The organism is Mycobacterium sp. 23 (assembly GCF_048287075.1).
Lineage (GTDB): Bacteria > Actinomycetota > Actinomycetes > Mycobacteriales > Mycobacteriaceae > Mycobacterium > Mycobacterium gordonae_B.
This window is the reverse complement of record NZ_JBLVUX010000005.1, coordinates 6,340,913-6,398,583: the sequence shown is the minus strand read 5'-3', so window position 1 is coordinate 6,398,583 and position 57,671 is coordinate 6,340,913. Positions and strand designations below refer to the sequence as shown.

Below are 57,671 nucleotides of genomic sequence, written 5' to 3'. Positions count from 1 at the left end.
CTTCGTTGCGGCCAATGACCCCGATGCCGGTCTGGCTGAAGCCGATCGCCGACATCAGCAGCGCGTCCAGTGACTGCTGGTTCTCGGTGATGGTGACGCTGGTGGTGGACGCCGAGTCCAGGATCGACAGGATGTCTTGCGCTGCAGCCGAATACACTGCAGCGGTCTTACCGAACAGTTTCCAGTCCTTGTGGATGGTCTCCTGCCGGGGATTGACGGCCAACAACAGGTTGTTGGAATCGGTGATGGCCTGGCCGATCCGATCCCCCTTGCCGCGCACCGACTGAGCGAAGGCCGACAGGATCGCGTTCAACTTGGCGGGGTCGATGGCCTGAACCAGTGACTGCAGATTCTCGAAGACCGTGTTGACCTCGACGGTCACGTTGCGGGAGTGCAACACCGCGCCGGGTTTCAGGGCCACCGGACTGGGGTGTTCGGGCACGATCAGGTCGACGTACTTGGACCCGAACGCGGTGGTCGACCTGATCTCGGCCTCGACGTTGCTCGGCAAGAACTTGAACGCGTCCGGTTGCATCTTCAGTTGCAGCTGAGCGGCTTTCACGTCGGTACCGATCGAGGCGACCTGCCCGATCTGCACGCCGCGCAACTTGACCTTGGCGCCCTGCTCCATTACCAGCCCCGCCCGGTCCGAGACCAGTGTGAGCGGGATCGTCTGCTGGAACTTGCCCGAGAACGCGCCGGTGGTGAAGGCGATGAGGCCCGCGACGACGATGAACAGGATCGGCGCGTACCAGATCGGATCGATCCTGGCTGCCCGGACCCGGTTGGGCCGGAACGCGCCGTTGGGGTGTTGGTTGCTCACTCTCGCAGAACCTAACCCGACAGGTTGAAATTACCGTGCTGCCCGTAGACGGACAGCGAAATCATCAGGCAGACAAAGGCAGTGACGATCATCGACGAACGCACCGAGCGACCGACGGCCTCTCCCACCCCGGCCGGACCGCCGGAAGCGGTCAAACCGTAGTAGGTGTGCACGACCATCACACCGGTCGCCATCGTCAGCGCCGACAGGAATGACCACAACAAGTCGTTGGGGTGCAGGAAGGTGCCGAAGTAGTGCTCGTAGACGCCACGCGACTGGCCGTAAACCGAGATCGTCAGGAACTTCGCCGCGATGAACGACATCAGCACGGCGACCGCATACAGCGGAATGACCACCAGCACACCGGCGATGATGCGCGTGGATGCCAGGTAGGTGATGGCCCGGATACCCATCACTTCGAGGGCGTCGATTTCCTCATTGATTCGCATAGCGCCCAGTTGAGCCGTCGCACCCGCACCGATGGTCGCCGCCAGGGCCAGACCCGCCGTGCAGGGCGCGATCATCCGCACATTGAGGAACGCGGACAGGAAACCCGTCATCGCTTCGACGCCGATGTTGGACAACGTGTCGTAGCCCTGAACGGCGACCAGGGCACCGGTAGTCAGCGTGAGGAAACCGATGATGCCGACGGTGCCACCGATCACCGCCAATGCGCCTGTGCCCATGCCCATTTCGGCGATCAGGCGGAGTAGTTCGCCAGGGTAGCGGCGCACCGCTTCGCCGATATTCGCCAGGGCCCGCCCGTAGAACGCAGTCTGCTCTCCCAGTTGTCGGGTGGCGGCGGTCAGGCGGGGCCCCAGCGTAGACAGCCACGACGACTCATCGACGGCGGCTTCCTTGCGTTGCGCCGTTCGCCCCGGCTCAGCGGGCGGCGATATCCCGTGGCGCGCGGCGGGCGCATCCACGCTCATTTCGCGGTCACCTTCACACCCAGCGCGGTGGTCAAGATATTGATGAAGAACAACGCCATGAACGAGAACACCACGGTTTCGTTCACCGCGCTGCCCACACCGGCTGGGCCACCGCCCACCGACAGGCCTTTGTAGCAGGCGATCAGGCCCGCGGAGATTCCGAACAATGTCGCCTTGATCAGCGAGATCACCACCTGCGGCAGCCCCGTCAGCAGGGTCATCCCGGCCACGAACGCACCGGGTGTGACGTGCTGGACGTAGACCACGAAGATGTAGCTGCCGACCAGTCCGGTGACCGCGACCACCGAGTAGAGCAGCACCGCGACGAAGGTGGCGGCGATAAGACGTGGAACCACCAGCGCTTGGATCGGGTTGATCCCGATCACCTTCATGGCGTCGATCTCCTCGCGGATGGTGCGCGCGCCCAGGTCGGCGCACATCGCGGTGGAGCCGGCCCCCGAAACGACCATCGCCGTCACGACCGGACCGACCTGTGTCACCGACGCGAGTCCCGCGCCGGCGCCGGAAAGGTCGCCGGCGCCGATCTCGACGAGCAGGATGTTGAGCACGAACACGATCAGCACCGTGTACGGAATCGACAACATGATGGTCGGGAAAATCGACACCCGGGCGACGAACCAGATCTGCTCGAGAATCTCGCGCCAATTCCAGGAGCGCCGGACGAGGACGACAAAAGTCTCGGCGCAGAACTTGAAGAACTCGCCGAGCGCATTCATAGGCTTGGCGATGGTCGATGCGGTCGTCACGGTCTGCACCCCCCCAGGTCAATCCGCAGTTGCAAAAGGCTCATCTCGGATCCATTACGCCGAGCAGCAGGGAAAATCCCGCTTATCTTGTAATCTCTTGGCCTGCAACAACTTAACAGCATCCGAGGGTGGAGCCACGTCGCGCCGCCTGAATGCAGATAGAATCACGTCGCCAGCTTACGAGCAACCCGAAATGGATCCCAGCTTTGCAATCAGCGGGAAATCAACTGGGGAATGCGCGCGAGATTCAGCCTACGGCCGTACCGCCTTCGGCAATACGGCGCACTGCGCGCAGAAATACATCAATCTCCTCATAGGTGTTGTAGAACGCGAATGAGGGACGCACGGTCGCCTCCAGACCATAGCGGCGCAGGATCGGTTGTGCACAGTGATGTCCGGCACGTACCGCGATGCCTTCGGCGTTCAGGGCCTTGCCCACCTCAAGTGGCTCATGCCCGGCCAGCACGAACGACAACACACTCGCCTTCTCGTCCGCGGTGCCCACCAGGCGCACACCCGGGATGTCGGCCAGCCGCGGCGTCGCATACTCGAGGAGGGCGTGCTCGTAGGCGGAGATGCGTTCGATGCCCACTTTCTCGACGTAGCGCAACGCCTCGCCCAGACCGACCGCGTCAGCGATGTTTCCGGTGCCTGCCTCGAACTTGTTGGGCAAACCCTGGTACAGCGAGCGTTCCAGCGTGACGTCGGCGATCATGTTGCCGCCGCCCTGCCACGGCGGCGTCTCGGCCAGCGCCTCCTCGCTCCCGTACAACACCCCGATCCCGGTCGGGCCGTAGATCTTGTGCCCGGAGAACGCGAAGAAGTCCACCCCGAGCTCAGCGACGTCGATCGGCAGATGCGGAATCGACTGCGCGCCATCGATCAGCACCCGCGCGCCGTACCGGTGGCCCAGCGCCACGATCTTCTCGACCGGCGTCACGGTGCCCAACGCGTTCGAAACCTGAGTCGCGGCAACGAGTTTGGTCTTCGGGCCGAGCAGGTCTTCGAACTCCGACAGCAGCAGGTTGCCGGCGTCATCCACCGGCGCCACCTTGAGGACCGCGCCGGTCTGCTGCGAAACCAGTTGCCAGGGAACGATGTTGGCGTGGTGCTCCAGATGGGTGATGACGATCTCGTCGCCCGGCTTCAGGTGCTTGCCACCCCAGGCATAGGCGACCAGATTGATCGCCTCGGTGGTGCCGCGCACGAAGATGTTCTGCTCGGACTTCGGCGCACCGATGAACCGCCGTACCGTGTCGCGGGCTTCTTCGTAGGCGTCGGTGGCCCGCGCGGCCAGCTCGTGCGCGGCGCGGTGGATGTTGGAGTTCTCGTGAGTGTAGAAGTACGACAGCCGGTCGATGACCGCTTGCGGCTTCTGGGTGGTGGCGGCGTTGTCGAACCAGATCAGCGGCTTGCCGTTGACCGTCTCCTTGAGGATCGGGAAGTCGGCCCGCACCGCATTGACATCGAACACCTCGTGCTCGTCCGGCAGCTGCGGCACCGGCTCGGAGACCGTGAGGAAGTGATAGTTCGCCTCGTCGCCCACCAGCTCGGCGGCGGGCGCGTCAGACCAGCCCAGATCGGCGACCGACGGCGCCTCCCGCGGCCACCCCGGTGCCGAAACCCGCGGCGCGGGCGGGGCGGCGGGCGGCCCGCCGGCCAGCACCCCGGGGACGGTCGGCACGAGGCCCGAGGTCGGCACGGCGAAGACGCTGAGATCACCGGGCAGGAAGGGGTCCGCCACCGACGCGGCGGCTTGTGCCGCCGACGGTACGGCGGTGCTGTCCGGAACGTTCCCGCGGGGCGCAACCGGCACCGTCTCCGGCGGGAGGGGTTCCGGCCCGGGCGACGTCGGCGCCGGGAGATAGATGTTGGAGACGCCGATGAACGGCACGGGGTTCGGCAGCGCATCGGACGTCCCGAAAGCCGTCGCTCCCGCCGACGTGGCAGCTGTGGTATCCGGGACACTCCCGCGGGGAGCGACGGGCACCGACTGCGGCGGACTGTCCGGACCCGGCCGGATGCTGGCCGCGTACAGCTGGCTGGCCAGCGCCGCCAGCTCTGCGGCGCTGACCGGAAGGTCGCTTTCGGCGTCTACCGAGCGGTACTCACTTGTACTCATGGAACTGGTCCACCGCGACGTCGTCGAGCACAGCCAGAGCATCGTCGGTGAGCACGGCCAAGGACGTGTACAGCGTGACCAGGTAGGTCGCGATGGCCGACTTGTTGATACCGGTGAACCGCACCGAAAGTCCCGGGGCCTGCTCACCGACCAGGCCCGGCTGGAACAGACCCACGACGCCCTGGCGCTCCTCACCGGTGCGCACCAGGATGATCTTGGTTTTGCCGTCCTCGACGGGCACCTTGTCCGACGGGATGATCGGGATGCCTCGCCAGGTGATGAACTGCGCGCCGAACAGGCTCACGACCACCGGGGGCACACCGCGGTAAGTAGCTTCGCGGCCGAACGCGGCCACTCCCAACGGGTGGGTCAGAAAGAAGCTCGGCGTCTTCCACACCTTGGTGATCAGAGCGTCCAGGTCATCGGGGGTCGGTGCACCGACCAGCGTCTGAAGGGTCTGCTCCGGGGTCGCCTGCGCCAACAGCCCGTACTCGGGGCTGTTGACCAGCTCGAACTCCTGGCGCTCCTTGATGGTCTCGATCGTCAGCCGCAACTGCTGAGCGATCTGGTCGTGCGGGCTGGAATAGAGGTCGGAGACCCGGGTGTGGATGTCGAGCAGCGTGGAAATGGTCCGCAGCGTGTACTCGCGCGGGCTGGTCTCGTAGTCGACGTACGTCTCGGGCAACGGCTCGTCGACGCTGGCGCCGGCCTCAGCCTTGACGGCGACCTGATCGGGGTTGATCACGCGGTTGACCCGGTAGATGCCGGCTTCCACCGGCACCCAGCTCAGCAGGTGCAACAGCCAGCGCGGCGTGATGGTGGAGAGCTGCGGGACGGTCTTGGTGGCGTTGGCGAGCTGGCGGGCCGCGAGGTCACCCAGCGCTTGAGACTCGTTCTGCGACCCCTGAACTGAAGAAGTCATGGTCGTCCTTTCCGTCTGTGGTCGGACACGCGCCGAGTGCAAGGCCTTCAAACAGAGAAGCCATCATGCCGCACCGGTTGCGCGAATGCGCGCCGAGCCTACGTAGGCGCGTGCACACCCGCCAAGGGTTAAAAACGCGACTGAGCCGAACCACGGCATTTCGCGCATGCTTTATAGTGGACCCCATGCAACAGGCCGTCCAGCTGCGTTTTGTCCGCACGCGCTGTTCCGCCATGAACTGTTGTTGTTGTTGTTCCTGTTGATTCCTGACGAAATCTGACCGTCCAGAAATCACCGCGCTCCGCCGTAATTCGGTGATGTCGCGCGCTATCTGCCCTCAGGAAGAGCAACCATCCATGACTGTTTTGTCCATACCCACCCGTACTCCGGCGCCGGTGGCGATCCGTAAGCGTGTGCGGGTGCGTCCGGCGGCCGAGCCGCCACGCATGACCCGGTACCGCGGCGGCACCTATTCCCACACGGTCGACAAGATCGTTTTCACCGACGGCAGCACCGCCCGCACCGATCTGATCAGGCTCAATCCCAACCTGCAGGCGTACTCTCTGGACTTTGCCGGCATCGCGCCGCACCACCCGTCGCCCTATCAGCTCGGTACCTGGTCGGCGCTCCCGCATCTACGCACCCGCGGCTGCGAGGCCGAGGTCGAATGGATATTGCGGCACTCCTTCCCGATGCGCTCCACTGTCGAGCTCAGCCGGCGGTTACGCGAGGCCGGTTACCCGCTCGGCGCGTCCAACATCAGCGAACACGAAGCCATCGCCGGTACCCAGGCCGCGATCTGGCACTTCACCAACGGCCTGGCCCTGGACACCCGACCCCTGCACGCACCCATCGCGGTACACCGCGGTCGCGGGGTGCTCACCTTCGAGTTTCAGGGGCAACCGCAGCTCGGCGGCTTTTCGTTGTGGTCCTCGTCAGAGGTCCCGTTCAGCGTCCGACTGCAGAAATCGGCAGACGGCGTGGCCTGGCAGGACGTGTCCGGTTCGCAGCTGGCCGTGGACGCCGGCAGGGGCCGCTACCAGCGGACCCTGGGTGTAGGCAGCACCTTGTCCAGTAGCAGCCACGGACGCGGTAGCAGCGGCTACCGGTACTACCGATTCGTCAGCTCTGAAGCCGCCGGCGCACCCGCGATCGACCATGTCGACTTCTGGCTCACCGGCACCGGGCACTACCGCAACAGCGACCGCACCGTGCACCTTTATAACTACCTGTTGGCCGGCGCGTACACGGCTTTGCGGGTGACCCGGGAACCGCTGATCGACACCGCCGCAGTGGTTGACCACGACCTCGTCGGTCCTTTCCGGGTCAGCGTCCCGCTGACGGTCAGCGCCACTGGCGAGCACGCGCTCGTCGACGCCGACGAAGCGTCGATCTCCGGGAAGATCGAACCAGGGACCGACTTCTACCTACGTTTCACTCCGGGTAGCCCGGGAATAAGACTGACGGCAACCACGTCCGATCTACTCAGTGGACGAGTCGTGACCGGGGTTGCGCTAGCCGGGCCATCCCACCGCCTGACGCCGGTTGCCCTCACCACCCCCACACGCGTGACAATTGAGTTCGACATCACCTGGGATGCCGACCAGCCCTGCCCCGACGTCGTTGGAGAATGTGGATGACCATCGCGGAGAACATCACACAACTGATCGGCAACACCCCGCTGGTCCGATTGCGAAAAGTCACCGACGGGGCGGTGGCCGATGTGGTCGCCAAGCTCGAGTCGTTCAATCCCGGTGGCAGTGTGAAGGACCGCATCGGCGTGGCGATGATCGACGCCGCCGAGCAAGCGGGCCTGATCAAGCCCGACACCATCATTGTCGAGCCCACCAGCGGAAACACCGGCATCGCGCTGGCCATGGTGGCCGCCGCGCGCGGTTACAAGTGCGTGCTGACCATGCCGGAGACGATGAGCACCGAGCGACGGATCCTGCTGCGTGCCTACGGTGCCGAGCTGGTGCTGACGCCCGGCTCCGAGGGGATGGCCGGGGCCATCGCAAAGGCCGAGGAGCTCGCCAAGAGCGACCAGCGCTACTTCATGCCGCAGCAGTTCGAGAACCCGGCGAACCCGGCCGTCCACGCCCTCACCACGGCGGAGGAGATCTGGAAGGACACCGACGGCAAGATCGACATCTTCGTGTCGGGCGTCGGAACCGGCGGAACCATCACCGGCGTCGCGCAGACCATCAAGGAGCGCAAGCCCTCGGTGCAGTTCGTCGCCGTGGAGCCGGCCGCGTCGCCGGTGTTGTCCGGCGGCCAGAAGGGGCCGCACCCGATTCAGGGCATCGGCGCCGGGTTCGTTCCGCCGGTGTTGGATATGGGGCTGGTCGACGAGGTCGTGACCGTCGAGAACGAGGACGCCCTGAACCTGGCCCGGCGGCTGGCCGCCGAGGAGGGACTACTGGTCGGCATCTCCTCGGGAGCGGCCGTGGCGGCCGCCCTGGAGGTGGCCCGGCGGCCCGAGCACGCGGGCAAGCTCGTCGTCGTCGTCCTGCCCTCATCCGGCGAGCGCTATCTCAGTACCGTCCTGTTCTCCGATCTGAGCGACTAACCATGCTGGACGCGATACGGCGCGACATTCGAGTGGCCAGGGAGCGAGATCCGGCCGAGCCCACGGCACTTGAGGTGATCTTCGCCTACCCCGGTGTGCACGCGGTATGGGCCCATCGGATCAATCATTGGCTGTGGCAGCGCGGCAGGCGGCTACTGGCGCGGACGTTGGCGGAGTTCACCCGGATCCTCACCGGCGTCGAGATCCACCCCGGGGCCACGCTGGGCCCGGGACTGTTCATCGACCACGCGACCGGCGTGGTGATCGGGGAAACCGCGGAAATCGGCGAGGATGTCACCATCTTCCACGGCGTCACTCTCGGAGGAACCGGCCGTGATAGGGGCAAACGTCACCCGACGATTGGTGATCGAGTCACTTTGGGTGCCGGGGCCAAGATCCTGGGCGCGATCAAGATCGGCGATGACAGTCGAATCGGCGCGAACTCTGTCGTGGTCAAGGAGGTGCCGGCCAGCGCGGTGGTGGTCGGCGTTCCGGGGCAGATCGTCAGCCGCCCCGGGCCGGCCAGCGAGGACGAATCAAAGCTGCCGGACCTGGTGGGTGTCAGCCTGAAATCGTTACTCACCAGGGTGGCCCGGCTGGAGGGCAGCAAGTCCGGTGCGCCGAACGGCCAGCAGCCGGGCGCACCGACCGACCGTGTCATCCGTCCGCCGGAGGCGGGCGTCTGGTACGGCGAGGACTTCTCCATCTAGGGCCGTCGGGTTCATCTAGGGAATATCAGGTTGAAAAAAGTGTTGGTGCGCTCGTGAGTTCTGTAGTCATCGCTGGATTGGCAATCGCTGCGGCCCTGGTTGCGGCCTGCCTGATCGGATGCGTGGTGAACCAGCGCTCGGGTGTGCTGCGAGAGGCCAAAGACGGTGCCGAGCAGGACCATTCCGACCTTGGTCTGTCGGAGACGGGTCCGACGATCCTGCATTTCAGTGCCGACTGGTGCGGGCCATGCGCCGCGGTACGACGTGTGGTCGATCAGGTGTGCGCCGAACTTCCCGACGTGGCGCACGTCGAACTGGACATCGACGCGAACCCGGCCGCCGCCAAACGCCTGTCGGTGCTGTCGCTGCCCACCACCTTCATCTTCGACGCGCAAGGACAGCAGCGCTACCGCACCGCCGGCGTCCCCAAAGCCGTCGACCTGCAGACGGCCCTGCAACCACTGAGGGTATGAGTTTCAGCGAAAGGAGCAGTTGATGTCGTCCGATATCAGCCAAGTAGACGTCCGTGGTCCGCGTTTTGCGGCGTGGATCACCACCTCGGTGCTGGTGGTGACTCTTTTGGTGTCGGTAATCAGCTACCCCGCCGCCGCGGTGATTCTCACCGCGCAGGCCGTTGTCTTCGCGATCAGCGCCGTCCGCGGCCCGCGCAACAGCCCGTACGGGTTGTTGTTCGCCAGGCTGGTGGCGCCGCGACTGAGTCCGGTCAGCGAACGCGAGCCGGTGGCGCCGCTGAAGTTCGCCCAGCTCGTCGGGCTGATCTTCGCGGTCATCGGGGTGTTCGGTTTCGCGGCCGGTCTGCAGCTGGTCGGCGTGGTGGCGACGGCCTTCGCCCTGTTCGCAGCGTTCCTCAACGCCGCGTTCGGCATCTGCCTGGGCTGCCAGATGTACCCGTTGGTCGCCCGATTTCGGCGTGCCCCCGCCGCGTAACAACGCGAATCCCTCGCTCGCGGAACCACTTTGGCAAGGGGTAAAACCTGTGGTGCGCCGAAAGTGGTCAATCGTGCTGACCCCGATCCGGATGGCCTATTGTGGGGTGATGCCGGGGGGGAATTTGTTGTGTTGTTGTCTGCCGATCACCTGACGCCAATTCAGCGATTTTCCTAACACGTTGCAGCGCAACGTTTTCGCTGACTCCTTCAACGACGGGACGTCCAGACATGAGCGAGGCTCACAACGACGAAGGCCAGAGCACCCGGGCGATCGACATGGCCGTGGGGATCCTGGTCGGGTGGCGCCGCTGCAGCACCCAGACGGCGTTCCGCGAATTGCTGAGCGCCAGCGAACGACAACAGGTTCCACTGTTCGCCATGGCCGGAGCACTGGTCAATCTGGCCGGCCGGCACGCCAACGCCCAACCCGCCGGCGCGGCGGCAGAGCGGGGAGCCCAGCGCGAATGGGGCGAGGAATTCCTCACAGAAGCCCCCGCTGCCGCCAAGCGGCGCCCGGTCAACAGATGGCTGTGAAGACCGGTCACGACGACCGTCGGCTCCCCCGGAAGGACTCGAACCTTCAACCCTTCGGTTAACAGCCGAATGCTCTGCCAGTTGAGCTACAGGGGACTATCAGTCCAGCGAACGCTGGTGCTGACCGCGGGACGACTCTAGCGTACTGGCCGCGCCCGCAGCCAACCGGCACCAGCTGACCCATGTCGGGGCAGCCGCAAGGATCGGGCACGCCACTTTCCGGACGGATGAGGCAGGATGGAACGAACGCACTTCTTCTCGGAGGGATCGCTTTGATCGGGTATGTCGCCGTGTTGGGCGTGGGCTACGTGCTGGGCACCAAGGCCGGACGCCGCCGTTATGAGCAGATCGCCGGCACCTACCGTGCGCTGACCGGCAGCCCCGTCGCCAGATCGATGATCGAGGGGGGCCGGCGCAAGATCGCCAACCGCATCTCCCCCGACACGGGTTTTGTGACGCTGACCGAGATCGACAGCCAGACGGCCGTCATGGAGCACCGGTCAGGTGGCGACGAGGTGGACGACGTCGAGGTCGTCGCGCCGCGGGTGAACGCCGCGCGCTGAAGCGCGATCAGGCGGTGAGATCGTTGCCGCTGGCCTGCTCCAGCAGGCTGCGCCGGTAAGCCTCCATGGCGACCAGGTCGCCGAACAGCGCGTGGTATTCGTCGCCCTGCTCGATCGGTGACATGCGCTGCAGCTTGGACTTCACCTCGGCGATCTGGCGGCCCATCCACACCTCCTGCAGCCGGGCCAGCACCCCGGAGATGTACCGGGGCAGCTGCTCGTCTTCGGCGTTGATGCTCTCGACCCCCAGTTCGCTGACCAGACCGGCGGTGAGCGCGGAGTTGGTGTGCTGGCGCACCATGTCCAGCCATTGCGCCCCGCTGACTCCGGTCGAGGTGCCACCGGCCGCCTCGATGGCGGCCCGCACGGCCGCGTAGCCGGGGTGGGTGAAGCTCTCGACCGTCAGGGTGTCGAACACCGGGCCGGCCAGCGCCGGGAACTGCAATGCCGATTTGAGGGCCTCACGCTGCGGCCACAGCGTCGGGTCACGTGGGTCGGGACGGGCGGCGGCCGACGCCGCACCGACCGCGTCAGGCGCCGTCTGAGCGGGCTGTTGCGCGCCGCGGCGCGCGGTTCTGGTGCCGGTGCCGGCCGCTCCGGCAGGCGGCGACTTCTTGGCCTGGCTGCGCACCCGGTCGACGACCTGTGCGACGTCGTCCCAACCGACCCAGCCGGCCAGCTGCCGCGCGTACTCGTCGCGCAGCGTCGAGTCTTTGATCTGACCCACCATCGGCACGCACCGGCGCAGAGCGGCTACCCTACCCTCGGCGCTGTCCAGGTCCACTTCGCCGAGAGCGGTGCGAATCGCGAACTCGAACAACGGGGTTCGGCGGGCCACCAGGTCACGCAGCGCGCCGTCACCGGATTTCAGCCGCAGGTCGCACGGGTCCATGCCGTCGGGCGCGACCGCCACGAACGACTGGCCGGCCAGGTTCTGTTCGCCGCCGAAAGCCTTGAGCGCCGCGGCCTTGCCGGCTTCGTCGCCGTCGAAAACGTAGATCAGTTCGCCGCGGAAGAAACTGTCGTCCATCATCAGCCGGCGCAGCATGGCCAGGTGGTCATCGCCGAACGCAGTGCCGCAGGATGCCACCGCGGTGGTGACCCCGGCCATGTGCATCGCCATCACGTCGGTGTAACCCTCGACGACCACTGCCTGGTGACCCTTGGCAATATCGCGTTTGGCCAGGTCGATGCCGAACATCACCTGCGACTTTTTGTAAAGCAGCGTTTCGGGGGTGTTGACGTACTTGGCTTCCATCGGGTCGTCGTCGAACAATCGGCGCGCGCCGAAACCGATGACCTCACCCGAGGCGGTGCGAATCGGCCACAACAGCCGGCGGTGGAAGCGGTCCATCGGGCCCCGGCGGCCCTGCCGGGACAGGCCGGCCGCCTCCAGCTCTTTGAACTCAAACCCTTTGCGCTGCAAGTGCTTTGTCAGCGTCTCCCAGCCCGAGGGCGCGAAGCCGCAGCCGAACCGGCGGGCGGCCTCGGCGTCGAAACTGCGATCGGTGAGGTACTTGCGGGCCGGGGCCGCCTCGTCGGACTGCAGCGCCTGCGCATAGAACTCGGCGGCGGCGGAGTTGGCCGCGATCAGCCGGCTGCGGCTGCCGCGGTCACGCTGCACGCTGGTGGCGGGGCCGGCGTAGGTGATGGTGTAGCTGACCCGGTCGGCGAGCAGTTCGACGGCCTCGACGAAGCTCACGTGTTCGATCTTCTGAATGAAGGCGTACACGTCGCCGCCCTCGCCGCAACCGAAACAGTGGAACTGATGGTTCAGGGGCCGCACGTGGAACGACGGTGACTTCTCGTTGTGAAACGGACACAGTCCCTTGAGTGAGTTCGCGCCGGCACTGCGCAGCTGCACGTAGTCGCCGACGACGTCCTCGATGCGGGCAAGTTCACGGATGGCGGCGATATCGCGATCAGAGATCCGGCCGGCCACGGGCTCAGTCTAAGGCCGTGGGCCCGCCGAGTTGGCCGGCGTCGATACGTTCCAGGCGCCCCTCGGTGTAGGACGCGATCTGATCGACGATGACCCGCAAGCGGGCACCGTCGTCGGCGGCGGCGTTGAAGGCCGCGGCGAACACCGGATCGAGGGTGTGCGGCGCGCCGCTTTGCAGCCACTGCGCCACCCGGTGGATGCGTTCACGCTGTTGGGCCTGGGTTTCCAGATGCCGCGGGTCGGACATGATGAACTGCAGGGCCAGGATCTTGAGCAGCGCGACCTCGGCGCGCACCATGTCCGGCACCTGGAGGTCGGCCTGGTAGCGCACCAGCGGACCCGGGCCGGACGCCGCACGGGTGGTAGCGATCGCCGCGGTGGCAAAACGGCCCACCAACTCACTGGTCAGCCGCTTGAGCGCCACGGCGGCCGCCAGGGTTGCGTCGTACTTGCCGACCGAGGCAACCACCGGCAGCCCCGAGAGACGCTGCGCGGCCCGGATCAGTTCGTCGGCCTTGATCCGGGGGAACTCACTCTCTCCCAGCTTGGCCAGGGCCGCCGCCTCGTTCTCGTCGGCCAGCACGCGCAGGTCGATCCGTTCGGAGACGACGCCGTCCTCGACGTCGTGTACCGAATACGCGACGTCGTCGGCCCAGTCCATCACCTGGGCTTCCAGGCAGGTCCGCCCCGCGGGCGCACCCTGGCGGACCCATTCGGCCGCGGCTCGGTCGTCGTCGTAGAAACCGAATTTGCGCGCCCCTTGCGTCCGTTCCCACGGGTATTTCGTGACCGCGTCCAGCGCAGCGCGCGTCAGGTTCAAACCGGCGCTGCAGCCTTGTGCGTCAAGCACTTTGGGCTCAAGGCTGGTGAGGATGCGAAAGTTCTGCGCATTGCCCTCAAAACCGCCGTAGTCGGCGGCGACCTCGTTGAGCGCCCGCTCGCCGTTGTGCCCGTAGGGCGGGTGGCCGATGTCGTGGGCCAGGCCGGCCAACTCGACGAGGTCCAGGTCGCAGCCCAGCGGGATCGCCATGCCGCGCCCGATCTGGGCCACCTCGAGCGAATGGGTCAACCGGGTGCGCGGGGTGTCACCCTCGCGAGGCCCGACGACCTGCGTCTTGTCCGCCAGGCGGCGCAACGCGGCGCTGTGCAGCACCCGCGCCCGATCACGCGCGAAGTCGGTGCGGAGCTGACCTTCGGTACCCGGCAGACCCGCGGTTTTCGGCGCTTCAAGTACCCGCCGCGCGCGGTCGAAGTCGTCGTAGGGGTCGTGTTGATCGGTACTCACCGACCCACAGTCTGCCAGGGCGAACCTGGCGGGTGCGTGCAGTGCTGCCGACGGTTAGCCCGCCTGGTTGTGGGTAACACACCGGTCACTGGGTCGGATCCAGGGTTGCAGAAGGCCGGCGGGACGAGCACCTCGTCCCGCAACGCAGTTCGGTTGGCGAGAGGCACCCGCGGCGAGCCCGCCAGACCGCATCCCACGCAATAGGAGTCACCATGCACAAGCACACACACCATTGGATCCGTCGACTGACCACTGCCGCAATCGCGGCCGCGGCCCTGCCCGGTCTGCTGGGAATCACCGGCGCTGAACCGGCCGCACGAGCGGCGGCGCCCGAATTTCTGCAGGTTCCCTCCGCGGCGATGGGCCACAACATCACCGTCGAGTTCCAGCAGGGCGGCGCGCCGGCGGTGTATCTGCTGGACGGCCTGCGTGCGCGCGATGACCGCAACGGCTGGGACATCGAGACGAACGCCTTCGACGAGTACCAGGGCTCGGGCATGTCGGTGGTCATGCCGGTCGGCGGTCGGTCCAGCTTCTACGCCGACTGGTACGGGTCGGCCAACGGCGCCACCTACAAGTGGGAGACGTTCCTGACCAGCGAGTTGCCCAGCTTCCTGGCCGGCAAGGGCGTCCGGTCGACCCGCAACGCGGTGGTCGGTGTCTCGATGTCCGGATCTTCGGCGTTAATACTGGCGGCCTACCATCCCGGCCAGTTCGCGTACGCAAGTGCATTGTCGGCGTACCTGACGCCCTCGAGCGGGAACGGGCCCACGCTGATCAAGCTGGCGATGAACGACGAAGGCGGCTACAACCCCGAAGACATGTGGGGACCGTCCGGCGGGCCGGGCTGGCAGCGTCACGACCCCACCCTCCAGGCCGGCCGGCTCGCGGGAAACAACACCCGCCTGTGGGTCTACAGCGGCAACGGCACACCGTCGGAGCTGGGTGGCGGCGGCGGCAACCTGCCGGGCCAGATCATCGAGCAGGTGGTGCTGCAGAGCAACGTGGACTTCAAGAACGCCTATAACGCCGCCGGCGGCCACAACGCCACCTTCAACATCGACGGCAGTGGGCAGCACGCCTGGGGTTACTGGAACGCGCAGTTGGTGGCCATGAAGGGCGACATGCAGCGCACCCTGGGCGCCGGGGGCGGCGGGTCGAGCTGATCACCCCCGGCGCACAGGCCAGTCGCTGAATAGGCGGCCGCCCACGTTTAATTAGCGGTATGCGCATTGCTCGCCTGATCGGCGTGTTCCTGACGATGGTGACGGTGGGGCTGGGCGGGGGGTTGCTAGTGGCTCCCCCCGCCGGCGCGCAGCCGCCGTTTAGGTTGTCTGAGTACCTCACCGACAACGCGCATGTCCTCGGCGATGCGGACCGCGCGGCCGTCACGGCCGCGGTCGACAGGCTCTACACCGACCGGCACATCCGGCTCTGGGTCGTCTATGTCGACAACTTCTCCGGTCAAAGCGCCGAGAACTGGGGCCAGCGCACCTTCCGAACCAGCGAGCTGGGTAACTACGACGCGCTGCTGGCGGTGTCCACCGGCGGCCGGGCGTACTCCTTCCTAGTGCCCAACGGGATGCAGGGCGTCACCCCGAGTCAGGTCGACAACCTGCGGCACAACCAGATCGAACCCGCGCTGCGGAACGCCCAATGGGGCGCCGCAGCGATCGCCGCCGCACAGGGACTCAATCAGACGACCAGCTCGACGGGTCGTTATGTGCTGCTGGCCGCGCTCGGCGCCATCGTTCTCGCGGTGGTCATCCTGCTGTTCGTGATGCGCCGTCGCGCCCGCCGACGGCGCGCCAAAGCGGTGGCTGCGGCTCGGCGGGTGGATCCCACCGACGCGACCGCGCTGGCCGCGGTTCCGCTGGACATCCTCGACGAGCTGTCCCGGAGCAAAGTGGTTGAGGTCGACAACGCGGTGCGCACCAGTTCCAACGAGCTCGCGCTGGCGATCGACGAGTTCGGCGAACCGCGGACCGCGCCCTTCACCCAAGCCGTGAACAACGCGAAAGCCGCTCTGGCACAAGCTTTCACGGTGCGCCAGCAACTCGACGACAGCACCCCCGAGACGCCGGCGCAGCGTCGCGAGTTGCTTACCCGGGTGATCGTCTCGGCTGCCAATGCCGACCGCGAACTGGAGTCGCAGACCGAAGCGTTCGAGCGGTTGCGTGATCTGGTAATCAACGCCCCGTCCCGCCTCGACGCGCTGACCCAGCAGTACGTCGAGCTGACCGCCCGGGTTGACCCGGGCGAGCAACGCCTGGCCGAACTGCACCGTGAATTCGGTGCCACCGCGTTGACCCCGGTGTCGGGCAATGTGGCCACCGCCAAGGAGCGGCTGGAGTTCGCCGACCGCAATATCGGCGCGGCGCGTGAGCTGGCCGCCCACGCCGTCAGCGGGCAGCAGAGTCGTCTGGTCGACGCGGTGCGGGCCGCCGAATCAGCTCTCGGACAGGCCCGCTCGTTATTCGATGCGGTCGACAGTGCGGCCGACGACATCCGGCAGGCGGTGGCTAATCTGCCGTCGGTGCTGGCCGACATTCAAACGGCCATCAAGCGGGCCAACGAGCAGTTGCAGAAGACCCAGGGCAACAAGTCCGCGCACACCGGCGAACTCATCGCCGCGCGCGACGCGGCCGCCCGGGCACTGGACAACTCCGGAGGCGATCGCAGCACCGCCGACCCACTCGGTGCCTTCGCGCGGCTGTCCAAGGCCGACGCGGAGCTCAATCAGATGCTGACCCTGGTGGCTCAGGAGCAGGCGAATGCCGAACGTCTCCGGCGGTCGTTCGAGCAGGCGATCTTCACCGCCGAATCACGGGTTCACGCGGTATCCGAGTACATCGACACCCGGCGCGGCAGCATCGGACCCGAAGCCCGGACCCGGCTGGCCGAGGCTAAGAGACAATTGGAGGCCGCGCACGCCCGGAAGTCGTCCAACCTCCCCGAAGCCATCGCGTATGCCAACGGGGCCTCGACGCTGGCTGCACAGGCCCAGTCGCTCGCCAACGCCGATGTCCAGGCGGCGCAGCGCGCCTACGCACGTCGCGGCGACGGCGACACCGGCGCCATGCTGGGCGGCATCATCATCGGGGATCTGCTCAGCGGGGGCCTGCGAGGTGGTTTCGGCGGCTGGAGCCCGACGTCGTTCGGCGGGTCCTCGAGCACGTCGGGCGGGTCATCCGGTGGTGGCTTCATGGGTGGCGGCGGGCGGTTCTGAGCCCAGCGGCAGCCAAGCGGCAGCCCAGCCGCACAAAAAACTGCGCACGCCCACCGGGAGGTAGGCGTGCGCAGTCTTGCTCAGTTCAGATGGCTCGCGACGTGCGCACCGGGTTTCGGCCCGATGCGCCGCCGCGAACCGAGAACTTCTATCAGGCCCAGCTGGACCCGACGGCGCTGTCGGTCTGCGCCATGTTGCTGCCGGCGCTCTGGACCTTCTGGCCGTGGGCGTTGGCCTGCTCGTAGATCACCTGGAAGTTGCGGCCCAACTGGGCGATGAACTCCTGGCAAGCCACCGAACCGGCGCCGCCCCAGAAGTCACCGGCAGCCAGCACATCGCGAACGATGGCCTGGTGCTCGGCCTCCAAGTTGGCGGCCTGTGCGCGGATCAACGCGCCGTGCGCGTCGACGTCACCGAACTGGTAGTTAATGGTCATTGAACTGGTCTCCTTAGTTTGTGAAAGTTTTTAAGCTGCAGCGGCTTTCGCCGCCATCGGGCTAGCTGCTGAGGATCTGCTGCGAAGCCTGCTCTTGCTGCTCGTAGTTGTTGGCGTCGCGGATCAGTCCGTCACGCACTCCGTGCAGCATGTTCACAATGTTGCGGAAGGCCTGGTTCATCTGGCCCATCGTGTCCAGCGAGGTCGCCTGAGCCATACCGCTCCAGCCGGCGCCGGCGATGTTCTGCGAGGACGCCCACATACGACGGGCCTCGTCCTCAACGGTCTGGGCGTGCGTCTCGAAACGGCCCGCCATGGCCCGCATAGCGTGCGGGTCGGTCATAAAACGAGTTGCCATCTTGGCTATCTCCTTTGGGTTCGTGGAAGTGTTGCTAAAAACTCAACCAGTTTGATTGATGTGATCACCGGGTCCGGACTTTCCGGATCCGCTAATCACCCGTAAACATCGACAGTCTTTCCCTTTCTCTCATCCGGCTGCCGGCGAATGCGGGACCACGCTGCTTCCGCGTGGCATCTCGAAACGTGGTTCGGCGTTTTCCGCTTCCCACTGTTTCCACTCCGCCCATTCATCCCACTCGTCGTTGGCCGGTTCGATCGGTTCCGGATCGACCGCACCTGGCACCACGACGACGTCCTCGACACCTGATTCAGACTCCTTCGCCCAATGGTCGTAGTCGTCTGGTGGAACGGCCGTACCCCAACTCAGCGGAACCGTTAGTCCGCCCAGCATGCCCGACACGCCCCGTTTCGCCGCCACAGAATCGGGCGGCAAGGGCGGACCTAGAGGCAATAGCACGCCTGTCCCCTTTCAGTGCCGATCTCATCTTCTTGCTCCATGTAAGTACACACCACCGAGCACCAGCATCGTAAGACAATCTCGCAACAAATATGGGCGAAATCCGAGATTTCACCGTTGCCAGAGCGCTCCATCGGGTGCCTGCGCCCCCACCAGCAGGGTTTGACCGCCCACCACCGGCACCCGGAACCTTGACATCCGGTTGAGCCGAAGCCGTCACGGCGCAACCCGGCCGCAGGCACACCGGTCGCGAGTCTGCGTCAATCATCGGCGCGCCGACGGCAGCATTCCCGTCGGTCATCGGTCCGCAAAAAAAAGCGCGGGCGACGCAACCCCCGTGCGTCACCCGCGCCACAATCGTCTGATTTATCCGACGCCGGTCCGCGGGATCACGCTCGGGCGGTTCTGCACCACGTGCGGACTTGCGCCGCCACGGCCCATCATGCCGCCGGGCATACCCCCACCGGCGCCGCCTGCGCCCATAGGCATCGGCATCATCGGCATGCCGCCGCCCATGCCCGCGCCTCCCGCCGCCTGCGCCATCTCGGCGGCGTTTACGCCCAGCCCCGACATCGCGCCGGTGGCCATTCCCTTGGGGACCGATCCCTGCCAGGTCGGCGGCACCGACATCGAACCCACCAAACGCGCGTTGCCCAGACCGGCCGACATCCCGCCACCGAGAGCGGCGCCGCCCGCGCCCAGACCCTTCATCGGGTTGACGTCACCGACGAACTTCGGCGCGTCGACCAACCCGGCGGCCGTCGAGGCCCCGGCCAGTCCGGCGGTGCTCGAGGCGGACGTGCCGGCCTGCATCAGCGGGCCGATCAGCATGCTGGCCGGCATCGCACCCATTTGCACGGCCGACATCGCCATATCCACCGGGACCGCCGCGGCTGCGGACTGAACTCCCGCCACTACTCCGGGAGCCGCGGCCATGACTCCCTGGACCGCCGGGCTGACCGCCGCTGAGGCCGAGGTTGCCAGCCCGGTGAGCTGTGCCCCGGCGTTCGCGGCCAATCCGGCCAGGTCCATCGGCGGAAGAGAGAACGGGGTCAGGCTCTCGGCCACCGCCGTCGCACCTCCGTGATAGCCGAGCATCGCGGCCACATCCTGAGCCCACATCTCCACGTAATCGAACTCATTGGCGAAAATGGCCGGGGTGTTCAATCCCAGGAAGTTCGTCGCGATCAGCGTCATCAGCGATATCCGGTTGGCCTCTACCACCGCCGGGTGAACCGTCGCCGTCAACGCACCCTCGAACGCCGATGCTGCTGCACGCGCCTGCAATCCCGCCGCGTCCGCCTGGCCGGCCGCTGCCGACATCCAGTCCACATACGGCAACGCCGCGGCCGCCATCGACGCTGATGCCGGTCCCGCCCACGGCCCGCTGGTGAGACCCACGATCACCGAGTTGAATGACGACGCCGACGCCGCCAGATCCGCGGCCAAGCTCTCCCAGGCCGCCGCCGCCGCGTGCAGGGGGCCCGGTCCGGCCCCGCTGAAAATCCGCAAAGAGTTGATCTCCGGCGGCAACCACGCAAAGTCCAAAATCATCAAATCCCCAAATCAGCCGGCCGCATCAACGGCTCCATCACTCCATCAACCATCACTACTGCCCTACCTGCGAAACCACCCCTACAGATCGTAAAACAATCCACCAGCAGCAGTCTGGAGTTTGGCCAAACTGGCTGCATTTGGTGTTCACGCGCGGAGGCGACTTTGGTTACTCGCTCAGTGTATTCGCTTTCTGAACGGCCCAGGACACCAAAACCGTCCCACCGTCGGGTCCGTCAGGCCCAGCCGGACCCGACGGCGCTGTCGGCCTGTGCCATCTTGCTGCCGGCGCTCTGCACCTTCTGGCCGTGAGCGTTGACCTGCTCGTAGATCACCTGGATGTTGCGGCCCAACTGGGCGATGAACTCCTGGCAGGCCACCGAACCGGCGCCGCCCCAGAAGTCACCGGCAGCCAGCACATCGCGAACGATGGCCTGGTGCTCGGCCTCCAAGTTGGCGGCCTGTGCGCGGATCAACGCGCCGTGCGCGTCGACGTCACCGAACTGGTAATTGATCGTTCACCCCGGAAATGCTCCCGGCCAGTCAAGATTTACTTGAGCCGCCGCCCATTCCCGCAAATGAATTCATGCCGAGTTCGGACAAATGCGTTCTTATCCGACGCCCGTCCGCGGGACCACGCTGGGCCGGTTTTGCAACACGTGCGGGCTGGCACCGCCACGGCCCATCATGCCGCCCGGCATCCCTCCTCCGGCGCCGCCCATACCCATCGGCATGGGCATCATCGGCATGCCACCGCCGCCAGCGGCCTGTGCCATCGCAGCCGGATTCGGCATCGCACCCAGCCCGGCCATCGCAGAGCTGCCCATGCCCTTGGGGACCGACCCCTGCCAAGTGGGCGGCACCGACATCGCGCCCACCAGATGCGCCTTGCCCAGGTCGCCCGCCATTCCCGCGCCGAGCGCGGCACCGCCAAGGCCCTTGGCTGCCGGTGCGATATCGCCGACGAACTTCGGAATGTCCGCGAGATCAGCGGCCGCCGTTGCGCCGGCCAGACCGGCCGTGCTGGTCGCTGATTGCCCCGCTTGCATCAGCGGTCCGATCAGCATGCTGGCGGGCATGGCGCCCATTTGTACCACCGACGCCAGCGACTGGATCGGCAATCCCGCCGCGAGTGCCTGCGCTCCCGTAGCCAGACCGGCGCCTGCGGCCACGGCGCCCTCCAACATGGGGCTGACCGCGGCCGACGCCGTGGTGGCCACTCCGGCGACCTGCGCACTGACGTTGGACGCCAGGCCGGCCAGGTCAAACGGCGGAATAGCGAACGGGGTCAGGCTCTCGGCCACCGCGGTCGCACCCCCGTGGTAGCCGAGCATGGCGGCCACGTCCTGAGCCCACATCTCCACGTAGTCGAACTCGTTGGCGAAGATGGCCGGCGTGTTCAGCCCGAGGAAGTTCGTATTGATCAGCGTCGTCAGGGATGTGCGGTTGGCCTCCACGAGCGCGGGGTGCACCGTCGCCGTCAACGCACCCTCGAACGCAGACGCCGCCGTCCGCGCCAAACTCGCCGACGCATCCGCTTGGCCCGCCGCCGCCGTCATCCAATCCACATACGGCAGTGCCGCGGCCGCCATCGACGCCGACGCCGGTCCCGCCCACGGCCCACTGGTCAGACCCAGGATCACCGAATTGAACGAAGACGCCGACGCGGCGAGATCCGCCGCCAAGCCCTCCCAGGCCGACGCCGCCGCATGCAGCGAACCCGGCCCCGCACCAGCGAAGATCCGCGTTGAGTTGATCTCCGGCGGCAACCATGCAAAGTCCCAAATCATCGCAACCCCAACCCCAGCCAACCGATCCGACTAGTCACGGGCGGCTCGCGACGCGAACCAGCCCTGGGCGGATCGTAAGCCAGATCACAGAAAAAGTCTGTAGTTTCGCGAAAATTATCTTGATGAATTTGATAAGGCCGGGCCCAGCCCGGCTGGGCCCGGACGCCTGCCCAGCCCCTGTCCATCAATTCGACAACACCACTGCAATATACTTCTCGAATCCCACCAGCGATAAAGCACTGAAATGCCTTTCCAAGAAACGTCCGCGGGCGGGTTTGGCAGGACCCAATGAGAATTCTGAGCACTCCGATACCCGGAATTTGCAAACCCGAACTCCCGGTTCCGAACACGGAAATTCCGGAATTCGCCGCGCCCGCGCTGGAGGGGACCCTCGTTCGGACGTGTTGGCCATTCTGCGTTGCCGGTGTTGAGCGCGCCGAAGGTGGCCACCCCCGCCCGGAGTATCGAATACCGAGTTCTGCCAACCACAATTGGCGCTGTCCGATCGGGCGTAGTGACCCGAGCGGAAGGTGCCGGTGCCGGCCTTGAGGGACGCCGGGACGGATACCCGCTCGGCTCGCCGGACCGAATGCTCCGGTGCTGAGGTCGCCGACGCTACGGGCGCTAGTACGCGTACCCCAATCTTTTGCCGACGCCAGCCCCGAATTCCTGCGTCATGCGGCTCCTGAATGGCTACCAGCGCTTGGAGAAATCCGATGTCGACGGCTCGGGGAGTTGCCGAGGCGGGTGTTCGATCAGAGAAGTCGACGCTGCCGTCTCGGGAATTACCGGCGCTCGAAGAATCCGAAATGCCGGGCGCAGCCGGAATGCCGAAAGCGAGGTTGCCCCGGTCAACGGGCAGATTCCCCGTTAACCGCCCTTGAGCCGCACAGCCAGATAGTCGGCGACATTGTCGATCCCCACCCGCTCCTGCGTCATGGCGTCGCGCTCGCGCACCGTCACGGCGTTGTCCTCGAGCGAGTCGAAGTCCAACGTCACGCAGTAGGGCGTGCCGATCTCGTCCTGCCGCCGGTACCGCCGGCCGATCGCTCCGGCGTCGTCGAACTCGATGTTCCAGGATTTGCGTAGCTCGGCGGCCAGGTCGCGGGCCTTCGGACTCAGGTCGGCATGGCGGGACAGTGGCAACACCGCCGCCTTGACCGGCGCCAGCCGGGTGTCCAGTCGCAGCACCGCACGCTTGTCCACGCCACCCTTGGCGTTGGGCGCCTCGTCCTCGGTGTAGGCGTCGATCAGGAACGCCATGAACGACCGGGTCAGGCCCGCCGCGGGTTCGATGACGTACGGCGTGTAGCGGGTGTCGGTGGCCTGGTCGAAGAACGACAACTCGGTTCCGGAATGCTTGCTGTGCGTGGACAAGTCGAAGTCCGTACGGTTTGCGACGCCCTCCAGCTCACCCCACGGGTTGCCCTGGAAGCCGAACTTGTACTCGATGTCGACGGTGCGGTCGGAGTAATGCGACAACTTCTCCTTGGGGTGCTCGTACAGTCGCAGGTTCTCCGGATCGATGCCGAGGTCGACGTACCACTGGCGCCGGGTGTCGATCCAGTACTGGTGCCAGTCCTTGGCGGTGGACGGCTCGACGAAGAACTCCATCTCCATCTGCTCGAACTCACGGGTGCGGAAGATGAAGTTGCCCGGGGTGATCTCGTTGCGGAAGCTCTTGCCGATCTGCCCGATACCGAATGGCGGTTTCTTCCGGGAGGTCGTCATGACGTTGGCGAAGTTGACGAAGATGCCCTGCGCGGTTTCGGGGCGCAGATAGTGCAGCCCTTCCTCGGTTTCGATGGGGCCGAGGTAGGTCTTGAGCATCATGTTGAACTCGCGCGGTTCGGTCCACTGGCCCTTGGTACCGCAATCCGGGCACACGATCTCAGACATCGGCACTGAATCGGGATCACCGCCCTTTTTGGCCGCGTATGCCTCTTGCATATGGTCCTGACGATGCCGCTTGTGGCAGTTCAGGCACTCCACCAGCGGGTCGTTGAAGACCTCGACATGGCCGGAGGCCACCCACACCTCGCGCGGCAGGATGATCGAGGAGTCGAGCCCGACGACGTCGTCCCGGCCGGTGACAACCGAGCGCCACCACTGCCTTTTGATGTTCTCCTTCAGCTCCACGCCCAGCGGGCCGTAATCCCAGGCCGACTTGGTGCCCCCGTAGATCTCTCCCGAGGGGAAGACGAAGCCGCGCCGCTTGGCCAGGTTGACTACGGTTTCGATAACGGACGCCACGGGGGTGTGCGCTCCCTTCGGGGGACTCGGCAGACACGGGCAGCGACGACCGCTGCCCGCAGATCATCCGTCATGGTAGCGATCGACGTCAGGTCTTTGACATGCATCATCATGCATGTGACAGTGGAGGGCATCCGGGGCTGGTTCGACCGGACCCGCGCATCGGCCCCTACGCTTCCAACTCCAAAGGTGGTGACTCGACACGGTGACATCGCCGTCGACCCCTACCGCCGCTGATGACGAACTGGCCGGTCATCACGAGCACAGCGCTGACGGCGTCGCTGCGCACCCCGCGTACCCGACGCCACCGCCGCGCGAGATTCTGGACGCCGCCGGTGAGTTGCTGCGTGCGCTGGCCGCGCCGGTACGCATCGCGATCGTGCTGCAATTGCGTGAGTCCCAGCGCTGCGTGCACGAACTGGTCGACGCTTTGGGGGTGCCGCAGCCGTTGGTCAGTCAGCATCTGAAGATCCTGAAGGCGGCCGGGGTGGTCTCCGGGGAGCGGTCCGGCCGTGAGGTGATGTACCGGCTCGCCGACCATCACCTGGCCCACATCGTGGTCGACGCGGTGGCCCACGCGGGTGAGGACGCGCCATGACCTCCAGCGAAGGAACCACTGTCCGTTCCACGCGTCAGCGCGCGGCCATATCCACCCTGCTGGAAACGCTCGACGAGTTCCGCTCGGCCCAGGAACTGCATGACGAGCTGCGGCGTCGCGGCGAGAACATCGGCCTGACCACGGTGTACCGCACGCTGCAGTCGATGGCCGCGGCCGGCATGGTCGACACCCTGCGCACCGACACCGGAGAATCCGTCTACCGCAGGTGCTCGGATCACCACCATCACCATCTGGTGTGCCGCAGCTGTGGCTCGACCATCGAGGTCGGCGACCATGAGGTCGAGTCCTGGGCGGCCGAGGTGGCGGCCAAGTACGGATATTCGGAAGTCAGCCACACCATCGAGATCTTCGGCACCTGCTCAGATTGCAGGCGCAACGGTTGAGCACTCGCTAAGCGGTCAGCTCGCTGCGGATCCGCGCACCGGTGTCGAGCACCAACAGGATGAGGGTGCGCAGGGCCTCGTCGGTGAGGCCCGCGCCGGGAAAGTTGTAACGCAGCATCACGTCACCGGTCTTGGCGGTCCTGGTGCCCTTGGCGGGCGTCTTCTCCAGCAGAGTCAGCGAGCCGAAGTTGACCTCCCGCGCCTGGCCGGCCACCTGGTCGCGAACCTTCTTGGTCAGTGGCAGATCCCAGGCCAGCACCTGGGTCAGCGACATCAGGTCGAGGTCCTCGACTATGCGTACCACCCGCAGCGAAGCGAACGTTCCGTCGTGGCGGAGCGTGAGCGCTCCGTCGGGCTCGGACTCCACCGAGACGATCTCGCCGAGTATCGCCGCCAGCCGATCGTGCAGAGGTGTCATCAGGCGCTCCCAAACCGTCGGTTGCGCGACGCGTACTCCTCGCAGGCCGCCCACAGATCGCGCCGGTCGTAGTCTGGCCACAGCTTGTCCTGGAAGACGTATTCGGCGTAGGCGGCCTGCCACAACATGAAGTTGCTGGACCGGTGCTCGCCCGACGTCCGCAGGAACAGGTCCACATCGGGGATGTCCGGTCGCTGCATGTGACGAGAGATCGTCGACTCGTTGACACGCTCCGGGTTGAGCCGGCCGGCCGCGGCCTCTACGGCGATTCGCCGGGCGGCCTCCGCGATTTCCGTCCGGCCCCCGTAGTTGACGCAGTAATTGATGGTGATGACGTCGTTGTTCTTCGTCACTTCCTCCGCGACGGCCAGCTCGTTGATGACGCTGCGCCACAGTCGCGGCGCGGAGCCCACCCAACGGATCTTGACGCCCATCTGGTTCAGGATGTCGCGCCGTCGCCGCACCACGTCACGGTTGAAGCCCATCAAGAACTTGACCTCTTCGGCCGACCGCTTCCAGTTCTCCGTGGAGAAGGCATACAGGCTGAGCCATTTGATCCCGATTTCGACTGCGCCACAAGCGATGTCGATCACCACCGCTTCGCCCATCTTGTGCCCCTCGGTGCGGCGCAGGCCGCGCTGGGTGGCCCAGCGGCCGTTGCCGTCCATCACTATGGCGACGTGATTGGGCAGCTGAGCGGCCGGGATGCGCGGTGCGACCGCCTTCGATATGTGCTGCGGAGGCCGGCGCGGTCCCCCGCCCGGCGCCGGCGGCAGGTCGGGGAAGACCACGGGCCAGGTCGACGTGTCGGGAAAGACCGGGTAGTCGTCGGGTGCCGGAGGTAGCTGCGGGAAGTCGGAGGACTTCAGTCGGTCGGCCTTTTTAGCCACACTCGGCATCCTGCCCGATCAGCCCCGCCCGCCGATCGGCGACCGTGCGATCAACCTGGTAGACCCGCTCCACCAACGGCAACGTTTTGAGTTGCCGCTCCAGATGCCATTGCAGGTGCGCAGCCACCAGTCCGCTGACATAGCTGCGATGCGACGGCGGGGACTGCTCGGCAGCCTCCCAGTCGCCGTCGTGCAACGCCGACATCAGATCCAGCACGCCCAACGGCGGGGTGGTGGCTCCGGCCGGACGGCAGTGCGCGCAGACGCTGCCTCCGGCGGCGATGTGGAACGCGCGATGCGGACCGGGGGTCGCGCAGCGGGCGCACTCGGTCAATGCCGGCGCCCATCCGGCGGTGCCCATGGCGCGCAGAAGGTAGGCGTCCAGCAGCAACTCGCGGGGGCGGCGCCCGTCCGCGACCGCCCGCAGAGCGCTAACCGTGAGCCGGTGCAGCACCGGCGCGGGCGCCCGCTCCTCGCCGGCCAGACGTTCGGCGGTTTCCAGCATCGCGCAGCCACAGGTGTAGCGGCCGTAGTCGTTGACGATGTCGGTGGCGAACGCATCGATCGAGACGACCTGGGTGACGATGTCGAGGTTGCGGCCCGGGTGCAGCTGCGCGTCGATGTGCGCGAACGGCTCCAACCGCGCGCCGAATTTGCTGCGGGTGCGCCGCACTCCCTTGGCCACCGCACGGACCAACCCATGATCACGGGTCAGCAGGGTGACGATCCGGTCGGCTTCTCCGAGCTTGTGCTGACGCAGCACAACAGCCCGGTCTCGATACAGCCGCATCATCCTGATCTTAGTGGCGACCCACTGCGCCCGGCTTCGCCGCGCTGGTGATCGCCACGAGTTTTGCACCCCACCGCGACATCGCGGGTATCCGCGCCGATAGTCTCGTACCCCGTGGTCAGCGCTTCTGGGTCAGTTTCCGGGGTCGATTCCGGCTCCGACAACCGGCGCTTGCCCACGTTGACCGACCTGCTCTACCAGCTCGCGACCAGGAAGGTCACGGCTGCCCAGCTGGTCCGCCGTTCCCTGCATGCCATCGATGTGAGCCAGTCCACATTGAACGCGTTCCGGGTGGTGCTCACCGAGTCGGCCCTGGCCGACGCGGCGGCGGCCGACCGGCGCCGCGCCGCCGGCGACACGGCACCGCTGCTGGGGATCCCGATCGCGGTGAAGGACGACGTCGACATTGCCGGTGTCCCCACCGCGTACGGCACCGACGGCTACGTCCGGCCCGCCACCGTAGACAGCGAGGTGGTGCGCCGCCTCAAGGCGGCCGGCGCGGTGATCGTCGGCAAGACCAACACCTGCGAGCTGGGACAGTGGCCGTTCACCAGCGGGCCGGGTTTCGGACACACCCGCAACCCCTGGGCGCGCCGGCACACCCCGGGAGGGTCGTCCGGCGGGAGCGCGGCCGCGGTTGCCGCGGGCCTGGTGACCGCGGCGATCGGCTCCGACGGCGCCGGCAGTGTGCGCATCCCGGCGGCGTGGACGCATCTGGTGGGCATCAAGCCGCAACGTGGACGCATCTCCACCTGGCCGGAGCCCGAGTCGTTCAACGGCATCACGGTCAATGGTGTGCTGGCCCGCACGGTCGCCGACGCGGCGCTCGTCCTGGACGCGGCGTCCGGCAACGTCGAGGGCGACCTGCACAAGCCGCCCCCGCTCACGGCGTCCGACTACGTCGGCATCGCGCCCGGTCCGCTGCGGATCGCGTTGTCGACCGGCATCCCGTACACGTTCTTCCGGGCCAAGCTGCATCCCGAGATCCTGGCGGCCATACAGAAGGTGGGCGAGCAACTCGAACTGCTCGGCCATACCGTGGTCAAGGGCAACCCGGACTACGGGGTGCGGCTGTCGTGGGATTTCCTGGCCCGATCGATGTCCGGGCTGTGGGACTGGGGAGAACGACTCGGCGAGAACGTCAACTGGGACCCCCGCACGCTGTCCAACATGCGCACCGGCCACATGCTCTCCCAGGCGACCCTGCGCACCGCGCGCCGCCACGAGGCCGCCGATCAGCGCAGGGTCGGATCGATTTTCAACATCGTCGACGTGGTGCTGGCTCCGACCACCGCGCAGCCACCCCCGCTGGCGCGTGCCTTCGACCGACTGAGCGGCATCGCCACTGACCGGGCCGTCATCGCCGCCTGCCCGTACGCGTGGCCGTGGAACGTATTGGGCTGGCCGTCCATCAACGTTCCGGCCGGTTTCACCTCCGACGGACTGCCGATCGGCGTGCAGCTGATGGGCCCCGCCAACAGTGAGGGCATGCTGATCTCACTGGCCGCCGAACTCGAGGCGTTCAGCGGCTGGGCGTCGAAACAACCCAAGGTCTGGTGGAACACCGGCAACAGCACTCCCCCGTTGCACAGCGTGCCGGAGCCGCGCGCCTGAAACCGTGGACAGCGCTTCGAGTTTGGCGATTGCCCCGTGGGGTAGTTGACCGCGATGGATGGATCGGCAGGCGACACCGGCGAACTCGACGCGGTTGCCCGCAGTCACTTCGGCTGGGACGAGCTCACCGAGCATCAGCGCGCGGCGATGCGGGCGGTACTGCACGGTCGAGATCTGCTTGCCGTCATGCCGACCGGGTCCGGGAAGTCGGCTATCTACCAGATCCCTTCCCTGCTCACCGACGGTGTGACACTGGTGGTCTCGCCGCTGCTCGCGTTGCAGAAGGATCAGATCGCCGCGATTGAGGAGAGTGGCGCGGGAACGGCGGTGGCGGTCAACTCCGCGCTGCGCGCCGCCGAGCGCCGTCGAGCGTGGCAGGCCATCGAGAGCGGCAGTGCGGACTTCGTTTTCATCTCGCCCGAACAGTTGGCCAACGATGACGTGGTCGACCGATTGCGCCGGGCGCGGCTGTCGTTGTGTGTCGTCGACGAAGCGCACTGCGTGTCCGCGTGGGGCCACGACTTCCGCCCGGACTACCGGCGGCTCGCCGATGTCTTTCGTCAACTGGGACAGTCGATTCCGGTTGCCGCCCTGACGGCGACCGCGTCGGTGGTGGTGCGACGGGACATCGTCGGGCGGCTGGGACTACGCGAACCTACCGTCGTCATCGCCGGGTTCGACCGGCCCAACCTGCGGCTGATCGTCGAACGTTACCTCGATGAGGAGAACAAGCGCTCCGCCGTGATCGACTGGGTCGCGGCGTTACCGGGCCCCGGCCTGCTTTACACCGCAACCCGCAGCGATTCCGAGTCCTATGCGGAAAGTCTGCGCGAGAAGGGCATTGCCGCGGCGTGCTACCACGCGGGCATGTCCGCGGCACAGCGCGAGGAGGTACACGCCGGTTTTCGCGATGACACCTATGAAGTAGTGGTGGCGACGTCGGCGTTCGGGATGGGCATCGACAAACCCAACGTGCGGTTCGTCGCTCACGCGTCGACTCCGGACTCTCTGGACAATTACTACCAGCAGATCGGCCGGGCCGGTAGGGACGGCGAGGACGCCCACGCTCTGCTGTTCTATCGGCCCGAAGACTTAGGCCTGGCACGCTTTTTCACCGCAGGGCGACCGGACGAGCAGTTGCTCCGCGCGGTATTCGGCGTGTTGGACCCGGTGCAGCCGACGAGACTGAAAGACCTGCGCGGCGCGTTGGCCGAGCCTGGCCGCCGACTCACGAACGCGATCAACATCCTTGAAGAGGCGGGCGCGGTGCGCTCCACGCGGAGCGGCTTCGTGCGGGCGACGGCATCGCCGGACGCGGTGGTCGCGGCGGCCACGGAGGTGATGGAACTGCGTGAGCGCGTTGACCTCAGCCGTGTCGAGATGATGCGCGGCTACGCCGAAACCTATTCGTGTCGAAGGGTTTCCCTACTCTCCTATTTCGGCGAATACTTGGACGATCCGTGTGGCAACTGCGACCGGTGCCTGGCAGCCGGGCAACCAGACGACGTCAGGACCGAACGGCCGGCGTACCACGTCGGGACCGCCGTGCGGCATTCTCAGTGGGGTCCGGGACTGGTCATCGGCGGCGACCGCGAACGTGTCACCGTCCTTTTCGACGAGTTCGGGTACCGGACTCTGTCGATTGCCGCGGTGCGCGAGAAAGGTCTGCTGGGGGTCGCAGACAGCGGCAGCTGAGGGCGCGTCTGACACCCTCGGCGGCTCGCCGGTTCATGTCATTCACAAATCTTTCGTTTCTCCGGGTCAAACGTGTTGGAAGCGTGTAATTATGAGCATCGCCCCGTGTTCCGGTGGTTGAAATCTGACGGGTTGGAGGACAACGATGTCGTATCTGATCGCTGCACCGGATGTGTTGACGTTTGCGGCGGCAGAAGCTGCGGGCATCGGCTCATCGATCAGGGCGGCCAGCCTGTCGGCACTGGCTCCGACCAGCACGCTGGCAGCTGCTGCCGCGGACGAGGTATCAGAAGCGATCGCTTCGCTGTTCTCCGGCCACGCCCTGGACTACCAGGCGCTCAGTAAGCAAGTGGCAGCGTTCCACGAGGAGTTCGTGCTCGCGGTGAACGCGGCCAGCGGGGCGTATGCGGCCGCGGAGGCAATTAACGCCGGTCCGTTGCAGCCCGTCGTCGACGGGGTCCTTGACGTGATCAACTTGCCTACGAACCTCTTCTTGGGCCGCCCGCTGATCGGCGACGGCTACAACGGCACACCGGGCACCGGGCAGGACGGCGGGGCCGGCGGAATCCTCTGGGGCAACGGCGGCGCCGGCGGCTCGGCCGGGCTGATAGGCCAGACCGGGGGGCGTGGCGGCGACGCCGGGTTGATCGGGAACGGTGGAGTCGGCGGCACCGGCGGCCTCCGAAGTGGGACCGGCGGCGCCGGCGGCACGGGCGGGTTGTTGTGGGGTAATGGCGGTGCCGGCGGCACGGGGGGCATCGGCGGGAGTATCAGCCCCGCCGGAACCGGTGGAATCGGCGGCTGGTCGTTGTCCTTGTTCGGCAACCCGGGTGCGCCCGGCAGCCCGGGCGCTTACTACACCAACCTGATGATGGTCACGCCCCAAGAGGCGTTTCAGCTGATGCAGAACACCCCAGACGAAAACTTCCTGCTGATCGGGACCGACGGCACGAACCTGAGCAGAGTCCTGGCCGACCCCCTCAACGTGAACTTCCGCGAACTGATGGGCGAAAGTGTCACCTCCGCGTCGACGATCGTCGGGCACACCAGCGTCTCCAACCCGTCGTGGACGACCATTCAGACCGGCGTCTGGAGCGAGACGGCCGGCGTCACCAACAACGTCTTCACCCCGTGGACGTACGACAACTGGCCGACCGTTTACAACCAACTCGAGGCGGCCTACGGCACCAAGGTCGACACCACGGTGATCGCCAACTGGCCAGTGATCACCGACATCGCCGGCGCCGGCGCGTTCCCCGCCGACAACATCACCTTCGTCGGGCACTCGGCGAACGACCCGCTCTGGTTCGCATCGAACAACGAGGTCGGCACGCTGAGCCAGAACGCGATATCGCTCGCCGACAAGAACAAGGGCAACTTCATCTTCTCGTACTTCGTCGGTGTTGATGAGGTGGGCCATGCGTACGGCGGTGCCTTCCCCGAGTACGCCGCGGCTCTTAGAAACATGGATGCCAACCTTGGTTCGCGGACCGGCGGAACTGGCCTGATGGGCGCGGTCCAGGCCTGGGAGACCGCCAACAACGAGCAGTGGGACGTGCTGATGGTCACCGACCACGGCCACATCGACCCCAACCAGTTCAACCGCGGTCACGGCTTCCAATCACCCTATGAGACAGCGACATTCCTGATCTGGGATCAAGCCGGCGACATGAGGAACGGCTGGATCAACAACCCGTGGCAGATCGTCAGCACGACGCCGACGATCATGGACCAGTTCATGATTCCGCAACTGCCCTACATGCAGGGCGCGCCCCTGACGTCCCCCGTCTTCGACCCCTTCTACGTCAATCCTGGCGCGAACCTGTTCAGTGTGGTCAGTGCCGATTTCGGCGCCCAGGGCTACCCAGACCCCATCACCAACTACAACCTGGACGCGCGCACCGTCGCCGCCACGATCCCCTACCTGGTATTCGACCCGATACAGAACATCGTCGACTCGGTGCCCAGCTTCCTGCAGGCACCGGTCTCATGGCTGGGCGCCGGCGTCTATCAGGCACTGAACATCCCCGCACAGGTCTTCGTCCGGCTCACCGGTGTGACCGGCAACCAGATCATCCCGCCGATACTGAACCCGTTCCTCGACTAGCAAGCCGCTGAGTCAGCCGCACCCCGCTGCTCCCGAAAGGTGGTGCGGTAACTCAGTGGGGCGACGCCGGACACCCTGCGGAACTGTTCACGGAAGTTGGCCGCCGAGGCGAATCCCACTCGGCGAGCGATGGTTTCGACGCCTTCGTCGGTCGCCTCGAGTAGTTCCTGGGCGTGGCGGATCCGCACCCCGTTGACCCACTGCATGGGTGTTTGACCGGTCTCGCGCATGAAGCTGCGGTTCAGCGTCCGCACACTGGTGGACGCATGGCGCGCGATGTCGACGAGCGTCAGCGACCGGTGCGCGTTGTTCTCGATCCAGGCCAGGACCGAGTCGAGTTCGGTGTTGGCTTCGCGCCGGTTACGGATGATGAACTGAGCCTGCCCACCGGTCCGGTGCAGCGGGGCGACCGCCAACCGCGCGGCGTCGGCAGCCACTGCCGAGCCGTAGTCGCGCGCCACCATGTGCAGGCACAGGTCCAGGCCCGCGGACGCGCCGGCCGAGGTGAGGATCTGGCCTTCGTCGACATACAGCGCGTCGGCGTCGAGCCGGACGGCAGGGTAGGCAGCCGCGAACAATTCGGCCGCCATCCAGTGCGTGGTCGCCCGTCTGCCGTCCAGTACCCCGGCGGCAGCCAGCGTGAACGCGCCGCTGCAGATCGACGCTATCCGAATTCCCTTGCCATGGGCGGTCTTCAGGGCACTCACCACATCGGCGCGAACCGCGGCGCTGACGTCGTTGCGTCCCGGCACGATGATGGTGTCGGCGGTCGTGAGCTCGTCGAGCCCGAAATCGGTGGTGATCCCGATCGGCCCTGCGGGAACAACGCGTTGCGCACCGCACACCCGCACGCAGTAGCCAGGCCTGCCGTCCGCCAACCGGACTCGCCCGAACGTCTCGATCGCAATAGACAGGTCGAACGCGATGACGTCCGGCTCTGCCAGGACGGCGACGGCATGCATGAATTGGCAATATACCGTCGCATCATGGCTTTCCGGCCACTGGTCCAAAACACCGATCCGGGCAAACATTGCCGGGATGCATGTGCAAATAGTGCTTTACGACGGGTTCGACCCGCTGGATGTCATCGGTCCTTTGGAGGTGCTCGCCGCGGGCAGCGAGTTCGTCGGCGGTGAACTGGCGGTGTCACTGGTCTCGGCGCAGGGAGCCCGCAACGTCACCAGCGGAACCCTCGGCCTGACCCTGACTGCCACCGATGCGCTCGATCCGGACCGCGCGGGTTGCGTGCTGGTGCCCGGTGCCGCCGGTCCGATCGCCGGTGACCCCGATGACGGCGTCGAAACCATCCCGGTGTTGCTGGCACGGGCGGCCGGCACGGAGCTGAGCCCGTTGTTGGCCACGGCCTTTCAAAATCCGGAGATCACGGTGGCAGCGGTCTGCGGGGGGTCGGTGATCATGGCGATGGCGGGACTGATCGAGGGGCGCCACGCGGTGACGCATCACCTGGGCCTGGACTTACTGGACGCGGCCGGGGTCAACGCGGTGGCGGCCCGCGTAGTCGACGACGACGACCTGGTCACCTCGGGCGGGGTGACGTCCGGCCTGGACCTGGCGCTGCATCTGCTGGAGCGGTGGTATGGCCCACGGATCGCGCATGCCGTCGAGGAGCTCTTCGAATACGAGCGGCGAGGCATCGTGTGGCGCAATGCCGGCCGGGAACCACAGGAGGTTTGAGTTGAGCATCGAAGGCGACTGGGACGTCACGATCAAGACCCCGATCGGCACTCTCGAAGTGCAGTACGTGTTCACCCAGGGGCCGTCAGGTCTCACCGGAAGCGCCACCTATAAAGAGGAAACCGTTGCGCTGCAGAATATTTCGAGCATGCTCGAGGACGGCGGCACGCGGTTGACCTGGCGGCAATCGGTGCGCAGGCCGATGCGGCTGAACCTGGATTTCGATGTGCTGCAAACCGGCGACGTGCTGCGCGGGCATTCCCGCGCCGGCCGGCTACCTCGATCGGCCGTGGCCGGCACGCGTCGGCTAGAACCCTAGGCGACCAAGCTGTTTGGGGTCACGTTGCCAGTTTTTGGCGACCTTGACCCGCAGGTCGAGGTAGACCTTGGTCCCGAGCAGTTTCTCGATCTGGGTGCGGGCCGCGGTGCCTACTTCCCGCAACCGGGCGCCGCCCTTGCCGATGACGATGCCCTTTTGGCTGTCCCGTTCCACGAACAGCAGCGCGTGCACATCGATCAGGTCGTCACGGCCCTCCCGCGGGTTGACCTCGTCGATCACCACCGCCAGCGAGTGCGGCAACTCGTCGCGCACGCCCTCGAGGGCGGCCTCGCGGATCAGCTCGGCCATCAGCACCTCTTCTGGCTCGTCGGTGAGCTCGCCGTCGGGGTAGTACGCCGGGCCGGGCGGCAACGCGGCCGCCAGGACATTGATCAGTACGTCGACCTGATCTCCGGAAACCGCTGACACGGGCACGATTTCGGCAGCCTCGGGCACCAGTTCACTGACCGCGACCAGCTGTGCGGCTACCCGGTCCTTCGGCACCTTGTCCATCTTCGTGACGATGGCCACCAAGGTGGTTTTCGGCGCGAGGGCACGTACCTGTTCGACGATCCAGCGGTCTCCCGGGCCGATCGGCTCGTCGGCGGGTATGCACAAGCCGATGACGTCGACCTCGGTGTAGGTGTCGCGGACCAGGTCGTTGAGCCGCTTACCCAGCAATGTGCGGGGCCGGTGCAGGCCGGGGGTGTCCACCAGGATGATCTGAAAGTCTTCGCGATGCACGATGCCGCGGATGGTGTGGCGCGTGGTCTGCGGGCGCATCGAGGTGATCGCCACCTTCGTGCCGACCAGCGCGTTGGTCAGGGTCGACTTGCCGGTGTTGGGCCGGCCTATCAAACAGACGAAGCCCGAACGGAACTCGCTCACGCCGCGGCCTTCGTCGAACGTGAACATACGGTGGTTTCGGGCGCGTTTTCGCGCCCTGGGTGCACGTTCGGCATCACTGGATGTCCTCCTCAGATTCCACCGGGCTCAGCAGCACGGTGCCGATACGGACCCGCCCCCGGTGATCGCGGCCGCCTTCAGCCTGCAGGCGCAGACCGTGCGACACCACCTCGGCGCCGGGCAGCGGGACACGCCCGAGTTCCAGCGCCAACAGCCCACCCACCGTGTCGACATCGAGATCGTCGTCGAATTCCACCCCGTACAACTCGCCCACGTCCTCGATCGGCAGCCGCGCCGAGACCCGGAAGCGCTTGTCCCCCAATTCTTCAACCGGGGCGGTCTCGGCCTGGTCGTATTCGTCCGCGATCTCGCCGACGATCTCTTCGAGCACATCCTCGATGCTCACCAGCCCGGCGATCGCGCCGTATTCGTCGACCAGGAGGGCCATGTGATTTCGGTCGCGCTGCATCTCCCGCAGCAGCGCGTCCAGAGGCTTGGAGTCCGGCACGAACACGGCCGGCCGCATCACCTGCGCCACGTTGCTTCCGCGGCCCCGGTCGGTCGAATAAAAGATGTGCCGCACAAGGTCTTTCAGGTAGACGACCCCGAGGATGTCATCGACGTTCTCTCCGATCACCGGGATCCGGGAATACCCGCTGCGCACGGCCAGGGCCATCGCCTGACTCGGTGACTTGTCGCCCTCGATCCAGACCATCTCGGTACGCGGCACCATCACCTCGCGCGCCGGGGTGTCGCCGAGTTCGAAGACGGACTCGATCATGCGGCGCTCATCGGCGGCCACCACACCCCGCTGCTGGGCCAGGTCGACGACTTCGCGCAGTTCGATCTCGGAGGCGAACGGGCCATTGCGGAAACCGCGGCCGGGGGTGAGCGCGTTACCCAACAGCACCAGCACCCGGCTGATCGGCATCAGCAGCCACGAAACCGCTTGCAGCGGAAGCGCAGTCGCCAGCGAGATGGTGTAGGCATGCTGGCGCCCGAGGGTGCGCGGGCCAACACCGATCACCACGAAGCTGGTGACCACCATGATGGCGGCGGCCCAGAACAGACCCCGGCCCACGCTCAGGCGCTGCTGGAAATAGACCGCCAGCAGTGCGGTAGCCGTGATTTCGCAGACGATGCGCAGCAACACCACCAGGTTGATGTATCGCGGGCGGTCTGCCATCACCTTGAGCAACGAACGGGCACCCGGCCGCTCGTCGCGGACCAGTTCTTGCACCCGGGCCAGCGACACCGTGCTGAAGGCGGCGTCCACCGCGGCGAACAATCCGCCCAGACCGATCAGTACGATCACGCCGAGCAGCTGATAAAAGCCGGTCACGGCTGGTCGAAAAACCTTGACTTGTCCAGCAGCCGGCGGTCCCGTTCGTGCTGCCGGTCGTTCTGGTAAGCCTCTACCTGATCGGCGACCCATTCTTCGAGCAGCCGGTCCTGCAGAGCGAACATCTCCCGCTCTTCGTCGGGCTCGCCGTGGTCGTAGCCGAGCAGATGCAGCACGCCGTGGATGGTGAGCAGCGCCAGTTCGTGTCCGAGGCTGTGCCCCGCCGCCGCGGCCTGCCCGGCGGCGAACTCCGGGCACAGCACGATGTCGCCCAGCATGGCCGGACCCGGCTCCGGCGCGTCGGGACGGCCACCCGGCTCGAGCTCATCCATGGGGAAGCTCATCACGTCCGTCGGCCCGGGCAGGTCCATCCAGCGCATGTGCAGATCGGCCATTGCCGCGGTGTCCAGCAGCACCATCGACAGTTCGGCGGCCGGGTTGACGTCCATCCGGTTGATGACGAATTTCGCGACGCTGACCAGTTCGGTTTCGGAGACGTCGATGCCCGACTCGTTGGATACCTCGATGCTCATAGGGCGCTCACGCAGTCAATCATCGACGATTGCGGCCACCGGATGCCCGCCGAGCCGCCCGGTTCAGGCCCGAGCCGGGCTCCTCGTAGCGGGCGTAGGCGTCGACGATCTCCGACACCAGTCGGTGGCGGACCACGTCTTGGCTGGTCAGCTCGGCGATCTCGATGTCCTCGATGTCCTCGAGAATGTCGACGGCCGCCCGCAGACCCGACTGTGCGCCGCCAGGCAGATCGATCTGTGTGACGTCCCCGGTGATCACCATCTTGGAGCCGAACCCCAACCGGGTCAGGAACATCTTCATCTGCTCGGCCGTGGTGTTCTGCGCCTCGTCGAGCACGATGAACGCGTCGTTCAGCGAGCGGCCCCGCATGTACGCCAGCGGCGCCACCTCGATGACCCCGGCCGACATCAGCTTCGGGATCAACTCGGGGTCCATCATGTCGTAGAGCGCGTCATACAGCGGCCGCAGATACGGGTCGATCTTCTCGCTCAGCGTGCCCGGGAGAAAGCCAAGGCGCTCACCGGCTTCCACCGCGGGGCGGGTCAGGATGATCCGGGTGACCTGCTTGGTCTGCAGCGCGTGCACGGCCTTGGCCATGGCCAGATACGTCTTGCCGGTACCGGCCGGCCCGATGCCGAACACGATGGTGTTGGCGTCGATCGCGTCGACATACCGCTTCTGGTTGAGCGTCTTGGGCCGGATCGTCTTGCCGCGGCGGGACAGGATGTCGAGCGTCAGCACTTCGGCCGGCGATTCGTTGCCGGTCCCGGTCAGCATCGCCACGCTGTGCCGCACCACCTCCGGCGTCAGCGCCTGGCCTCTGGACACGATCGCCACGAGTTCGGAGACGACCCGTTCAGCCAGCGCGACATCGCCCGGCTCGCCGGACAGGCTGACCGCGTTGCCACGCACGTGCAGGTTGGCCTGGAGGGCGCGTTCCAGGGCGCGCAAGTTCTCGTCGGCCCTGCCGAGCAGGCCCACCACGAGGTCGGGCGGAACATCGATGCTGCTGCGAACTTGGGCGTCGGCCTGCCTGGCTACACCAGTTTCAGCGGCGCGGGTCTCGCGGGGCGTCACGTGGTTTCTGCTGCCTGCTTTCTGGCGTATGGGGTTTGGTTGAGACGACGGGCTCAGTCTACCGCCGTCCGGTGACCGCTTCCCAGGGATTTGATGCCGGCCAGCAAGATCGCTAGGCCGCGTTCGAAGTCGGCCGCCGCTGTCGATCTCTGGCTGACCTGCGCCAAGGCAGCGATGTGCGGGTGTTCGGCACCGGCCAGTCCGCCGATGCGCGCCGCAACCGCGGTCTGCTCACGCTCGCGGCCGTCCCCGGACAGCGGGCCGGCCAGTTCGGCCTGAGCGCTGCCCATGACCAACCCGAGCACGGCCCGGAAGCTCGCCAGCAGGTCGTCGTCGGCGAGTCCCGCGCGCTTGAGCGCACCGATCAACCGGTCTGCCGCCACATAACTCGACGCCGAAACGGTGCGGCGGGTGAGCACCAGTGGCACGGCGTTGGGATGACGTCGTACCGCCTCCCAGATCGCCAATGCGATCCCACGCACATCGGCGCACCAATCTTCGGATGCCGCAGGGACTTTCACTTCGGCGATGACCGCTTCGGCGACAAGCTCCTCGAGTTCACCGCGGTCCCTGACGTAGTTGTAGAGCGTCATCGGGCCGGTGCCCAGGGCGGTTGCCAACGACCGCATGCTCAACCCGCCCAAGCCGTCGCGGTCGACGATCCGCAAAGCGGCCGCGGCGATGTCCGAGACCGTGAAGCGTGCCCGCACGAGGACTCCCTTCCGATTGACACGTACATCGTACGTGGGATACAACACGTACATCGTACGTATTGGAGGCTCCGTCATGACTCAACCCACTGAATTTCTGTCGCACGGCACACGCTGCGCTGCGTGGCTCACCCGCCCGTCCGGCCCGGGCCCGCATCCGGCGGTCATCCTGGCTCACGGACTGGGGGCTAACCACACCATGGCGCTCGCCCGCTACGAGCGGCATTTCGCCGCGGCGGGGATAGCGACCCTGGCTTTCGACTACCGCAATCTCGGAGCCTCCGACGGCACCCCGCGGCAGCGGCTCAGCCTGCGCCGTCATCGCCAGGACGTCGCGGCAGCGGTCGAGTATGTCAGTGCCCTGTCCGAGGTCGACGCGGGTCGGATCGCCCTGTGGGGAACGAGCCTGGGGGCCATGCACGTCCTGCGGGTGGCGGCCGACCGGCGCGACATCGTCGCGGTGGTGGTGCAGTGTCCCATCGTCGACGGTCCGGCGACGCTACGGCGACTCGGCCCCGCGGCGACACTCCGGATCGGGCCGGCGATCGCGGCGGACACCGTCCGGGCCGCGCTGGGACGCGGGCGCCGCTACGTCCCGATCGTCGGGCCGCCGGGAAGTCTCGCCGCGGTCACCGTGGCCGGCGCTCAGGACGGCTGGGACTCGACGGTGGATCCCGGTGGCACGTTCGACAACCGCATCACCGCGTCCAGCGTCGTCGAGATCGCGGTCAGCACGGCCAAGCGCGCGGCCCGCCACATCACGGCGCCCCTGCTGGTGTGTGTCTCGCGACGGGAGAATCTGATGGATCCCCGCCATGCCGAGGAGGTGGCCCGCCGCGCCCGGCGTGGCACTGCGCGGCACTACGACGGCGACCATTTCCAGATCTACCATCCACCGCTGCTGAACCAGTTGCTCGCCGACCAGACCGCATTCCTGCGGGAGCATCTCGGTGTCGCATGAAATGTCGGCGCGTGAATTGTTGTCCGCGAACGATCTTCGATTCCTCGACGTGGCCCGCAGCCTGCCCGACGCTGAGTGGGCAAAACCCAGTCTGTGTACCGAGTGGAGCAATCACGAGGTGCTCGCCCACCTGGTGCTGGGATACCGAATGTCACTGCGGGAGTTGACCGTCGGGATAATCAGCCATCGCTGCTCGTTCGATCGGGCGAACACCGCGGCGGCCGTGGATCTGGCACGGCGGCACAGTCCGACCGAATTGGTCGACCAGTATGCGACGTTGATCCACCGACCCCGGGGTATCGGCCGGGTGTTTCCGCGACCTCTGCTGTTGGGCGATCACGTGATTCACGAACTCGATGTCATCCTCGCGCTGGGCCGGCGCCCGGGCATCGGACTCACGACGTTGGTCGCGGTGCTCAATACACAGGTGCGGGTGCCGAATCCGTTCGTGCCCGCGGCAGCCAGGGCGCGCGGCCTGAAACTTCAGGCCAGCGACACGGATTGGACCTTCGGCGAGGGCGCGCGGACGGTCACAGGTACCGCCGCACATCTGGCGTCGGTGCTTGCTGGGCGTCCGTGGGCGCTGGACACGCTGAGCGGCGACGGTGTCGACGAATTGCGCGAGCGGTTGTGAATTCGACGACGCATCAGCGGCGCGTCGTGTCGTCGGATTCACAGTCGGCACTGTGATCCCAGCGCGAGGTCAGCACGCCCAGCGCGCCCAGCGCCACCGCCGCGGCGGTCGAGGTGCGCAGCACGGTGGGGCCCAAGCGCACCGTGACCGCGCCCGCGCCGGTCAGTGCGCCGACCTCCTCCGGCGCGATTCCGCCCTCGGGTCCGACCACGAGCGTCACCGAATTGACTTGTGCAAAAGCCACATCGGCGATGCGCGCGGTCGCCGATTCGTGCAGCGCCAGCACCACGCCACCGGCGGCGACCTCGGTCCGCACCCGCTCGGTCAGCGTCGTGGTGGATAGCACCCCATCGACCGGCGGGATGTGTGCACGACGGGACTGCCGCGCGGCCGAGCGGGCCACCGCCCGCCACCGGCGCAGGCCCTTGTCGACGCGCGCGCCCTCCCAATTCGCGACACAGCGCGCCGCCCGCCACGCCACGAATGCGTCGGCACCGGCCTCGGTCGCCAATTCGACGGCGAGTTCGGACCGGTCGGACTTGGGCAGGGCCTGCACGACGGTCACCGGCGGGGTGTTGCCCGGCAGGGTCCAGCGGGCTTGCACACGCGCCCGAAGTCCTTCGCGCCCAGCCTGTTCCACCAGGCAGCGGGCCAGCCCGCCGGCACCGTCACCGAGCACCAATTCCTCGCCGGGACGGATCCGCCGGACAGTGGCCGCGTGGAAGCCTTCGTCGCCGTCCACCACGGCCAGGCCGCCGACGTCGGGCAGCGCATCGACGTAGAACAGCGTGGCCACCACGGGAGCCCCGAAAGGTCAGCGGCCGGTGAAGGTCTCGCGCAGGCGGCTGAAGAGGCCGCCGTTGTTCGCGTGCGAGGAGCGGACCTCGGCCACGTCACGGTTGCGGCGGTTCTTCAGTTCGCGCAGCAGTTCGGTGTCGTGGTGGTCCAGCCTGGTGGGAACCACCACCTCGACGTGCACGTGCAGGTCACCGCGGGTGCTGGACCGCAGATGCGGCATCCCGCGGCCACGCAGTGTGATCACCGCGCCCGGCTGGGTTCCGGGGGGTATCACGATCTCGCTGGTTCCGTCCAGGATGGCGTCCAGGCTGACGCTGACGCCCAGTGCGGCGTCGACCATCGGCACCGACACCGTGCAGTGCAGGTCGTCGCCCTCCCGGGCGAAGATGTCGTGGGCCTGCTCGTGCACCTCGACATACAGGTCGCCGGCCGGTCCACCGCCGGGGCCCACCTCACCCTGCGCGGCGAGCCGCACCCGCATGCCCTCGGCGACGCCGGCCGGGATCTTGACGGTGATGTCCCGGCGCGCACGCACCCGCCCGTCGCCCATGCACTGGTAGCAGGGATCGGGAATGACAACGCCAACGCCGCGACAGGTCGGGCACGGGCGCGAGGTCAGCATCTGCCCCAGCAGCGAGCGCTGGACGGTCTGCACCTCGCCGCGACCAGCGCAGGTGTCGCAGGGCACCGGCGCGGAATCGCCGTTGGTGCCTTTGCCCTGGCACCGGTCGCACAGCACCGCAGTGTCGACGGTGACCTGCTTGGTGACCCCGGTTGCGCACTCCTCGAGATCCAGCCGCATCCGCAGCAGCGAGTCCGAACCCGGCCGCACCCGGCCGATCGGACCTCGGCCCGCGCCGCCGCCGAAGCCCCCGCCGCCGCCGAAGAACGCCTCGAAGACGTCACCCAGGCCGCCGAAGCCGCCGAACCCGCCGCCGCCCGCGGCAGCGTTCTCCAGCGGATCGCCGCCCAGGTCGACGATGCGGCGCTTCTCCGGATCGCTCAGCACCTCGTAGGCGACGCTGATGTCCTTGAATCGCGCCTGCGCTTCCTCGTCGGGATTGACGTCGGGGTGCAGTTCGCGCGCCAGCTTGCGGTAGGCGCGCTTGATCTCCGCGTCGTTGGCGCCTTTGCTGACGCCGAGTAGCCCGTAGTAATCGCGTGCCACGATTCGCCTTTCTAGGCTGTTAGTGGCCGCCCCTCAGGCGGCCATCCAAAAATTCTGCAGCGGGTGCGCGCTCATCGAGCACCCAGAACTTCGCCGATATACATAGCAACCGCGGCAACACTGGCCATAGTTCCCGGATAGTCCATGCGGGTGGGTCCCAACACACCCATGCCGCCGTAGACCGTGTCGTTGGTGCCGTAGGCGGTGGACACCATCGAGGTGCCGGCCATCTGCTCGGCCTCCGTCTCGTGGCCGATGCGCACCGTGACCTTGCCCGCCTCCTGCTGGGCCGCCAGTAGCCGCAGTACCACGACCTGTTCCTCCAGCGCCTCCAGGATGGAGCGCAGCGAGCCCCCGAAATCGGCGGCATTACGGGTCAGGTTCGCGGTGCCGCCCAACAGCAGGCGTTCTTCGGTATGTTCGACCAGCGATTCGAGCAACACCGTCGCGGAACGCCCGACGGCATCTCCGAGTCCGTCCCCGCCGTGCAGCCGTCCGGCGAGATCGGCCACTGCGACCGAGGCCGCCGCGAGCCGCTTGCCGACCAGCGCCTGGCCGAGCATCTCCCGCAGTTGGGAGAGCTGGTGGTCGTCGATGACGTCGCCGAGTTCGACGATGCGCTGGTCCACCCGGCCGGAGTCGGTGATCACCACCATCAGCAGCCGGGCCGGGGTCAGCGCGATCACTTCCAGGTGGCGGACGGTCGAGGTGGACAGCGTCGGGTATTGCACCACGGCCACCTGGCGGGTCAATTGCGCGAGTAGCCGCACCGCGCGACGCAGCACGTCGTCGAGGTCGACGCCGGACTCGAGGAAGCCCTGGATCGCGCGCCGTTCCGCGGACGAGAGCGGTTTGACGTTGTCGAGGCGGTCGACGAACTCGCGGTACCCCTTCTCGGTGGGGACCCGCCCGGAACTGGTGTGCGGCTGGGTGATGTAGCCCTCGGCCTCGAGCACCGCCATGTCGTTGCGGATGGTCGCGCTGGAAACGCCCAGATTGTGACGCTCTACCAGGGACTTCGAACCAATGGGTTCATGAGTGGAGACGAAGTCGGCGACGATGGCGTGCAACACCTGAAAGCGACGCTCGTCAGCGCTACCCATTGCCTATCACCCCCATCTGCAGATACCGGCCGAGTCCATTTTACGGTCTCGACAGGATCTGACCTGCCAACGGCTGATCCCCGGCTAACCGCCCGCCGCTCGGGCGCGGCAGATAGCCTTTCCAGGTGGTCCGGTCGAGGAGCACGTCGAGCCGAAATCCAGCCGAAAGCGACTGTCGATGATCTTCAAGGGCGTGCGCGAGGGCAAGCCGTATCCCGAACACGGGCTGTCTTACAGGGACTGGTCGCAGATTCCACCGCAGCAGATCCGCCTGGATGAGCTGGTCACCACCACGACGGTGCTCGCGCTGGACCGCCTGCTATCGGAGGACTCCACCTTCTATGGCGACCTTTTCCCGCACGCGGTGAAATGGCGCGGCATCATCTACCTCGAGGACGGCCTGCACCGCGCCGTGCGGGCGGCCCTGCGTAACCGGGTCGTGCTGCATGCCCGGGTCTACGACATGGACATGGGGGCGCCCAACTAGGCCGAGCAGACGCAAAATCGCCCTTTCCGCCGCGCGGAAAGGGCGATTTTGCGTCTGGTCGCGGGTCAGCGCGAGGCGGCCTGCAGCAGCTCCATCGCGGAACTGCGCGACAGCACCCAGCTGCCCTGGTTGACGAACGTGACGTTCTGGGTCACCGGGGGCGAAAGCTTGGGACCGGAGACCGCCACGTCCGCGGTGGCCGAGTTGGCCGCGGCCGGCTGAATGTTCGCCACGCTGAACGACAGCGGCAGGTCGCCGTTCTTGGCTGCCTTCTTCAGCTGGTGGTCGGCGATGTGCGCCTCGGTGCCACCGATTCCGCCCTCGACCAGATCACTCTTGTTGGCGAACGGCACGTTCGGGTCGGCGAGGCTGGTGAGGATGCCGGTCAGCTGCGCGGAGGTGGGCAGGCCGGCCGGCGCCGGCGCCGGGTCCTGCGGGAGCGGCGCACCGAAGACGACGGGCTGCACCTGGTAGGCGACCGGGCCGGCGAACGCCGTCGCTCCGGCCGCCGCGGCGCCGATCGCGGCGACGGCCGCGGCACCGATGGCCAGTGACTTGATGGTCATGGGATCCCCCTCGTATTCACGCAGAACGTTCCGGACATCGTGTGCCGCACCGCCCGCGTGTGTTGTGTTTGTGCATCTTGTGACTGATGTTTCGTTTGGTAGCGTGTCTATGTTACGTCCACGCTCCCGCGGTCCCGATTGCGGCGGCTGTGATGCAGCTGTGCGGGAGCTATGAATCCGGGGGCCGAATGTTCGCCAGCAGATACCCGGAGGACACGAGATTCGCGTTTCGCCCCGGCGTCACCTGCATGACCACCGGTGCCGGAGCGGTGCTGCTGAAGCCCCCGCACAGTGAAAAGCTGGCCCGGTTGAGCGCCCAGCAGCTGACGGCATTGAAGGCCCTCAACCTCGGACCGGCAACTGCGACGGAACTGGCCGGGGCCGGTGCCCAGCGTCGTGAGATCGACGCGCTGATCGACCACCTGGCCACACGCGGCTATCTCGCCGTCACGGCCTGCGCCGGCGGGACGGATCTGTACTCGCTGATTCCGTTCGGCCAGCCCCCGCCACGACCCGAACCGCTGCCCGACGGGTCCGCGGTGATGTCGAAATTTGCTGTGCTGCATAATGATTCAACCGGCCTGGTTCTCGAGAATCCACTGGGCTGGTGTGATGTGCGCATTCACCAGCCGCGATTGCTCGCCCTGCTGGGCGGCCGTGCGCCGGACTGCCCCGATCTGCCGCCGACCGTCGCCGCACAATTCATCGACGATCTGCGCTGGGCCGGGGCGCTGGTAGGTCCGGACGACGAGACGTCGTTCGAGGCGCAGAGCTGGGCCGCAGCCGACCTTTGGTTTCATCGGCGCAGCACCCTGGGCCAGCGCACCGTCACATGGGACGACTTCGGTCCGACGAAATGGGCCAAAGGCCGGTTCCCGCAACCACCGGGGCGACGAACGCCCTATCCGGGTGAACCGATCGCTCTGCCGATCCCCGACCTGGATGCCCGACGGTCGCAGGACCCGTCCCTGGTGGCCGTAGTCGAAGACCGGGTCACCACAAGGGCATTCGACGACGAGCGGCCCATCAACGCCGGGCAACTCGGCGAATTGCTCTACCGTACCGCGCGAACGCGTGGCACCCAGGCGGTGGACGCGGGCGAGGAACTGCTTTCCCGGCCGTACCCCGCCGGCGGGGGCCTCTACGAACTGGAGATCTACCCCGTGGTGCGCAGCGTCGCCGGCCTGGAACCCGGCGTCTACCACTACGACTCGTTCGAACACGCACTTCGCCCGGTCGCCACCGCTGACGCGCCCGCCACCTCCCAACTCATCAGGCCGGCCGCGGCGACCCTGTCCGGCGGCGCCGAGCCGCAGGTTTTGCTCGTCATCGCGGCCCGCGGCGGCCGGGTGATGTGGACCTACGAGCAGATCGCCTACGCCACCATCCTCAAGAATGTCGGCGTCCTGATGCAGACGATCTACCTGGCGGCTACCGCCATGGGTCTCGGCGTTTGCGCGCAAGGGTTTTCCGACACCGCGGCATTCACCGCGGCTACCGGAGTCGATGAGCGCCAGGAGTGCAGCGTCGGCAGCATCATCGTCGGCTCGCGCATTCCCTAGCCCTGCGCCATTACTTCCTCATCGGTCAGCGCCGCGACGTCGAGGTAGTGACGTGCGATAGCGGCCAGTCGTTGCGGTGTGCCCCGGGCCGCCTCACGGTTTTCCAGCCGGGCGGCCAGGCCTGCAACCGTGCGGGTGGCGAAGATGTCGGTGACCACCGCATGATCGACGTCCAGCCATTCACGGACCAGCCCGATGACGGCGGTGGCCAGCACCGAATCACCGCCGAGGGCAAAGAAATCATCATGGACGCCAACGGATTTCGGACTGTCCAGGCCCAGGACGTCGGCCACGATCTCGGCCAGCGCGGCCTCCAGATCGGTGCGTGGTGCGGTGTCGTGGTCTGCGGGTTGCGGTTGCAGAAGCGCGACGACGGCACGACGGTCGAGTTTGCCGTTGGGTGTCAGGGGGATTCGTTCGAGGACTTCGATGCGGGCCGGAATCATGTAACTCGGCAGCAGGTCGGCTAGGGCCACGGAGAGGGCCGCGGTGAGGTCCCCGCGGAGCTCACCCGCCGGGTCGCCCGCGATGGCCGCGACCAGCACGGGCGCGTTGGCGCCGACGACGGCCGCCACAGCCTGGTGCACCCCGGGCAGGCTACGAAGTGCGTTCTCGACCTCGCCCAGTTCGACGCGGTACCCGCGGATCTGCACCTGATGGTCTGCGCGGCCGAGGAATTCGACGGTACCGTCGGGCCAGTACCGGGCGGTGTCGCCCGTCTTGTACCAGCGGATGCCGTCGTGCTCGACGAAGCGTTCCGCAGTGCGCCGGGGATCGTGGCGGTAGCCCGCCGCGACATTCGCGCCGCCCACCCAGAGTTCACCCGGGACCCAGTCCAGGCAGTCGCGGCCGGACGGTGACACCACTCGACACCGGACATTGCGCAACGGAACGCCGAACGGCACGGTTACCCAGTGCGCCGGTGGTTCACCCACCACCTCGCAGACGGTGCTGTGGATCGCCGTCTCCGTCGCTCCGCCGAGGCCGGCAAACCGGCAGCCGGGTGCCACCTGCCGCAATCTTCGGGCCAACTCCGCTCCTACCCAGTCGCCCCCGAGCAGCACCGCCCGCAACGAATCGCCGAGACCGTGCGCGCCGCAGGCCAGGATCATGTCCAGGATGCCCGGAACACAGTTGAGAATCGAAACCTTATGCCGACGAATCACTTCCGCCCAGGTGTCGGCGGCATCCGGGTGCCCGGAGTCGACGACGACGATTGCACCGCCGACGGAGAAGATGCCGAAGATGTCGTACACCGACAGATCGAATTCGAGGGCGGAGACTCCGAGGGTCCGATCGGTGTCGCCGACTTCGAACCACTCGTTGACGGCGTCGATGGTGTTCATCGCCGCACTGTGCGGAACTTCCACCCCTTTGGGCACCCCGGTCGATCCGGATGTGAACAGGACATAAGCGATCGTCCCGGCTTCCGGAAAAACTGCTTCGCGCAACGGTTCCCGATGGTTCCGCGCGGCATCGATGCTGACACACCGGATGCCCGAGCCGAATTCGGCACCCTCGACGGTCAGTGCTGCGACGATGTCGGCGGTCTGCAGGATCTTGGCGCGGCGCTCAGCCGGTTGCTCGTAACCGATCGGCACATACGTCGCACCGGCGGCGAGCACACCGAGTACGGCCGGGATCTGGTCACGCCCTTTGGGTAACTGGACTGCGACGGCGTCGCCCGGCCGTACCCCGCACGCGCGCAAGGCGCCGGCGACCGCGAGTGAGCTCTCCGACAGCTCCCGATAGCTCCAGGCGCCGGCCTCCTCGCCGAGGCCCCAGAGCACGGCGGGATCATCGGGATGGGTATCGGCGTGCTCGAAGAAGCCCTGGTGCAGACACCGTCCGGTCACCGGGCCGTCGGTGGCGTTGACGGCCGCCCGCACCTTCGCCTGGGCGCGGGGCAGCCGCACCGCGGCTTCGGCGTCCCAGCCCGCCGCACCGTCGGTCAGCCGCGCGACCGCCTCGGTGAACCTGGCGAACATGGCGTCCACCATGCCGGCCGGAAATGCGGATTCCCGGACATCCCAGTTGATCAGCAAACCGCCGCGCAGTTCGGTGATCTGGACATCCAGTAGCACCTGCGGCCCCTGCGAGATGATCCACACCGGTTCACCGAATGTCTCGATGACGGCGTCGGCGAACAGTTCGCCGAGGTCGAGCGCACTGGTGAAAACGACCGGAGCCAGTACCGGTTCGCCCCGCTGCCGACCCAGATCGCGCAGCACCTCCAAACCGGAATAGGTGGAGTGTGCGCCGCTTTCGTACATGCTACGCTGCACGGCCCGGGCTCGGTCGGCCACCGACATGTTCTCGCTGACGTCGACCTCGAGCATGATCGACGACGTGAAATCGCCGATCACCCGGTCGATGTCGGGGTGCACCGATTCCCGCTGGAATAACGGCACGTTGAGCAGGAACCGGTCCTGCGCGGACCATCCGCCGATGGTGTCGGCAAAGACCGCGGCCAGAGCCACGGCCGGGGTCACGCCACGAGCGTGGGCGCCGGAGACCAGTCTGCTCTTGGCGTCCGGCGTCAGCCAGTGGTCGTATCGAACGGTCCGCCGGGCCGATCCCCGGGTGCCCGCCGGTGCGGCGGGAAGTTCGGGTGCTCCGGGCATCTCCGGCAGGCGCCGCTGCCACCACTGACGATCCCGCTCCCGCAACGCATCACGGTCGCGACGCCGTTGGACCTCGACGCGGTATCTCTGGTAGCTATAGCCCGGGGGCTGCGGTGTGGCTCCGCGATACAGGCCGGCCAGTTCGGAGATCAGCACGCGGTAGCTCATCGCGTCGCCGGCCAGCATGTCGACGTCCAGGTGCAACCGGCTGCGGTCCTCGTCGTAGCGGGTCAGCGTGACGTCGATGACCTGGCCCTCTTCAATTGCCAGGCGCTGATGCGTTTTTCGGTCCCGCAGCGCGGTCAGCGCGGTCTCGGCGGCGGACACGCCCTGGCCCCGCAGATCCACCACGCTGAACACCGGGCGTACTGGCCGCGGCATCGTCTGCTGGGTTCCGTCCGGCAGGAACCGCGTTCGGAGCATCGGATGAGCGGTGACGAGATCGGTCACCGCGCGCTCCAGCCGCACCGGGTCGATTGCGCCGCCGTCGAATTCGACGTATAGATGGGCCGCCACCCCGCCCAGTTCCTGCTCGTCGGATCGGCCGATCCAGTAGGCATGCTGCATAGGTGCCAACGGGAACGGCGCGTCTTCGACGAGCGCCGGTTCAGTCTGGGGCGCCGGGGCCGCCGCGGCCGACGGTTGTCCGCCGAGCAGCGCGTGCCACGAGTCGACGGTGGGGTTGGCCGCCAGTTCGGCAAAGGTGATGGCGGCGCCGCGTTTACGCCAGCCGCCGGCCATCGCCATCATGCGGATGGAGTTCAGCCCCAATTGGATGAGATCGTCATGGTCTGCGACGTCTTCGGCAGGGCAGCCGAGTTGGGCCGCGATCGTGGCCTTGATCTCGTCCCTGCTGATCTGTTCCTCGCCGAGCACGTGTGATGACCCTTCCTTTGTCAGGCGGTGGCTGCCAGCCCGGCGGCCAGCGCGGCCAGGGTGCGCTGCCACAGCTGTGTCAGGTGATCGATTTCGGCCGGCGTGAACAGCGCCTCGCTCCACAGCACGGTGTTGACGAGTTGCTGGCCGGCCGGGGTGCCGCGGACCAACAGACTCATGTTGAGTGCGAAACGCAGCGGTAGATCCGGCTCGGGATCGACTGGCAACGCATCGATTTCCCGTCCGTCGATCAGCGTCCACGGTTGCTCGGTCACCACCCCGAGGTCCAGCCGGCCCAGGTAGTTGAAGAGCAGCTGCGGCTCGGGCGCCTGCTGCAATTCCGGGACTCGGGCGACGTATCGGAGTAACCCGTAATCCAGGCCGTCGCAGGGAACCGCTCCCAGCTGCGAGGTCACCGAATCCAGTAACGCCCTGGCCACCTCGGGTGCCGCCTCCAGGCGCTCGATGTCCACGGCGGTCGCTCCCACCCCGAGCCGAACGGGGAATGCCGCCGTGAACCAGCCGACGGTGTTCGTGGTGTCGGTGTCCATCAGGGCATCGGCGCGACCGTGGCTGTCCAGGGCGATCAGTGCTCCCCCGGACGGATCCTGCGACCGCAGCCGGCGCCAGCTCGCCACCATGACCGTCATAGCGCACAACAGGATTTCGCGCATCCGGTCATCGCGGTTGAGGGTGCCCACCAGGCGCTCAGAGACATCGATCGGCGTCACCAGGTTGCTGACCCGCAGCGTGGACCAGGTGTCCCGGGTCGGGTCAGGGTGGCGCGCACCCAGCGCGGGATCGGTCTCGCGCAGCTGCGCACCCCAATACTCGCGCTGCGCGATGACTTCGGGAGCCCCCGCCCTGTCCCACATCAGCTCCGACCATCGGCGGTAGGACGTGAACTCCGGCAACGCCTTCGGTGCGGCGCCCGCGCGCAACGATCGCCACCCCTCCGCGATGTCGCTGAGCAGGATGTGCCAGGACACCACGTCCACCACCAGGTGGTGGATGGTCAACAGCAGCATCTGGCGCTTCGCAGCGCCGTCAAACCACACCGCGCGAATCATCGCGCCCGCGCTCGGGTCGATCTCCTCTATCGCCCGGCGCGCCGAAGTCCGCACCAGCGAAGCCAATTCGGTATCGGTCGTGACGTCGACCCGCGAGAGCAGTTCGGCAGCGGCCACGACACCGGGTTCCCGGGTGACCAGACGAGCGCCGTCGGGTGTATCGGTCAGGATCGATCGCAGGGACTCGTGCCCGTCGAGCACGAGCTGAAGCAGCTGCTCGATCGTCACGCGGTCGATGCCGGCGGGCAGCCGCAGCAGGACCGTATTGGTAAAGCGCCGGAAGTTGCCGTGCTCGTTGACCCAGGACACGATCGGCAGCGGCGGCACCTCACCGTATTCGGCACCGGTGACCGCCGGTTCGGCCAACTCAGCCATGTCGACCGCGGCGGCGAGCTCACGAATCGTCGGCGAGTTGAACACCATTCGCGGGCTCAGCGCCAGGCCGCGTCGCCTGGCCTTGTGCACCAGGCCGATCGCCACGATGCTGTCCAGCCCGAGCGTGAAGAAGTCGTCGTCCAGGTGGGGTGCCACACCGTTGAACTGTTCGGCGAACAGCTCACTCAGCACTCGTTCGCTGTCGGTGGACGGCGTTACCGGCCCGCGGCTGCCAGTGGCGAGTTCGTCACGGGCCAACCGGTCGAGCGCGTGATTATCCAGCTTGCCGTTGGCATTGACCGGCAACCGGGGTAGCGCCACGATGCGGGCCGGGACCATGTACGCGGGCAGTCGTTCCGCGAGAGCGGCACGCAGCGCATGCGGCTCAGCCCGCGTATCATCCTGCCAGACAACGAAACTCACCAACGTCGCGCCCCCGGCACGCCGCACCACCGACACGGCCGCGTCGTGGACGCCAGACTGGGATCGAAGTGCACCCTCGATTTCGCCGATCTCGACCCGGTAGCCGCGGATCTTGACCTGGTCGTCGCCGCGCCCGAGGTAGGCCAGACCACCGTGCGGCAGGCGACGCACCAGGTCGCCGGTACGGTACATACGTTGTCCGGGCCGGAACGGATCGGCCACGAAGCGGGCGGCGGTCATCGCCGGCTGACCGATGTAACCCCGAGTCAACTGGTTGCCGGACAGGTAGAGCTCGCCCACGACTCCGTGCGGAACGCTGCGCAGCGCCGAATCCAGGACGTAGCCGAGGGTTCCGGCGTTGACCGTGCCGATGGTCGGTGCCGGGTACTCCCGCACGGCGGCCACCACCGCCTCCACGGTCGCTTCGGTGGGCCCGTAGCAGTTGTACACGGCACCGGCCGGCAGCGAACACAACTGCTGCCACAGCACACTATTGATCGCTTCACCGCCCAGTGCCAGCACCGCCAGGTGGTGATCCGGCAGTCCGGCGGCCCGCAACTGGACGAGCATCGAGGGCGTGGTGTCGATCATGTCGATCTGGTGATCGGCCATCCCTTTCAATAACTGGTCCGCGTCGCGCATCTCCTCCGCGTCGAACAGATGGATCCCGTGTCCGTCGAGCAGCCCGACCATGGGCTGCCACGACGCGTCGAAGCTCATGGACCAGGCGTGGGCGATGCGCATCGGGCGGCCCAGGCGCCGTCCCGCGGGCCGGTAGACGCGGTCGCGATGGTCGGCGAAGTAGCTGACCAACGCGCCGTGGGTGCCGATCACGCCTTTCGGCTCACCGGTGGACCCGGACGTGAAGATGACGTAGGCGCTGTGCCCGGGATGGCGGGGCACGACGGGAGCGACGGCGTCACGACGCGAAATGCGTTCAGCCACCGCCGGGTCGTCGAGCATCAGGGCCGGGACCCGGCCCTCGATGAGTGCCGAACCAGCTTCGTCGGTGATCGCCAACGCCGGATCCGCCTGGCGCAGCATGGATTCGATACGGGCGACCGGCAGGGTGACGTCCACCGGCAGATAGGCGGCACCGGCGCCCAGTACGCCGAGAACCGTTACGATGGACCGCGCTGAACGGGACAACACCAGTGCGACAACGGTTTCCGGACCGATCCCCCGCTCGCTGAGCTCGCCGGCCAGCCGCGCCGCCTCGGCATGCAGTTCGGCGTAGGTCCAGCGGCCGCCGTCGGCGGCGGTCAGGGCGACGGCCCCGGGCGTGGCGCGCGTTTGTCGTTCGAACAACTCCCACACCGTGGCGTCGACCGGCGCCACTGCCCGGGTGCGGCGGTCACACTCGGCGCGCTCGGCCGCGGTCAGCACGTCCAACGCCTCGGGCGTTCGGTCGCCGATGCCGGGCAGCTGGCGCAGCACCGCGACCAGGCGCTCACAGAGCTGTGCGCCCGAAAGGTGGGGCAGCGCTTCCCTGATCGCCTCGACCACCACGATCAGTCGATCGTCGATCAGGTGCGAGACCACGGTCAGCGGGTAGTGGGTCAGGCTCTCGCCGGCCACCGGGGAGAACCGGGCGCCGTCGGCGGTGGTCACCGGGCGGACGGCGTCCTGCAGCGGGGCGTTCTCGAACACGAACAGGGTGTCGAACAGGGCGCCGGAACCGTGCGCGCGCTGCAGTTCCGAAAGGCTCAGGTAACCGATGCCGCGCATCGCCGACGAATCACGTTGCAGCCGCGCGCATTGTTCCAACACCGGCACCGTGCCGTGCACTGTGTGCACCACCGGAACGGTGTTGATGAACATTCCGACCATCGTCTCGACGCCGGGCAGTTGCTCGGGGCGACCGGAAACCACGGTGCCGAAGACGACGTCCCGGCGGTCGGTGAGCCGGCTGAGCACGAGCGCCCAGGCGAACATCACGGCGGTGTTCAGCGTCAGGCCGTTTCGCCCTGCCCAGTCCCGCAGCCTGCCCGTGTGACTGGCCGACAGCAGCAGATCGGATTTCTCCGGCACCCCCGGCGCGGCGGTGCTTTCGGCCAGCATCAGCGGTGCGGAGACACCCCGCAGATACTTCGTCCACTCGGCCGTCGCCGCCGCCCGGTCCTGCGTCGCGAGCCAGGCGATGTAGTCGCGGTATGGGCGGGGGGCGGGTAGGCCCTCGGCGCTGCCCCCCGCTTGATAAACCGCGAGCATCTCGGTGAAGAACACGCCGAGCCCCCAACCGTCCACCAGAATGTGGTGGGCGGTGACGATCATCCGGCGCCGGGTCTCGCCGGGCACCGTGAGCAGCACCACGCGCAGCGCGGGACCGCGACTCAACTCGAATGGGCGGTGCCGCTCCGAACGGGCTATCGCGTCGAATTCTGCTGGTGTGGCGGTTCTTTCAGACCAGGGCAGCTCCGCGTGCGCGGGCACGATCTGCACCGGCCTGGGCACGTCTCGATCCCAGAACGCCGCACGTAGGTTCGGGTGGCGCACCAGCATGGCCGCGGCGCTGCCCCGCAATAATTCGACGTCGACCGGGCCGTCGATGTCGACGACGATCTGCATCGTGTAGATGTCGAGGCTGTCCTGCGCAAGGCGGGACAACGCGAATAGCCCTTCCTGTAAAGGACTGAGCGCCAGTACATCCTCGATCTGCGGCGGGGCGGAAGTCACGGGCGCCCGCTACTGCTGCTGCCACGAGGCGGTGAGCGCGGCCAGGGCGTCGGCATCCAGTCCCGACGCACTCATCGGCGCGCTCTGGAAGTCCCGCTCATCGGTATCTGCCTGCGCCACAGCCACATTGGCGGCAACGTTGGCGACCGCGTCCACCGCGCCGGCGACCTCGGCGAGGGTCATGTGCTCGAAGACCATCGCCGGAGCCAGCGCGAGGCCCGCCGCGTTGGCACGCGCCGACATCTGCACGGCGATGACGCTGTCGCCGCCGAGCGCGAAGAAGTTGTCTTCGCGGTCCACGCCGGAGATCTCCAGCAACTCCTCCAGCAGGGCGATCAGGGCTTGTTCGGTTTCGGCGGAACCGACGGCCTTCGCGGGTTGCGTTTCCAGCGGGGCAGGCGCCGCCAGCAGGGCCGCCATGACGTCGTCCGGCAACAGCTCCAGCTCCGACACCGGCCGGTCCGGGGCTGTCACGAAGGCGTCGAGCACCGCACCGAATGCGTCGGCCAGATGCCGAACCGTCTGCGGTTCATACAGATCGGCACTGGCGAGGAACCGCACCTCCAGTCCCCCGTCGGGTTGCACGCTCACACTGACGTCGAGGTCGAGCAGCGAAACCTCGAACTCCATGGGGATGGGCACCACCGTCGTTCCGCCTGTCGCCAGTTCACGTGGCGCCTGCGCCCAGTCCTCGGTGCGGAAGTGCAGCGAGCATTGGAAGAACGGATGGTTGCGGGCACTCGAGCGTGGCGGGTTGAGCGCTTCCACCAGCCGGTCGATCGGAAGTTCCTGGTGCGACAACGCGTCGAGTGCCGTTGCACGGCAACGCGCCAGGGCACCTCGCACACTGGGATCGCCCGTCAGGTCGTTGCGCAACGCCAACACATTGGCGAACGGTCCGTCCACCTTGGCCACGGTCAGGTCATCGCGGGACGCGACCGGAGTTCCGACTGCGATGTCCGTGGCTCCGCCGACCCGGTGCAGCAACACAGCGAGCGCAGTCTGATAAACCATGAATTCACTGGCGCCGCTGTGATCCGCCAGCTGAGTCAGCCGGGCACGCCGCGCCGCCGGCACTGTGAACGTCACGACCTCGGCGCGCTGGCCCACCACCGGTGGACGCGGATGGTCGGCCGCCATCGGGATTTCGGCGGGCAGCCCGGCCAGCGCCTCGCACCAATGGGCCAGCTCGGCTGCGGCCCACTCACCCGGCGTGTCGAAGGTATCCCGTTGCCATAGCGCGTAATCGACGAACTGCAGTGGCAGCGGTTCCCACTGCGGCGCCCGGCCCGTCGCACGCGCCCGGTATGCCGTGACGAGGTCTTCGTAGATGACGCCGAGCGAGTTGTGATCGGTGACGATGTGGTGGATGAGCACGACGAGTATGTGCGTGCCGGGGTCGAGCACCAGCAGGGTCGGCCGGATCAGTGGGCCGGACGTCAGGTCGAACAGGTAGCGGCGCAGCTCGGCGGTCGTCGCGTCGGCCCGGTCGGCGCTGATCTCGGTCACCGCGAGGTCCAACTTCAGGGTGGGGCGCACCGACTGATACGGAATGCCCTCGTGCTCAACGAAAACGGTGCGCAGCGCCTCGTGCCGGGCCACCACGTCGTTGAGCGAGGCGGTGAGGGCGGCGACATCCAGCGGTCCGGTGAAGCGCAGCGTGAGTCCCAGGTTGAAGACGTCGTTGGGCCCCCGCATCCGGTGCTGGAACCACATGGCCAACTGGGAGTAGGACAACGGGGGACGCTCGGGGCGAATCGTCGCGGCGAGTTCCGGACGGCCCGACGGCCCTGCCGATAATCCGGTGCCGAATCCCTCATCGAGATCCATACCGTCAATGTCGATGGCGTCGAGGTCGATGCCGAACAAGGCACGGAACTGCTCGACCAACAACGCCGCCAGACCTGCCGGTGTCGGCGCATCGAAAACGGTGCGCACGCTGCAGTCCACCCCGACCTCGGAGCGGATCTGGGCGACCAGACGAGCCGCCAGCAACGAGTGGCCGCCCAGATCGAAGAACGAATCGTCGGCGCCGACCCGCTCCAACTCGAAGAGGTGGCCGAATATCGCGCACACCCGTCGCTCGGTCGGCGTCACCGGCGCGCGGTAACTGCGGGCGTTGACCGGGGTCGGTGCGGGCAGTGCGCGTCTGTCCAGCTTGCCGTGCACGGTCAGGGGGATCTCCTTGATCACCGCGGCCGCCGTCGGCACCATGTAGTGCGGCAGTACGGCCGCGGCATGTGCGTGAATATCGTTGACGTCCAACTCAGTTGGACCCGGCAGCGGGGACGCCGCCGGCACCACGTAGGCGACCAGTCGCGCCCCGGCCGGAGATTCCTCCGCGAGCACCAGGCAGTGCCGCACCGCCGGGTGCGAGGCGATCACCGACTCGACTTCACCGAGTTCGATCCGGAAACCGCGCACCTTGACCTGTTCGTCGGCGCGGCCGACGAATTCCAGGTTCCCGGCCAGGTTGCGCCGGACCAGATCTCCAGTCCGGTAGAGCCGCATCCGGGGATTGAACGGGTCGGCGACGAATCGTTGCGCGGTCAGCCCGGAACGGCCGAGGTAGCCACGGGCCAGTTGCGCACCGCCCAGGTACAGCTCCCCGACCACTTCGGCCGGCACCGGCCGCAGCTCCTGGTCGAGTACGTAGGCGTAGACGTTCTGGTTCGGCCTGCCGATAGGCACGACGCCCGGGCCCTGGCGGCCCTCGACGGGCATGTGCGTGGCACAGATGACCGCCTCCGTCGGACCGTAGTGGTTGCGCAGCGTGGCATCGAAGTGACCGGCGAACCTGTCGGCGACCTCGCCGGGCAGCGCTTCCCCGCCCACCGGCACCTGCCGCAACTGCCGCCACTGGCTCGCCTGCGGCAGCAGCAACAGGGTGCTCAACATCGACGGCACCATGTGCAGCACGGTGACCCCGTGGCGGCCGATCAGGTCCGCGACGTAGGAGACCTCGCTGAAGGCATCGGCTTTCGGCACGATCAGCCGCGCGCCGATGGACAGCGGCGCAAAGATCTCCATCACCGACGCGTCAAAGCTCAC

49 protein-coding genes, 1 tRNA gene and 1 pseudogene (2 of these 51 running past the window's edge) are annotated in these 57,671 nt (G+C 66.9%); 20 read left to right on the top strand and 31 right to left on the bottom strand.

From position 1 onward, the window contains the following. The 5 genes from ACNQS7_RS30405 to ACNQS7_RS30385 form a co-directional block, all read right to left on the bottom strand. On the bottom strand, positions 1-823 hold the 5' portion of the coding sequence (locus tag ACNQS7_RS30405) for an MCE family protein (protein ID WP_418015465.1). The gene continues 446 nt to the left of window position 1, outside the view; the window shows 823 of its 1,269 coding nt (coding positions 1-823); it begins with the start codon at positions 821-823; its stop codon lies beyond the left edge, outside the window. 11 nt (positions 824-834) lie between these two features. After that, positions 835-1,755: an MlaE family ABC transporter permease gene (locus ACNQS7_RS30400; protein WP_418015464.1), complete on the bottom strand. Its 921-nt coding sequence runs from the start codon at positions 1,753-1,755 to the stop codon at positions 835-837. Next, positions 1,752-2,492 carry an MlaE family ABC transporter permease gene (locus ACNQS7_RS30395; RefSeq protein WP_055581836.1) on the bottom strand — a complete coding sequence of 247 codons (741 nt, stop codon included), beginning with the start codon at positions 2,490-2,492 and terminating at the stop codon, positions 1,752-1,754. Before ACNQS7_RS30395 ends, ACNQS7_RS30400 begins: the two co-directional genes overlap by 4 nt. A 277-nt stretch (positions 2,493-2,769) precedes the next feature. Next, positions 2,770-4,644: a family 2A encapsulin nanocompartment cargo protein cysteine desulfurase gene (locus ACNQS7_RS30390; RefSeq protein ID WP_418015463.1), complete on the bottom strand. Its 1,875-nt coding sequence runs from the start codon at positions 4,642-4,644 to the stop codon at positions 2,770-2,772. Next, the gene (locus ACNQS7_RS30385; RefSeq protein ID WP_418015462.1) at positions 4,631-5,566 is read right to left on the bottom strand and encodes a family 2A encapsulin nanocompartment shell protein; all 936 of its coding nucleotides are present in this window, start codon (positions 5,564-5,566) and stop codon (positions 4,631-4,633) included. Before ACNQS7_RS30385 ends, ACNQS7_RS30390 begins: the two co-directional genes overlap by 14 nt. Positions 5,567-5,922: 356 nt before the next feature. On the opposite strand from ACNQS7_RS30385, the gene ACNQS7_RS30380 reads away from it, so the two are divergent. From ACNQS7_RS30380 to ACNQS7_RS30355, 6 genes are all read left to right on the top strand, one after another. Further along, complete coding sequence (locus tag ACNQS7_RS30380) at positions 5,923-7,206, top strand: thioester domain-containing protein (RefSeq protein ID WP_418015461.1); 1,284 nt, start codon at positions 5,923-5,925, stop codon at positions 7,204-7,206. Continuing rightward, positions 7,203-8,135: a cysteine synthase A gene (gene cysK, locus ACNQS7_RS30375; protein WP_418015460.1), complete on the top strand. Its 933-nt coding sequence runs from the start codon at positions 7,203-7,205 to the stop codon at positions 8,133-8,135. Before ACNQS7_RS30380 ends, cysK begins: the two co-directional genes overlap by 4 nt. Positions 8,136-8,137: 2 nt before the next feature. Continuing rightward, on the top strand, positions 8,138-8,845 hold the full coding sequence (gene cysE / locus ACNQS7_RS30370) for a serine O-acetyltransferase (RefSeq protein ID WP_418015459.1): 708 nt from the start codon (positions 8,138-8,140) through the stop codon (positions 8,843-8,845). 53 nt (positions 8,846-8,898) lie between these two features. Further along, on the top strand, positions 8,899-9,318 hold the full coding sequence (locus tag ACNQS7_RS30365; protein WP_418015458.1) for a thioredoxin family protein: 420 nt from the start codon (positions 8,899-8,901) through the stop codon (positions 9,316-9,318). 22 nt (positions 9,319-9,340) lie between these two features. After that, positions 9,341-9,793 (top strand): DUF4395 domain-containing protein, encoded by a 453-nt coding sequence (locus ACNQS7_RS30360; RefSeq protein WP_418015457.1) that lies wholly within the window; start codon positions 9,341-9,343, stop codon positions 9,791-9,793. 230 nt (positions 9,794-10,023) lie between these two features. Continuing rightward, positions 10,024-10,329: an ANTAR domain-containing protein gene (locus ACNQS7_RS30355; RefSeq protein ID WP_418015456.1), complete on the top strand. Its 306-nt coding sequence runs from the start codon at positions 10,024-10,026 to the stop codon at positions 10,327-10,329. A gap of 23 nt (positions 10,330-10,352) precedes the next feature. On the opposite strand, the gene ACNQS7_RS30350 is transcribed toward ACNQS7_RS30355, so the two are convergent. Then, positions 10,353-10,425 (bottom strand) — tRNA-Asn (locus ACNQS7_RS30350). Positions 10,426-10,601: 176 nt separating this feature from the next. Between ACNQS7_RS30350 and ACNQS7_RS30345 the strand changes: the two genes are divergently transcribed. Beyond that, entirely contained in the window at positions 10,602-10,892 is a 291-nt protein-coding gene (locus ACNQS7_RS30345) for a hypothetical protein (protein WP_418016210.1), read from the top strand. 7 nt (positions 10,893-10,899) lie between these two features. Here the strand turns inward: ACNQS7_RS30345 and dnaG are convergent, their stop codons facing one another. Both dnaG and ACNQS7_RS30335 read right to left on the bottom strand, forming a co-directional pair. Further along, entirely contained in the window at positions 10,900-12,834 is a 1,935-nt protein-coding gene (dnaG, locus tag ACNQS7_RS30340) for a DNA primase (protein WP_418015455.1), read from the bottom strand. A 4-nt stretch (positions 12,835-12,838) separates the two neighbouring features. Further along, positions 12,839-14,119, bottom strand: coding sequence for a deoxyguanosinetriphosphate triphosphohydrolase (locus ACNQS7_RS30335; protein ID WP_418015454.1), 1,281 nt, complete (start codon positions 14,117-14,119; stop codon positions 12,839-12,841). 212 nt (positions 14,120-14,331) lie between these two features. Between ACNQS7_RS30335 and ACNQS7_RS30330 the strand changes: the two genes are divergently transcribed. Then, positions 14,332-15,285 (top strand): esterase family protein, encoded by a 954-nt coding sequence (locus ACNQS7_RS30330; RefSeq protein ID WP_418015453.1) that lies wholly within the window; start codon positions 14,332-14,334, stop codon positions 15,283-15,285. Between the two features lie 59 nt (positions 15,286-15,344). Then, positions 15,345-17,348 (top strand): TPM domain-containing protein, encoded by a 2,004-nt coding sequence (locus tag ACNQS7_RS30325; protein WP_418015452.1) that lies wholly within the window; start codon positions 15,345-15,347, stop codon positions 17,346-17,348. Positions 17,349-17,499: 151 nt separating this feature from the next. On the opposite strand, the gene ACNQS7_RS30320 is transcribed toward ACNQS7_RS30325, so the two are convergent. From ACNQS7_RS30320 to ACNQS7_RS30290, 7 genes are all read right to left on the bottom strand, one after another. Beyond that, on the bottom strand, positions 17,500-17,784 hold the full coding sequence (locus tag ACNQS7_RS30320; protein WP_055579135.1) for a WXG100 family type VII secretion target: 285 nt from the start codon (positions 17,782-17,784) through the stop codon (positions 17,500-17,502). A 61-nt stretch (positions 17,785-17,845) separates the two neighbouring features. Next, complete coding sequence (locus ACNQS7_RS30315) at positions 17,846-18,142, bottom strand: WXG100 family type VII secretion target (protein WP_055581774.1); 297 nt, start codon at positions 18,140-18,142, stop codon at positions 17,846-17,848. A gap of 129 nt (positions 18,143-18,271) precedes the next feature. Next, positions 18,272-18,601, bottom strand: a complete 330-nt coding sequence (locus tag ACNQS7_RS30310) for a hypothetical protein (RefSeq protein WP_418015451.1) — start codon at positions 18,599-18,601, stop codon at positions 18,272-18,274. Positions 18,602-18,967: 366 nt separating this feature from the next. Next, entirely contained in the window at positions 18,968-20,155 is a 1,188-nt protein-coding gene (locus ACNQS7_RS30305) for a PPE family protein (protein WP_418015450.1), read from the bottom strand. A gap of 236 nt (positions 20,156-20,391) precedes the next feature. Further along, complete coding sequence (locus ACNQS7_RS30300) at positions 20,392-20,670, bottom strand: WXG100 family type VII secretion target (protein WP_418016209.1); 279 nt, start codon at positions 20,668-20,670, stop codon at positions 20,392-20,394. Positions 20,671-20,766: 96 nt separating this feature from the next. Further along, positions 20,767-21,945, bottom strand: a complete 1,179-nt coding sequence (locus ACNQS7_RS30295; RefSeq protein WP_418015449.1) for a PPE family protein — start codon at positions 21,943-21,945, stop codon at positions 20,767-20,769. A gap of 870 nt (positions 21,946-22,815) precedes the next feature. Then, positions 22,816-24,231 carry a glycine--tRNA ligase gene (locus ACNQS7_RS30290; RefSeq protein WP_418016208.1) on the bottom strand — a complete coding sequence of 472 codons (1,416 nt, stop codon included), beginning with the start codon at positions 24,229-24,231 and terminating at the stop codon, positions 22,816-22,818. Positions 24,232-24,403: 172 nt separating this feature from the next. On the opposite strand from ACNQS7_RS30290, the gene ACNQS7_RS30285 reads away from it, so the two are divergent. Continuing rightward, positions 24,404-24,796 carry an ArsR/SmtB family transcription factor gene (locus ACNQS7_RS30285; RefSeq protein WP_156452916.1) on the top strand — a complete coding sequence of 131 codons (393 nt, stop codon included), beginning with the start codon at positions 24,404-24,406 and terminating at the stop codon, positions 24,794-24,796. Beyond that, a complete protein-coding gene (locus ACNQS7_RS30280) occupies positions 24,793-25,200 on the top strand; it encodes a Fur family transcriptional regulator (RefSeq protein ID WP_055581778.1) in 408 nt (135 codons plus the stop codon). The genes ACNQS7_RS30285 and ACNQS7_RS30280 overlap by 4 nt, the downstream gene beginning before the upstream one ends. Before the next feature lie 7 nt (positions 25,201-25,207). On the opposite strand, the gene ACNQS7_RS30275 is transcribed toward ACNQS7_RS30280, so the two are convergent. From ACNQS7_RS30275 to recO, 3 genes are read right to left on the bottom strand one after another with little or no spacing between them, the layout of a single operon-like run. Beyond that, positions 25,208-25,618 carry a hypothetical protein gene (locus tag ACNQS7_RS30275; RefSeq protein WP_418015448.1) on the bottom strand — a complete coding sequence of 137 codons (411 nt, stop codon included), beginning with the start codon at positions 25,616-25,618 and terminating at the stop codon, positions 25,208-25,210. After that, positions 25,618-26,517: a decaprenyl diphosphate synthase gene (locus tag ACNQS7_RS30270; protein ID WP_055581780.1), complete on the bottom strand. Its 900-nt coding sequence runs from the start codon at positions 26,515-26,517 to the stop codon at positions 25,618-25,620. Before ACNQS7_RS30270 ends, ACNQS7_RS30275 begins: the two co-directional genes overlap by 1 nt. After that, on the bottom strand, positions 26,501-27,298 hold the full coding sequence (gene recO / locus ACNQS7_RS30265) for a DNA repair protein RecO (RefSeq protein ID WP_418015447.1): 798 nt from the start codon (positions 27,296-27,298) through the stop codon (positions 26,501-26,503). The genes ACNQS7_RS30270 and recO overlap by 17 nt, the downstream gene beginning before the upstream one ends. Positions 27,299-27,412: 114 nt before the next feature. On the opposite strand from recO, the gene ACNQS7_RS30260 reads away from it, so the two are divergent. The 3 genes from ACNQS7_RS30260 (at position 27,413) to ACNQS7_RS30250 (ending at position 32,714) form a co-directional block, all read left to right on the top strand. Further along, positions 27,413-28,912 carry an amidase gene (locus tag ACNQS7_RS30260; RefSeq protein WP_418015446.1) on the top strand — a complete coding sequence of 500 codons (1,500 nt, stop codon included), beginning with the start codon at positions 27,413-27,415 and terminating at the stop codon, positions 28,910-28,912. 54 nt (positions 28,913-28,966) lie between these two features. Next, entirely contained in the window at positions 28,967-30,607 is a 1,641-nt protein-coding gene (locus ACNQS7_RS30255; protein WP_418015445.1) for a RecQ family ATP-dependent DNA helicase, read from the top strand. Positions 30,608-30,752: 145 nt separating this feature from the next. Then, entirely contained in the window at positions 30,753-32,714 is a 1,962-nt protein-coding gene (locus ACNQS7_RS30250) for a PE domain-containing protein (protein ID WP_418015444.1), read from the top strand. Here ACNQS7_RS30250 and ACNQS7_RS30245 read toward each other — a convergent pair. Continuing rightward, a complete protein-coding gene (locus tag ACNQS7_RS30245) occupies positions 32,711-33,676 on the bottom strand; it encodes a GlxA family transcriptional regulator (protein ID WP_418015443.1) in 966 nt (321 codons plus the stop codon). The genes ACNQS7_RS30250 and ACNQS7_RS30245 overlap by 4 nt on opposite strands. Before the next feature lie 76 nt (positions 33,677-33,752). Between ACNQS7_RS30245 and ACNQS7_RS30240 the strand changes: the two genes are divergently transcribed. Together ACNQS7_RS30240 and ACNQS7_RS30235 are read left to right on the top strand one after the other, a co-directional pair. Continuing rightward, on the top strand, positions 33,753-34,409 hold the full coding sequence (locus ACNQS7_RS30240; protein WP_418015442.1) for a DJ-1/PfpI family protein: 657 nt from the start codon (positions 33,753-33,755) through the stop codon (positions 34,407-34,409). Position 34,410: 1 nt separating this feature from the next. After that, positions 34,411-34,728, top strand: coding sequence for a hypothetical protein (locus ACNQS7_RS30235; RefSeq protein ID WP_055581786.1), 318 nt, complete (start codon positions 34,411-34,413; stop codon positions 34,726-34,728). On the opposite strand, the gene era is transcribed toward ACNQS7_RS30235, so the two are convergent. From era to ACNQS7_RS30210, 5 genes are all read right to left on the bottom strand, one after another. Beyond that, entirely contained in the window at positions 34,717-35,616 is a 900-nt protein-coding gene (era, locus tag ACNQS7_RS30230; protein WP_418015441.1) for a GTPase Era, read from the bottom strand. The two genes, ACNQS7_RS30235 and era, sit on opposite strands and share 12 nt — an antisense overlap. A gap of 73 nt (positions 35,617-35,689) precedes the next feature. Continuing rightward, positions 35,690-36,976: a hemolysin family protein gene (locus ACNQS7_RS30225; protein ID WP_418015440.1), complete on the bottom strand. Its 1,287-nt coding sequence runs from the start codon at positions 36,974-36,976 to the stop codon at positions 35,690-35,692. Then, positions 36,973-37,509, bottom strand: a complete 537-nt coding sequence (gene ybeY / locus ACNQS7_RS30220; protein WP_055581789.1) for an rRNA maturation RNase YbeY — start codon at positions 37,507-37,509, stop codon at positions 36,973-36,975. Before ybeY ends, ACNQS7_RS30225 begins: the two co-directional genes overlap by 4 nt. Positions 37,510-37,528: 19 nt before the next feature. Further along, positions 37,529-38,587 carry a PhoH family protein gene (locus tag ACNQS7_RS30215; protein ID WP_418015439.1) on the bottom strand — a complete coding sequence of 353 codons (1,059 nt, stop codon included), beginning with the start codon at positions 38,585-38,587 and terminating at the stop codon, positions 37,529-37,531. 53 nt (positions 38,588-38,640) lie between these two features. Next, entirely contained in the window at positions 38,641-39,297 is a 657-nt protein-coding gene (locus tag ACNQS7_RS30210; RefSeq protein ID WP_418015438.1) for a TetR/AcrR family transcriptional regulator C-terminal domain-containing protein, read from the bottom strand. A gap of 76 nt (positions 39,298-39,373) precedes the next feature. Between ACNQS7_RS30210 and ACNQS7_RS30205 the strand changes: the two genes are divergently transcribed. Further along, the gene (locus ACNQS7_RS30205; protein WP_418015437.1) at positions 39,374-40,258 is read left to right on the top strand and encodes an alpha/beta hydrolase; all 885 of its coding nucleotides are present in this window, start codon (positions 39,374-39,376) and stop codon (positions 40,256-40,258) included. Beyond that, positions 40,248-40,892 (top strand): maleylpyruvate isomerase family mycothiol-dependent enzyme, encoded by a 645-nt coding sequence (locus ACNQS7_RS30200; RefSeq protein WP_418015436.1) that lies wholly within the window; start codon positions 40,248-40,250, stop codon positions 40,890-40,892. Before ACNQS7_RS30205 ends, ACNQS7_RS30200 begins: the two co-directional genes overlap by 11 nt. A gap of 13 nt (positions 40,893-40,905) precedes the next feature. Here the strand turns inward: ACNQS7_RS30200 and ACNQS7_RS30195 are convergent, their stop codons facing one another. The 3 genes from ACNQS7_RS30195 to hrcA all read right to left on the bottom strand — a co-directional run bounded on the left by ACNQS7_RS30195 (position 40,906) and on the right by hrcA (position 43,961). Further along, positions 40,906-41,691, bottom strand: a complete 786-nt coding sequence (locus ACNQS7_RS30195) for a 16S rRNA (uracil(1498)-N(3))-methyltransferase (protein WP_418015435.1) — start codon at positions 41,689-41,691, stop codon at positions 40,906-40,908. 15 nt (positions 41,692-41,706) lie between these two features. Beyond that, positions 41,707-42,858, bottom strand: a complete 1,152-nt coding sequence (gene dnaJ, locus ACNQS7_RS30190; RefSeq protein WP_310768282.1) for a molecular chaperone DnaJ — start codon at positions 42,856-42,858, stop codon at positions 41,707-41,709. A 71-nt stretch (positions 42,859-42,929) separates the two neighbouring features. Further along, entirely contained in the window at positions 42,930-43,961 is a 1,032-nt protein-coding gene (gene hrcA / locus ACNQS7_RS30185) for a heat-inducible transcriptional repressor HrcA (RefSeq protein WP_055581797.1), read from the bottom strand. Positions 43,962-44,139: 178 nt separating this feature from the next. Here hrcA and ACNQS7_RS30180 point away from each other — a divergent pair, with 178 nt between their 5' ends. Beyond that, on the top strand, positions 44,140-44,448 hold the full coding sequence (locus ACNQS7_RS30180; protein WP_418015434.1) for a type II toxin-antitoxin system VapB family antitoxin: 309 nt from the start codon (positions 44,140-44,142) through the stop codon (positions 44,446-44,448). 65 nt (positions 44,449-44,513) lie between these two features. Here the strand turns inward: ACNQS7_RS30180 and ACNQS7_RS30175 are convergent, their stop codons facing one another. Then, positions 44,514-45,014: a hypothetical protein gene (locus tag ACNQS7_RS30175; RefSeq protein ID WP_055581841.1), complete on the bottom strand. Its 501-nt coding sequence runs from the start codon at positions 45,012-45,014 to the stop codon at positions 44,514-44,516. Positions 45,015-45,202: 188 nt separating this feature from the next. Between ACNQS7_RS30175 and ACNQS7_RS30170 the strand changes: the two genes are divergently transcribed. Continuing rightward, a complete protein-coding gene (locus tag ACNQS7_RS30170) occupies positions 45,203-46,576 on the top strand; it encodes a SagB family peptide dehydrogenase (RefSeq protein WP_418015433.1) in 1,374 nt (457 codons plus the stop codon). Here ACNQS7_RS30170 and ACNQS7_RS30165 read toward each other — a convergent pair. The 3 genes and pseudogenes from ACNQS7_RS30165 to ACNQS7_RS30155 all read right to left on the bottom strand — a co-directional run. Then, the gene (locus tag ACNQS7_RS30165; protein ID WP_418015432.1) at positions 46,573-50,076 is read right to left on the bottom strand and encodes an amino acid adenylation domain-containing protein; all 3,504 of its coding nucleotides are present in this window, start codon (positions 50,074-50,076) and stop codon (positions 46,573-46,575) included. The two genes, ACNQS7_RS30170 and ACNQS7_RS30165, sit on opposite strands and share 4 nt — an antisense overlap. 20 nt (positions 50,077-50,096) lie before the next feature. Continuing rightward, the gene (locus ACNQS7_RS30160) at positions 50,097-54,620 is read right to left on the bottom strand and encodes an amino acid adenylation domain-containing protein (protein ID WP_418015431.1); all 4,524 of its coding nucleotides are present in this window, start codon (positions 54,618-54,620) and stop codon (positions 50,097-50,099) included. Positions 54,621-54,629: 9 nt separating this feature from the next. Continuing rightward, positions 54,630-57,671 (bottom strand): annotated as a pseudogene (locus ACNQS7_RS30155) (amino acid adenylation domain-containing protein); it runs 2,000 nt beyond the window's last position.

What these genes read in the sequence shown, in the direction of transcription:
- ybeY (WP_055581789.1), bottom strand. Translation starts at nt 37,509, where the DNA reads ATGAGCATCGAGGTATCCAACGAGTCGGGCATCGACGTCTCCGAAACC.
- ACNQS7_RS30325 (WP_418015452.1), top strand. Translation starts at nt 15,345, where the DNA reads ATGCGCATTGCTCGCCTGATCGGCGTGTTCCTGACGATGGTGACGGTG.
- ACNQS7_RS30400 (WP_418015464.1), bottom strand. Translation starts at nt 1,755, where the DNA reads ATGAGCGTGGATGCGCCCGCCGCGCGCCACGGGATATCGCCGCCCGCT.
- ACNQS7_RS30280 (WP_055581778.1), top strand. Translation starts at nt 24,793, where the DNA reads ATGACCTCCAGCGAAGGAACCACTGTCCGTTCCACGCGTCAGCGCGCG.
- ACNQS7_RS30255 (WP_418015445.1), top strand. Translation starts at nt 28,967, where the DNA reads ATGGATGGATCGGCAGGCGACACCGGCGAACTCGACGCGGTTGCCCGC.
- ACNQS7_RS30250 (WP_418015444.1), top strand. Translation starts at nt 30,753, where the DNA reads ATGTCGTATCTGATCGCTGCACCGGATGTGTTGACGTTTGCGGCGGCA.
- ACNQS7_RS30270 (WP_055581780.1), bottom strand. Translation starts at nt 26,517, where the DNA reads ATGCCGAGTGTGGCTAAAAAGGCCGACCGACTGAAGTCCTCCGACTTC.
- ACNQS7_RS30180 (WP_418015434.1), top strand. Translation starts at nt 44,140, where the DNA reads ATGATCTTCAAGGGCGTGCGCGAGGGCAAGCCGTATCCCGAACACGGG.
- ACNQS7_RS30355 (WP_418015456.1), top strand. Translation starts at nt 10,024, where the DNA reads ATGAGCGAGGCTCACAACGACGAAGGCCAGAGCACCCGGGCGATCGAC.
- ACNQS7_RS30330 (WP_418015453.1), top strand. Translation starts at nt 14,332, where the DNA reads ATGCACAAGCACACACACCATTGGATCCGTCGACTGACCACTGCCGCA.
- ACNQS7_RS30275 (WP_418015448.1), bottom strand. Translation starts at nt 25,618, where the DNA reads ATGACACCTCTGCACGATCGGCTGGCGGCGATACTCGGCGAGATCGTC.
- ACNQS7_RS30315 (WP_055581774.1), bottom strand. Translation starts at nt 18,142, where the DNA reads ATGGCAACTCGTTTTATGACCGACCCGCACGCTATGCGGGCCATGGCG.
- ACNQS7_RS30360 (WP_418015457.1), top strand. Translation starts at nt 9,341, where the DNA reads ATGTCGTCCGATATCAGCCAAGTAGACGTCCGTGGTCCGCGTTTTGCG.
- ACNQS7_RS30390 (WP_418015463.1), bottom strand. Translation starts at nt 4,644, where the DNA reads ATGAGTACAAGTGAGTACCGCTCGGTAGACGCCGAAAGCGACCTTCCG.
- recO (WP_418015447.1), bottom strand. Translation starts at nt 27,298, where the DNA reads ATGCGGCTGTATCGAGACCGGGCTGTTGTGCTGCGTCAGCACAAGCTC.
- ACNQS7_RS30170 (WP_418015433.1), top strand. Translation starts at nt 45,203, where the DNA reads ATGTTCGCCAGCAGATACCCGGAGGACACGAGATTCGCGTTTCGCCCC.
- ACNQS7_RS30320 (WP_055579135.1), bottom strand. Translation starts at nt 17,784, where the DNA reads ATGACCATTAACTACCAGTTCGGTGACGTCGACGCGCACGGCGCGTTG.
- cysK (WP_418015460.1), top strand. Translation starts at nt 7,203, where the DNA reads ATGACCATCGCGGAGAACATCACACAACTGATCGGCAACACCCCGCTG.
- ACNQS7_RS30205 (WP_418015437.1), top strand. Translation starts at nt 39,374, where the DNA reads ATGACTCAACCCACTGAATTTCTGTCGCACGGCACACGCTGCGCTGCG.
- ACNQS7_RS30385 (WP_418015462.1), bottom strand. Translation starts at nt 5,566, where the DNA reads ATGACTTCTTCAGTTCAGGGGTCGCAGAACGAGTCTCAAGCGCTGGGT.
- ACNQS7_RS30380 (WP_418015461.1), top strand. Translation starts at nt 5,923, where the DNA reads ATGACTGTTTTGTCCATACCCACCCGTACTCCGGCGCCGGTGGCGATC.
- ACNQS7_RS30175 (WP_055581841.1), bottom strand. Translation starts at nt 45,014, where the DNA reads ATGACCATCAAGTCACTGGCCATCGGTGCCGCGGCCGTCGCCGCGATC.
- hrcA (WP_055581797.1), bottom strand. Translation starts at nt 43,961, where the DNA reads ATGGGTAGCGCTGACGAGCGTCGCTTTCAGGTGTTGCACGCCATCGTC.
- ACNQS7_RS30245 (WP_418015443.1), bottom strand. Translation starts at nt 33,676, where the DNA reads ATGCATGCCGTCGCCGTCCTGGCAGAGCCGGACGTCATCGCGTTCGAC.
- ACNQS7_RS30305 (WP_418015450.1), bottom strand. Translation starts at nt 20,155, where the DNA reads ATGATTTTGGACTTTGCGTGGTTGCCGCCGGAGATCAACTCTTTGCGG.
- ACNQS7_RS30240 (WP_418015442.1), top strand. Translation starts at nt 33,753, where the DNA reads ATGCATGTGCAAATAGTGCTTTACGACGGGTTCGACCCGCTGGATGTC.
- cysE (WP_418015459.1), top strand. Translation starts at nt 8,138, where the DNA reads ATGCTGGACGCGATACGGCGCGACATTCGAGTGGCCAGGGAGCGAGAT.
- ACNQS7_RS30295 (WP_418015449.1), bottom strand. Translation starts at nt 21,945, where the DNA reads ATGATTTGGGACTTTGCATGGTTGCCGCCGGAGATCAACTCAACGCGG.
- ACNQS7_RS30395 (WP_055581836.1), bottom strand. Translation starts at nt 2,492, where the DNA reads ATGAATGCGCTCGGCGAGTTCTTCAAGTTCTGCGCCGAGACTTTTGTC.